Source organism: Streptomyces sp. NPDC001717, assembly GCF_042892775.1.
Taxonomy (GTDB): Bacteria; Actinomycetota; Actinomycetes; order Streptomycetales; family Streptomycetaceae; genus Streptomyces.
On sequence record NZ_JBIAUK010000017.1, the window covers coordinates 1 to 57,671 of the forward strand.

Below are 57,671 nucleotides of genomic sequence, written 5' to 3' on the forward strand. Positions count from 1 at the left end.
CGCCCCCCCCCCCCGCCCCGCCCGCCTCGCCCGCCCCCCACGCCCCCCCCCCCCCCCCCCCCCCCCGGGCCCCCCCCCCCCCGCGGCCCCGCCCCCCGGGGCCCCCCGCCCCCCCGGCTCCTTCGTGTGGTGCTCGCCCGGTTCGCGGGCGTCTAGAACTTCGCTTCCTGGCCGGCCTTGCCGAGGCGGCTGTGGCTGCGTCCGTACGCGAAGTAGACGACGATGCCGATGACCATCCAGATGCCGAATCGGATCCAGGTCTCGGCCGGCAGGTTGAGCATCAGCCAGAACGAGGCCGCGATCGACAGGATCGGGATCACCGGCACCCACGGGCAGCGGAACGCCCGGTGCAGGTCGGGACGGGTCCGGCGCAGGATGATCACGCCGAGGGCGACGAGCACGAAGGCGAACAGCGTGCCGATGTTCACCAGTTCCGCGAGCTTCTCCAGGCTGGTGAAGCCCGCCACGACGGCGATGATCACGCCGAGCAGGATCGTCGCCCGGTACGGGGTGCGGTACTTGGGGTGCGTGACGGAGAAGGTGCGCGGCAGCAGCCCGTCACGGCTCATCGCGAAGAACACGCGGGTCTGGCCGAGCAGCAGGATCATGCTGACGGTGATCAGGCCGACGGCCGCACCGAGGCTGATGGCACCGGAGAAGAACGGCTGGTTCACCGATTTGAAGGCCTCGGCCAGCGGGGCGGTCGGTGACATCTCCGAGTACTTCTGCATGCCGGTGACCACGATCGTCACGGCGACGTAGAGCAGGGTGCAGATGAACAGCGAGCCGAGGATGCCGCGCGGCATGTCCCGCTGGGGGTTCCTCGTCTCCTCGGCGGCGGTCGCCACGACGTCGAAGCCGATGAAGGCGAAGAAGATGAGCGAGGCCGCGGTGAAGATGCCCATGACGCCGAAGTTGGTCGGCGCGTAGCCGAACAGCAGCTGGACCAGCGGCGTGTGCAGGCCGCTGCCCGCCTCTTGTGGCTGGGCCGGCGGGATGAACGGGGAGTAGTTGTCGGCCTTGATGAAGAACAGGCCCGCGATGATGACGAGCAGCACCACGGTGACCTTGATGGCGACCACGATCGCGGTGATCCGGGCCGAGAGCTTCGTCCCGACGACCAGGATCGCGGTCAGCGCCAGGATCAGCAGGAAGGCCAACAGGTCGAAATGGCCTCCCGCGTCCGGGCCGGACAGTGCGGTGGGCAGGTCCCAGCCCAGGTTGGTGTGCATGAGATGGCGCACGTACCCGGACCAGCCGACCGCCACCACCGCGGTGCCCAGGGCGAATTCGAGTACCAGGTCCCAGCCGATGATCCAGGCGGGCAGCTCGCCGATCGAGGCGTACGAGAAGGTGTACGCCGAACCGGCGACCGGCACGGTGGACGCGAACTCGGCATAGCAGAGCGCCGCGAGGGCGCAGACGATGCCGGCCGCCACGAACGAGAGGGACGTGGCCGGGCCGGCGTTGTTGCGGGCCGCGATGCCCGTGAGGACGAAGATGCCGGTGCCGATGATGACACCCACACCGAACACCGTCAGGTCCCAGGCGGAGAGCGACTTGCGGAGCGCGTGTTCCGGCTCCTCCGTGTCACGGATGGACTGCTCCACCGTCTTGGTGCGGAAGGGGCTGTTCATATCCCTGCTCACCGACACACCTCCGAACAGGTGTCGACGCACGCGAACGGGCCGGGAGGCCCACTCTTCAAGAGTGATCTCCCGGCCCGTGACGTGCAACCGCGCGGCGATCTAGTGGCCGCTGCCCGGCCGGCTCGGACTAGTCCACGGCGGCGGCCGGCTCGTTGTCGTAGCGGCCGTCCAGCTTGGCGACCAGGCCGGTGACCTGGCGCGCGATGTCCGGAGCGGTCAGCCCGATCTCGGCCATGACCTCCTTGCGGGTGGCGTGGTCGAGGAAGCGCTGCGGAATGCCGAAGTCGCGCAGCGGTACGTCGACGCCCGCGTCCCGCAGGGCCTGGGCGACGGCCGAGCCGACACCGCCGGCGCGGCCGTTGTCCTCGACGGTGACGACCACGCGGTGGCGGTCCGCCAGGGGCGCGAGCGCCTCGTCCACCGGCTTGACCCAACGGGGGTCGACCACGGTGGAGGAGATGCCCTGCTTGTCGAGCAGGTCGGCGATCTCCAGGCACATCGGGGCGAGCGCGCCGACCGAGACGACGAGTACGTCCGGACGGGTGACTTCGGCCGACGGGGCGCGCAGCACGTCCATGCCGCCGATCCGGCCGACGGCCGGGACGGCCGGGCCGACGACGCCCTTGGAGAAGCGCACCACGGTCGGCGCGTCCTTCACCAGGACGGCCTCGTTCAGCTGGGCGCGCAGCTGTTCGGCGTCACGCGGGGCGGCGAGGCGCAGGCCCGGGACGACCTGGAGGATGGACATGTCCCACATGCCGTTGTGGGAGGCGCCGTCGGTGCCGGTGACACCGGCGCGGTCCAGCACGAAGGTGACGCCGCACTTGTGCAGGGCCACGTCCATCAGGACCTGGTCGAAGGCGCGGTTGAGGAAGGTGGCGTACACCGCGAAGACCGGGTGGGCGCCGCCGGTCGCCAGGCCCGCCGCCGAAGTGGCGCCGTGCTGCTCGGCGATGCCGACGTCGAAGATGCGGTCGGGGTAGGCGTCCGCGAACTTCTTCAGGCCGACGGGCTGGAGCATGGCCGCGGTGATGGCGACGATGTCCTTGCGCTCCTTGCCGAGCCTGACCATCTCGTCGGCGAAGACGGAGGTCCAGCTGGCGGCGTCGGTGCTGACGGGCAGACCGGTGTCCGGGTGGATGACGCCGACCGCGTGGAAACGGTCCGCCTCGTCCTGGACGGCCGGTTCGTAGCCCCGGCCCTTCTGGGTGAGGCAGTGCACGATGACCGGGCCGCTGAAGCGCTTGGCGCGCTGCAGGGCGGACTCCAGGGCCTCGATGTCGTGGCCGTCGATGGGGCCGATGTACTTCAGGCCCAGGTCCTCGAACATGCCCTGCGGGGCGATGAAGTCCTTCAGGCCCTTCTTGGCGCCGTGCAGGGTCTCGTAGAGGGGCTTGCCGACGACCGGGGTGCGCTCCAGCAGGTCCTTGCCGCGGGCGAGGAAACGCTCGTAGCCGTCCGTGGTGCGCAGGGTCGCCAGGTGGTTCGCGAGGCCGCCGATGGTGGGGCCGTACGAGCGCTCGTTGTCGTTGACGACGATGACGAGGGGGCGGTCCTTGGCGGCGGCGATGTTGTTCAGCGCCTCCCAGGCCATGCCACCGGTGAGCGCGCCGTCGCCGATGACGGCGGCGACGTGGTGGTCCTCGCGGCCGAGCACCTCGTTGGCCTTGGCGATGCCGTCGGCCCAGCCCAGCACGGTGGAGGCGTGCGAGTTCTCGATCACGTCGTGGTCGGACTCGGCGCGCGAGGGGTAGCCGGAGAGGCCCCCCTTGGCGCGCAGGCCCGCGAAGTCCTGGCGGCCCGTGAGCAGCTTGTGGACGTAGGCCTGGTGGCCCGTGTCGAAGAGGACCTTGTCCTTGGGCGAGTCGAAGACCCGGTGCAGGGCGATCGTCAGTTCGACCACCCCGAGGTTGGGGCCGAGGTGCCCGCCGGTCTTGGAGACGGCGTCGACGAGGAAGGACCTGATCTCGGCGGCGAGCTGTTCGAGCTCCTCCTGGCTGAGCCGGTCCAGATCGCGCGGTCCCTTGATGCGGGTCAGCAGCACCCGTGCCTCCTTGCAGTTGCTTGCTGGTCTGTCGAGTCTAATGTTCCGCTCGCGGATGCGGTCATCGGGCCGTCCCGCCCGAGTCACGCCTTTGTCATACATGGACGCACCTGCGTGAAGTCATACCTCACATACGGGCGTATACCCGCACAGGCGTACGTACATATGTACGCACGGATGCCCGGCGCCACACGAGGTGGCACCGGGCATGTGCTGTCGGACGCGTCGGCGGGGTGGCCGTCAGGCGCGTCCGGCCGTCTTCTGCGTCTTGCGGGTGACCGAGTCGATGACCACGGTCGCCAGCAGCACCGCACCGGTGATCATGTACTGGATCGGAGTGGCGATGCCCTCCAGGGCCAGACCGTACTGGATCGAGACGATGACCATGACGCCGAGGAGGGCGTTCCAGGTCCGACCCCGGCCACCGAAGAGGCTGGTGCCGCCGATGACGGCCGCCGCGATCACGTTCATCAGCAGGTCGCCGGCGCCGGCGCTCTGGTTGGCCGCCGCGATCTTGGAGGCCCAGAACAGGCCGCCGATGGCGGCGAAGGTGCTGGAGATCGCGAAGACCGTGATCCGGATGCGGGTGACGTTGATGCCCGCACGGCGGGAGGCCTCGACGCTGCCGCCCAGTGCGAAAACGTTTCGCCCGAAGGTCGTGCGGCGCAGCAGGAAGTCCGTGACGACCAGGGCCAGCAGGAAGAGCACCACCGCGAGCGGCAGGCCCTTGTACTGGTTGAACAGCACGGCGGGAGCGAACGCGCACACGGCGAGCAGGCCGGTGCGCAGCAGGACCTCGGTGAGCGGCCGGGAGGGCATCCCGGCGGCCTCGCGGCGCCTCGCGTCGAGGAAGGCCGCAACGAAGTAGCCGGCCACCGCGAGCGCGGCCAACCCGTAGGCGACGGCCACGTCCGAGAAGAAGTACGTGGTCAGTTGGCCGACCACGCCGTCGGAGTCGATGTTGATCGTGCCGTTGCTGCCGAGGATCTGCAGCATCGCGCCGAGCCAGAAGAGCAGGCCCGACAGGGTGACGGCGAAGGCCGGGGCGCCGACCTTGGCGAAGAAGAAGCCGTGGATGCAGCCGATCAGGGCGCCTCCGACGATGGCGAGCAGGATGGCCAGCCATTCGTTCACGCCGTGGGTGACGGCGAGGACGGCGACGATCGCTCCCGAGACACCGCTGACCGAGCCGACCGAGAGGTCGATCTCACCGAGCAGCAGCACGAAGATGATGCCGATGGCGATCATGCCGGTGCCGGTCATCGTGATCGCGATGTTGGTCAGGTTCTCCGGGGAGAGGAAGTTCGAGTTCAACCCCTGGAAGATCGACCAGATGACGATCAGGCCGATGACGACCGGGAGGGAACCCAGGTCGCCGGCCTTCATCTTGCGCTTGAACTCGCCCACGTACCCGGCGAGGCCCTCTTCCCTGACGAGCAGGCGGGGGTCCACGGCCGGGATCGCGTCGTGCGCGGCCGCCGGGTTGACCGGGTCGATGTGCTCCTGCGCGACGGCGCCCTTGTCCAGTGGACCGGTGGCAGGGTTCTGGGTGCTCACTTGCCGGCCTCCGAGGTGCGGGCCGCCCGGCGGGTCACGGCGTTGTCCGTGGCACCGGTGATGGCGGAGATGATCTCTTCCTGCGAGGTGTCGGCGACGTTGAAGACACCGTTGTTGCGGCCCAGCCGCAGGACCGCCACCTTGTCGGCGACGGCCTTCACATCGGCCATGTTGTGGCTGATGAGGATGACGGCGTGGCCGCGCTCGCGCAGCCGCTCCACCAGGTCGAGCACCTGGGCGGTCTGCTCGACGCCGAGGGCGGCGGTGGGCTCGTCGAGGATGACGAGCTGGGGCTCGCCCAGCATGGAACGGGCGATCGCCACGGTCTGGCGCTGACCGCCCGACAGCGAGGCGATGGGGATCCGCACACTGGGGATCCGGATGGACAGCGTGGTCAGGAGCTCGCGGGCGCGGCGCTCCATCTCCACCTCGTCGAGGACGCCGAACTTCTTGAGTTCCCGGCCGAGGAACAGGTTGCCGACGACGTCGATGTTGTCGCACAGCGCCAGGTCCTGGTAGACCGTGGCGATGCCCAGGTTCTGGGCGTCGTGGGGCTTGCCGATGGAAACCGGTCGCCCCTCCCACTCGATGACTCCGTCATCGATGGGGTGCACGCCGGCGATCGTCTTGACCAGCGTGGACTTGCCGGCGCCGTTGTCGCCGACCAGGGCGACCACTTCACCGGAGTGGATCTCGAGTTCTACGTCGGTCAGGGCCTGAACGGCGCCGAACCGCTTCGAGACCCCTCGCAACGCCAGCACGGGCGCAGCGGACACATGAACCATCTCCTTCGCCGCCTGACCGGCGGGGATGTCGTGCAGAAGAGCAGGAGCGGGGCGAATGGGGGAACGTTTCTGCCCGGCGCCCCGCCGGGTGGCGGGGTGAGGAGGGGCGGGGCGCCGGTCAGGTACGTGGGGCCGCCTCGCGGGGAGGCGGCGGGGGCCGCTACTTCAGGCCGATGGCGGCGCAGGCGGCCGCGTACTTGTCGGTGCAGATCTCGTCGACCGTGTAGACGCCGTCCTTGACGACGGTGTCCTTGATGTTGGCCTTGGTCAGCGAGACGACCGGGATCAGGACGGCCGCGACGCCCTTGGTGGTGGGGCTGTCCACCGTGGAGGTGCTGCCTTCGGCCTTCCCGCCCTTGGCGAGGGCGACGGCCATCTTGGCGGCGGCCTCGGCCTCGGGGGCGTACGGCTTGTAGACGCTCATGAACTGCTCGCCCGCGACGATCCGCTGCACACCGGCGAGTTCGGCGTCCTGGCCGGTGACCGGCGGCAGGGGGGAGACGCCGGCGGCCTTGAGGGCGGTGATGATGCCGCCGGCCATGCCGTCGTTGGCGGAGTAGACGCCGATGACCTTGTCCTTGCCGAGCGCGGAGAGCGCGGCCGCCATGTTGGTGTTGGCGTTCTCCGGCTTCCACTCGACGGTGTCGTACTCCTTGCCGACGTTCACCTTGCCGTCGAGCTCGGAGTGCGCGCCCTTCTTGAACAGCGCGGCGTTCGGGTCGGTGACGGAACCGTTCATCATGACGATGTCGCCGGACTTGGCCTTGTCGCCCAGCGCTTCCAGGAGCGCCTTGCCCTGGACCTTGCCGACCTCTTCGTTGTCGAAGGAGGTGTAGGCGTCGATCGGGCCCTCGGCCAGGCGGTCGTAGGCGACGACCGGGATGCCGGCGTCCTTGGCCTTCTTGACCGAGCCGGCGATGGCCTTGGAGTCCACGGCGTCGATGATCAGGACGTTCACCTTGTTGGTGATCATCGTGTCGACCTGCGAGTTCTGCGTGGTCGCGTCCTGCTTGGCGTTGGCGTAGACGACCTCGCCCTTGCCGCCGGTCAGCGCCTTGACCTGCTTCTCGATGAGCGGCTTGTCGAACTTCTCGTAGCGCGCGGTCTGGTTCTCGGGCAGGAGCAGACCGACCTTGATCGCGTCGCCCGTCGCGGGGGCGGAGGAGGACTTGGTACCGCCCCCGGCCTCCTTGGCGCTGCCGCAGGCGGCGAGCGAGACGGCCATGGCACCGGCGGCGACGGCAACAGCGGTTCTGCGCATACGCGTGTTCATTACTTGAACCTCCCTGACGAGGCCGCAACGCTGCGGCCGAGGTGGATGTGAGTCAACCCCGGCCGCGTTTTGCCGTCAAGGAGTGAATCCTTAACGAGATGACAACGGTGCCATCCGTTATCTACCTGAAGACAAGACGGCGGGAGCTCGCACTCCACTTCCATGGTCCGACAAAAGCGTCGAATCGCCCATCTCGCTGAGCACGAGGGCCAGCGCGCCCAGTACCTCCGCGCGGCCGCCCAGGGAGCCGGTGAGGACGGACAACTGCCGTGCGGCGCTCGGGATCGCGTACCTCCCCACTGATTCACGGATGGGGGCCAGTACGAGTTCACCCGCGTCGGCGAGCGAGCCGCCCAGCACCACCCGGCTCGGGTTCAGGAGGTTGCACAGACTGGCCACGCCACTGCCGATGTGGCGGCCCACGTCCGTGATCACCCGGCGGCAGCCCGGGTCCCCTTCGCGGGCCAGCTCGACCACGCGCTCCATCGTCAACTCCGGTCCGTGCGTGCCCTGGAGGAGCGGCAGCACGTACCGCGCCGCGGCGAAGGTCTCCAGGCAGCCGCGGTTGCCGCAGCGGCAGACCGGGCCGGATTCGTCGAGCGTGATGTGCCCGATCTCGCCCGCGGTGCCCCCCGGTCCGCGGTAGATCTGGCCGTTGATCACCAGGCCGGAGCCCACGCCGCTGGCCACCTTGATGTAGGCCAGGTCCTTCACCCCGCGCCCACTACCCCAAACGAGTTCACCGAGGGCCCCGAGGTTCGCGTCGTTGTCCACGTAGACCGGCACCCCGAGGCGGCGCGCGAGTTCCTCGCGGGGGTTGATGCCCGCCCAGCCGGGCAGGATCGCGGTCGATCCCAGGGTTCCGGACTCCACGTCGATGGGGCCGGGGACGCCGAGCCCCACGCCGATGACCTTGTCCAGGCCGACGCCTATGTCCGCGACCAGTCGTCCGACCAGCGATTCCGCCAGGTCGAAGCCCTGCGTCCAGGAGGCGTCGACGTCGAGCGGCTCCGCCTTCTCGGCGAGCACCTGGTGGGCGAGGTTGCCGACCGCCACCCGCAGGTGGGTGTGGCCGAAGTCGACGCCGATGACGATCCCCGCGTCACCGCTGAGCGAGACGCTGCGCGCCCTGCGCCCGCCGGCCGAGGTGTCCGTGACCTCGACGGTCCCGCCGTCCTTGAGTTCCCGGACGATGTTGGAGACCGTGGCCGCCGACAGTCCGGTGGTGCGGGCGATCTCCGCCTGGGTCAGCGAACCCGAGAGCCGCACCGCCCGCACGACCCGTTCGAGATTCGCGCGATGCAGCGAGGACTGCGATCCGGGAGTCTGCACGACTCATCCACTCCTGCCCATAAGCGACGGCCAGCGTCGCCCCCCGGCCGGGAACCGTCGTGGCTTCACGCCCCGAGACCCCGGCGTCTCTCCAACTTGTGAACCTTAAGTCGAGCCTTTGCGCATCGGCACGTCAAGAGGGTGACGCACCACGAAACGGCCGTTCCTGGCCAAAAGGGGGAGAGAACCGGTCGCCGTGAGCGTGTTACGGTCGACCAGGCGCCGGTCCTCTGCGGCCTTTCCGGCCGGATCGGGCGCCATGTCTTGACGGCACTGGGCGAGGAGGTGTTCGGGATGAGTCCCGATCGAAGTCTTCGCCGTGCTCCCGTCCGCTGACCCCTTGTGATCGGCTGACCCTTCGTCGAGCTGCGCACGGCCGCGGTACGCCGCGCTTCCGTGCTCTTCAGTATTCCCTCCGCATGCCCTGACTGTCCTGTCAGGCATGTGTCGTCCATGCCCATCGGCGCCCGACGGCCTCCGTGCCGCCCCGCGCCGACCCATGATCACTCCACGTGACCGCTCGGCTCCGCGCTGCCCGGACACCGTGGAGGGAGGTATTCGTCATGACCATGCTCACCCCCCGTACCCCCACGAAGCTCGCACCGCCGGGCCGGACCCGCCGCGAGCGCAAGACCGCCGAGCTCGAGTCCCGTACCCGGCTCGTCGGCGAGCGCCTCGCCGCGACCAGTGCCCGCCCGCGCGCCCTGGTCCTCCAGGACGTGGACTCCTCCCTGGACGGCCTCACCCACGCCGAGGCCGCGCTGCGCCTGGAGCACCACGGCGCCAACACCGTCGCCCAGGAGCGCACCCCCGCCTGGTTCGTCCAGCTGGGGAAGGCGTACTGGAACCCCTTCATCGGCGTCCTGGTCTTCCTGGCCGTCGTCATGTACTGGCAGGACCCGGCGGATCCGGGCGTCGTCATCCTCTCCGTGATGGTGGGGATCAGCGGGCTGCTGCGCTTCTGGCAGGAGTACCGCTCGGGCCGGGCCGCCGACGCGCTGAAGAAGCTCGTCACCACCACCTGCGCGGTACAGCGCCGGGCCGGCAGCGGATCCGCGCCCACCACCTTCGAGATCCCGATGGACCAGGTCGTCCCGGGCGACGTGGTCAAGCTGGCCGCCGGGGACCTGATCCCGGCCGACCTGCGGCTGATCGGCTCCAAGGACCTGATGGTCGGCCAGGCCGCCCTGTCCGGGGAGTCCCTGCCCGTCCCCAAGGCCGACACCCGCGCGGACGACCTCGGCCAGCGGGAGACCACCGACCCGGTCGAGGCCGACAACCTCTGCCTGATGGGGACCTCGGTGACCTCCGGCACCGCCACCGGAGTCGTGGTCGCCACCGGCTCCGACACCTATTTCGGCTCGATGGCCGGCTCGCTCGTCGGGGAGCGCCCGCAGACCAACTTCGACCACGGCGTGCGCAGGGTCAGCTTCCTGCTGATCCGCTTCATGCTGGTCATGGTCCCGGTGGTCTTCATGGTCAACGGTCTGACCAAGGGCGACTGGGACGAGGCCTTCCTCTTCGGCATCGCCGTCGCCGTCGGGCTGACCCCCGAGATGCTGCCGATGGTCGTCTCCGCCAACCTGGCGCGCGGCGCGGTGGCCATGTCCCGGCGCAAGGTGGTCGTCAAGCGGCTGGGCGCCATCCAGAACCTGGGCGCGATGGACGTGCTCTGCACGGACAAGACCGGCACGCTCACCGAGGACCGGATCGTCCTCGACCGCTACCTGGACGTGCACGGCAACGAGGACGACGAGGTCCTGGAGTACGGCTACCTCAACGCCCACTTCCAGACGGGCCTGCGCAACCTGATGGACCAGGCGGTCATCGACCGCGTGGGCGAGGCCGAGGAGGTTGTCGTCGACGCACGGTTCTCGATGGTCGACGAGATCCCCTTCGACTTCGCCCGGCGCCGGATGTCGGTCGTCCTGGACCGCAGGTCCCTGGTGGGCGGCCCCGGCCGCCCCGAACACGTCATGATCACCAAGGGTGCGGTCGAAGAGGTCCTGGAGCTCTGCACCCACATGCGCGACCGCGGCGAGCGCGTCGAGCTGACCGATCAGCTGCGGTGGCACGTCACCCGGATCGCCGAGGACAACAACCGCCGCGGCCTGCGGGTCCTCGCCGTCGCCACCCGTACGGTCGACAGCCCGCGCGACACCTACACGGTCGCCGACGAGGACGGGCTGACGCTGGTCGGCTTCCTCGCTTTCCTCGACCCGCCGAAGGCCGACGCCGCCCGGGCCCTGCGGGCGCTCGCCGACAAGGGCATCGCGGTCAAGGTGGTCACCGGCGACAACGACCTCGTGGCCGCCCGGGTCTGCGCCGACGTCGGCATCGAGGTCGGGCACGTGGTGCTCGGCGCCGAGACCAACGGCCTCGACGAGACGCAGCTGCGCGAACTGGCCGCCCGTACGACGGTCTTCGCCAAGGTCAACCCGGTCCAGAAGGCCCGGATCGTACGGGCCCTGCAGGCCGGCGGACACACGGTCGGCTTCCTCGGGGACGGCATCAACGACGCGGCGGCGCTGCGCGACGCCGATGTCGGCATCTCGGTGGACACGGCCGTCGACATCGCCAAGGAGTCGGCGGACATCATCCTGCTGGAGAAGGACCTCACCGTCCTGGAACAGGGCGTCCTCCAGGGCCGCACCACCTTCGGCAACACGATCAAGTACATCAAGATGACGGCCTCTTCGAACTTCGGCAACGTCTTCTCGGTGCTGGTGGCGAGTGCCTTCATCCCGTTCCAGCCGATGCTCGCGATCATGCTCCTGGTCCAGAACCTGGTCTACGACATCGCGCAGCTGGCGACCCCGTGGGACCGGATGGACGAGGAGTACCTCCGCAAGCCCCGCAACTGGGACGCCAAGGGCATCCTCCGCTTCATGCTCACCATCGGACCCATCAGCTCGATCTTCGACATCGCGATGTTCGTGATCATGTGGAACGTCTTCGCCGCCGACAGCGAGGCGAGCCAGTCCCTGTTCCAGTCCGGCTGGTTCATCGAGGGCCTGCTCTCGCAGACCCTGGTCGTCCACATGATCCGCACCCGGAAGATCCCCTTCATCCAGTCGCGCGCCTCCTGGCCGGTGATGGTGATGACGGTCCTCGCGGTGCTGACCGGGCTCTGGCTGCCCTTCTCGCCGCTGGCCTCCTCCCTGGGCTTCGTCGCCCTGCCGGCGAGCTACTTCCCGTGGCTGATCGGCGTGCTCCTCGCCTACTGCACGCTGACCCAGCTGGTGAAGACCTGGTACGTCCGCCGGTTCGGCACCTGGCTCTGAGAGGGGGGCGAGCCCATGACGAGCGAGTGGACCATGGCCGGGCACCTGGCGGCGGCACTCGGGTTCGGGGCCGCGATCGGGCTGGAACGGCAGTGGCGGGCCCGGCTGGCGGGACTGCGGACCAACGCCTTGGTGGCGGGCGGCGCGGCACTGTTCGTGCTGCTCTCGCAGTACGGGTTCATCGGCGAGGTCGCCGAGGTGCGGTACGACGGCTCGCGCGTCGCCGCCCAGATCGTGTCCGGGATCGGTTTCCTCGGCGCCGGCGTGATCATGCGCGACGGCCTGAGCGTACGGGGCCTGAACACGGCCGCCACCCTGTGGTGTTCGGCGGCCGTGGGCTGCCTGGCCGGGGCCGGGATGTTCGTCCTGGCCGCCTTCGGCACGGTGGGCGTGGTGGGGGCCAATCTCCTGCTGCGCCCGCTGGGACGGCGCCTCGACCGCGAACCGCGCGGTGGTGACGAGGTGGTCACCGACTACCACTTCGAGGCGGTGTGCCGGGAGTCGGAGGAGGCCCACATCCGCCACCGGCTGGTCGACGCCCTCGGTCGCCCCGGCTACACGCTCCGGGAGATCCGCAGTCGGGACGCCCCGGAGGCCGGGAAGGTGACGGTCTCGGCCCTGCTCAGCGCCGAGGGCCGGCGCGACGACCGGATGCTGGAGGAGGCGGTGAGCAACCTCTCGCTCGACCCTTCGGTGTCGGCGGTCAGCTGGTCGGCGGTGCCCGCGTGAGACCGGCCCCGCGGGGCCGGCACGAAGAATGAATTGAACACGTTCAGCCCGGCCGGCAGTATGGATCCACGACGCTGCGGGCCGGGCGGACGTGTTCGTCCGCCGTGCCACGAGGGGGGAATGACCGTGCATCAGAGACGGTCGTACGGACGGATCCTGCTTGTCTCGGTGCTGGTGGGATACCTGGAGGTCGCGCTCGCTGTCGTGGCGCTCCTGCTCTACACGCGGACGCAGCCGGTATCGGGAATCCCCTTCGACTGGGGTGCCCTGGCCGCGGCCCTCTTCCCCTTCGGCACCCTCGTCGGCGTGATCGCGTTCCTGCTGTCGCTGCTGTTCGTGCTGCCGACGGTCCTGCTGGCCGGTCTGCTGGCACGCCGGGTCGGCGGACGCGAGTGGTGGTGGGTGCCGCCTGTGATGGCGGCCCTGCTGGCACTCCCCCTCGCCGTCTGGGCGGGGGAGAACGCACCGCGCGCGGGAGACGTGCCGGCCTTCTGGGCGGGGGCCACCGCCTCGCTGTCCCTGGGAGCCCTGATCGCCCGGTCCCGCCGGAGCGCTTTGTTCCGGCGGGTGGCCCTGGGGGGCGTGGCGGTGGTGGCGGGGACCGGGCTCCTCGGCGCACTCGGGTTGGCGACGGGCCTGCTCCCCACGTACCGGCCGCCCGCGATCGGGCCGCAGACCATGACCGGCACGTGGGTCGACCACCGGGGCGGAAAGCTGGTCTTCACGTCGGACGGCCGGGTCACGGCCTCCGACATCGGCGAGCACGAACCCTTCGACCACCCGAGCGGCCCGTCCCACCAGTGCACGGGCTCCGGCACCTGGTCGTACGAACCGGGGCGGGACGTGTGGACCCAGAAGGTCCGCGTGGAGATCGCGGGCTGCTCCTGGCCGGCGCCGTGGAGCGTCGGCGGCACCGGCCGGAAACCCTGGATCCAACAGACCGTCGGCGACCCGGCTTCCGGCAAGGTGTACGAGCTCCGGAAGGCCACCGGCGGCTCCTGACGCCGAAACGCTACTTCAGCGTCGCCGAGGTGAGGCCCGCCTGGATCTGGCGCTGGAAGGAGAGGTAGACCGCCAGCATCGGGATGACGGCGATGGTGGCTCCGGCGAACAGCACCGGCAGGTCCGTCTCGTAGCCCATCTGGTACTGGAGCTGGATCAGTCCCTGGGTGAGCATGTAGCGCTCGGGGTCCGCACTGCTCTGCGGCTGCATCAGCACGGCGGGCAGGATGTACTGGTTCCACTGGCCCAGGACGTTGAATATCCCGACGCTGATCAGGCCGGGCTTGGCCATCGGCAGCATCACCTGGAAGAAGATCCGGGTGTCGGAGGCCCCGTCGATGACGGCCGCCTCGTGGATCGCCGTCGGCAGCGTCCGGAAGAACGTGTGCATGAAGAAGACGGTGAAGGGCATCGAGTAGGCGACGTACACCAGGACCAGGCCCTGGTAGGTGTTCAGCATGTCGAAGCGCTTGACCATGAAGAAGAGCGGTACGAGCGCCAGGAACACGGGGAACATCGCCCCGCTGACGAAGAAGTAGTAGACGACCCGGTTGCCCGGGAACGGGTAGCGGGCCAGTACGTACGCGGCCATCGAGCCGAACAGCATGGTCAGCGGGACCGAGAACACCAGCACGATGAGGGTGTGCGCGAAGTAGCCGCCGATGCCCTTGGTCCAGGCCCGGCCGAAGGCGTCGAAGTGCCAGTTCGAGGGCCAGCTGAGGGCCGAGCCGCCGATCTGCGCGTCGGTCTTGAAGGCGCCGAGGGCGAGCCAGACCAGCGGAAGCACGATCATTATCGCCCAGAGGACGAGGAAGCCGTGCGAGAAGACGTTGAGGACCACGCCCTCGGAGCGGCGTCCGTCCCGCTCCTTCGCCCGTCCGGCCCCGCCGGACCGCTCCGCGGCCGATTCCCCCGGAGCCTTGATCACTGTGGTCATGATGGTCTCCCGCTCAGAACTCGATGCGCTCGCGGCGGGTGGCGCGCAGCGTGGTGATGGACAGGACCATGGTCAGGAGCAGCATGACCACGCCCATGGCGCAGGCGTAGCCGCTCTTGCCGAAGAACAGGAAGTTGCGCATCAGCACCGTCGACATGACCTCGCTGTGGTGGTCGGGTCCGCCGCCGAACTGGCCCGAGGTCATGGTCGACACCAGGACGAACATGTCCATCGCGGCGATGCCCAGATAGACCGCGGAGGTCTGCACGGAGTCCCACAGCAGGGGCAGGGTGACCTTGAAGAAGGTCTGGGCGCGCCCGGCGCCGTCGAGCAGCGCGGCCTCGTAGATGTCCTTGGGCACGGTCTGCATGGCCGCGGAGAACAGGACGAGGTAGAAGCCGACGCCGTGCCAGACGACGACGAGCAGCAGGCACCAGAGGACGAAGTCGGGCTCGTTGAGCCATTCGACGGGGTGCTGGGGGGAGATCAGGCCGAGCTTGATGAGGAAGCCGTTGAGCAGGCCTCCCTCGTCACTGCGGTAGATCGCCCCGAACAGGACGGCGAGGATGGCGAGGGAGAGGACCTGCGGGAAGAAGTAGACGACCTTGTAGAGGCGCGATCCGGCGACGCCCTGGACCCCGCCGGCCCCGCCGCGCCCTCCCGCGTTCACCATGAAGGCGAAGAAGAGGGCGAGCAGGATGGTGACCACGGGGACGAACACCACGAGCAGCAGGTTGTGCCAGAGGGCGCCGCGGAAGACCTCGTCGTCCAGCAGGGCCGAGTAGTTGTCCAGGCCGACGAAGTCGAACGTCGGCGACTGCCCGGTCCAGTTGGTGAAGGAGTAGCCGAACGTCTGTACGTACGGCCAGATCACGAAGGTCAGGTACAGCGCGAGGGGTGCGAAGAGGAAGGCGGCGATGAAACCGCCCTTCCTTCTCCCCTGGGCTACGTGGCTCATGGTGTCCGTCCCCTGGGTGGTCAGCTGCGCTTGTTGTTCTTGGCGTTCGGGTCCTTGGCCGCCTTGTCTACCGCAGCCTGGGCCCGCTTGATCCATTCCTTGGGCTGGATCCGCTGGGCCATCAGCTCATTGGACGCGTTCTGGAGATCGGTGTCCATCTCGCTGTACCAGTCGGGGTATCGGTAGGCGAAGGTGTTGCCGCCGGCGGCCTTGAGCGCCTCCACCGCGGACTGGGTGCCCGGGCGGAGCTTGACGCTCGGGTCCACGCCGTCCTTGACGACGGTGAGGGAGTTGGCCTGCTGGGCGAAGATCGTAGACCACTCGCGGGACAGCATCGAGCGGAGGAACTCCAGGCCGGCGGCCTTGTTGGCGGCCTTCTCCGGGACGATGAAGGGCTCGTCCACGCCGGCCCGGATGGCGGCCAGCGGCAGCTTGCTGTCGGCGAGCAGCGGGACCGGCAGGAACTTCATGTCGAAGTCCTCCGGGGTCTGCTTGAGCTGCTCGTTCTCCAGCCAGGAACCGGAGGGGATGAAGGCGGCCTTGTACTGGTTCCAGGCGGTCTGGGACTCCGTGTGGGTGAGGCCGTTGGTGCCCGGCATCAGCAGGCCCTTCTCGACCACCTCGTAGACGGCCTCGACGGCGGCGAGGGCGGCCGGGTTGCCCTCGAAGGCGTTGGGCTCGAGGTTGTCGATCGCCTTGACGGCGTCCATGCCGCCCTTCTTGGCGATGAGGTCCATGATGACGACGTTGATGTAGTACGGGTACTTGCCCTGGTGGGCGAGGCCGCCGATGCCCGCCTCCTTGGCCTTGGTGCAGACGGCGAGGAACTCGTCCCAGGTCGCGGGCGGGGCCCAGCCCTTCTCCTTGAAGAGCTTGCCGGAGTACCAGAAACCGAACACGGCGTACACGTACTTCAGGGCCACGAACTTGCCGCCGAGCAGACCCTGTTCGTACGCGCCTTCGACCAGAGTGTCGCGGACCTTCTTGGTGGGGTCGTCGAGCGAGGGCGCGTCGAGGACCGCGGTGAGGTCGGCGAGCTGGTTGCTCTTGGCGAGCACGTCGAGCTTGATCTGCTGGGCGCCGGAGTCGTCGACGACGTCCGGCGGGGTGCCGCCGTTGAAGCGGGGCTGGAGCTTGGAGGTGATCTCCTGGGTGCCGAGGTGGGAGCTGGTGGTGCCCCACTTCTTGTCGAAGGCGGCCTCCCAGGCCTTCGCGTAGTCGTCGCCGAACCCGCCCTTGAAGACGACCACGTCCACCTTGCTGCCCTTGGCCAGGCCGAAGGGGTTCTCCTTGGAGACGACGCCCTTGTCCGGGCCCTTGGTGGACGCGTCTCCTCCGGAGGCGCAGGCGGACAGGAAGCTCATCGTCGGCACCGTGATAAGTCCGAGTGCTGCGGAGCGCTTGATCAGATCGCGGCGTCCGAGGCCTTCACCCGTGGATCCCATGCTCATGTCCTCGCCTTCGTCAGAAGTGTGAAGGAGGCCGGAAGTCACAGCGGTTGCCGTGAATGCGGACATCGCCGCAGGTCCCCGCCCATCCCCCGGGTCCGGGCCGCTTGTGCCGCGGTGATCCGGACGGGCACAGGTATAGTCCACTTCTGCTCGTGTGAGCAAGATCATGCACACGTATGGCGGCCGGCTTTTCCGAGTTGAGACCTGTCCGTCATCTGGACCCGGCCGCGCACAAGCGGAAGGGCCGTACCCCCTTGACGGGGATACGGCCCTCGGGTGCCGCTGTGCTCCGTGGTGACTAGCCGCGGATCAGGTTGCGGAGCACGTACTGCATGATGCCGCCGTTGCGGTAGTAGTCCGCCTCACCGGGGGTGTCGATGCGGACGACCGCGTCGAAGGAGACACCGGTGTCGGTGGTCACCTTGACCGTGCGCGGGGTGGTGCCGTTGTTCAGCTCCTCCACACCGGTGAAGGAGAAGGTCTCCTCGCCGGTGAGGCCCAGGGAGGCCGCGGTGACGCCCTCGGGGAACTGCAGGGGCAGGACGCCCATGCCGATCAGGTTGGAGCGGTGGATGCGCTCGTAGGACTCGGCGATGACGGCCTTGACGCCGAGCAGCGCGGTGCCCTTGGCCGCCCAGTCGCGGGAGGAGCCGGAGCCGTACTCCTTGCCCGCCAGGATGACCAGCGGGATGCCGGCGGCCTGGTAGTTCTGGGAGGCGTCGTAGATGAAGGAGACCGGCGCGTCCGGGGCGGTGAAGTCGCGGGTGAAGCCGCCCTCGGTGCCCGGAGCGATCTGGTTGCGCAGGCGGATGTTGGCGAACGTACCGCGGATCATGACCTCGTGGTTGCCGCGGCGCGAGCCGTAGCTGTTGAAGTCGCGGCGCTCGACGCCGTGCTCCGTGAGGTACTTGCCGGCCGGGGTGTCGGCCTTGATCGCACCGGCCGGGGAGATGTGGTCGGTGGTGACCGAGTCGCCCAGCTTCGCCAGCACGCGCGCGCCGGCGATGTCGGAGACCGGGGTGGTCTCCATCGTCATGCCCTCGAAGTAAGGGGGCTTGCGGACGTAGGTGGACTGCGGGTCCCACTCGAAGGTGTTGCCGGTCGGGATCGACAGCGCCTGCCACTGGGCGTCGCCCGCGAAGACGTCCTGGTAGGACTTCGAGAACATGTCCTCGCCGATGGCGTTGGCGACGACGTCGTTGACCTCGGCCTCGGAGGGCCAGATGTCCTTGAGGAAGACCGGGTTGCCCTCGGTGTCGACGCCGATGGCGTCGGCGGTGATGTCCACCTTCATGGAGCCCGCGATGGCGTACGCGACGACCAGCGGCGGGGAGGCCAGGTAGTTCATCTTGACGTCGGGGTTGATGCGGCCCTCGAAGTTGCGGTTGCCGGAGAGCACCGAGGTGACCGCGAGGTCGTGCTCGTTGATCGCCTTCGAGATCTCCTCGTCCAGCGGACCGGAGTTGCCGATGCAGGTGGTGCAGCCGTACCCGACGAGGTTGAAGCCCATCTTGTCGAGGTACGGGGTCAGGCCGGCCTTGTCGAAGTAGTCGGTGACGACCTTCGAGCCCGGGGCCAGGGTGGTCTTGACCCACGGCTTGCGGGTCAGGCCCTTCTCGACCGCCTTCTTGGCCACGAGCGCCGCGGCGACCATGACGTAGGGGTTCGAGGTGTTGGTGCAGGAGGTGATCGCGGCGACGGTGACGGCGCCGTGGTCGATCTCGAAGGAGGTGCCGTCGGCCAGGGTGACCTGGGTCGGCTTCGAGGGGGCGCCGTTCGGGTGGTTCGCCGGGGCGTCGGAGGCCGGGAAGGACTCCTTGCCCGCCTCGTCCACGTCGTCGACGTAGTTGCGCACGTCCTGGGCGAACTGCTGGGCGGCGTTCGCGAGGACGATGCGGTCCTGCGGGCGCTTCGGGCCGGCGATGGAGGGGACGACCGTGGAGAGGTCGAGCTCCAGCTTCTCGGAGAAGTCCGGCTCGGCGGCCGGGTCCAGCCACAGGCCCTGCTCCTTGGCGTACGCCTCGACGAGCGCGACCTGCTGCTCGGAGCGGCCGGTGAGCTTGAGGTACTTCAGCGTCTCGCCGTCGATCGGGAAGATCGCGGCGGTGGAGCCGAACTCCGGCGACATGTTGCCGATGGTGGCGCGGTTCGCGAGGGAGGTGGCGGCGACGCCCTCACCGTAGAACTCGACGAACTTGCCGACGACGCCGTGCTTGCGCAGCATCTCGGTGATCGTGAGCACCAGGTCGGTGGCGGTGGTGCCGGTCGGCAGCTCGCCGGTCAGCTTGAAGCCGACGACGCGCGGGATCAGCATGGAGACCGGCTGGCCGAGCATCGCGGCCTCGGCCTCGATGCCGCCGACGCCCCAGCCCAGCACGCCGAGGCCGTTGACCATGGTGGTGTGCGAGTCGGTGCCGACGAGGGTGTCGGGGTACGCCTGGCCACCCCGGACCATGACGGTGCGGGCCAGGTGCTCGATGTTGACCTGGTGGACGATGCCGGTGCCCGGGGGGACGACCTTGAAGTCGTCGAAGGCGGTCTGGCCCCAGCGCAGGAACTGGTAGCGCTCCTTGTTGCGGCCGTACTCCAGCTCCACGTTCTGGGCGAACGCGTCGGCCGTGCCGAACTTGTCGGCGATGACCGAGTGGTCGATGACCATCTCGGCGGGCGAGAGCGGGTTGATCTTCGCCGGGTCGCCGCCGAGGGCCTTCACGGCCTCACGCATGGTGGCGAGGTCCACGACGCAGGGAACGCCGGTGAAGTCCTGCATAATCACGCGGGCCGGCGTGAACTGGATCTCCTGGCTGGGCTGGGCCTGGGAGTCCCAGCCGCCGAGCGCCCGGATGTGGTCGGCGGTGATGTTCGCGCCGTCCTCGGTGCGGAGCAGGTTCTCCAGAAGGACCTTCAGGCTGTAGGGAAGGCGCGCGGCGCCCTCGACCTTGTCCAGCCGGAAGATCTCGTACGACTCGTCGCCCACCTGCAGCGTGCTGCGGGCGTCGAAGCTGTTCGCCGACACGACAGTCTCCTTCATGCATGAATTCGCGCGTAATTACCGCATCCTGCCGCCACGCCCCTTGGCCAATCCGCTAAGGTAAGGCTAAGTTAGGTAACCCTTACCAGCGGGGGCGGCTGCGGTTCGCCTTCGGCAGATATCTCGATGTCGAGATAACTCTAGTACATGTCCGGGGGCGGGGACGAGGCGCGCGCCCTCGGGCCCGCCGGGACGGTCGGTCGACCGGCCGCTTCCGCTTGCCCGGACTCCACCGGCGCGACCTGCGCCGACATCGTGAGTGCGCCGGTCCGGTCCGGGTCGAGGGTGACGGTGATCACGGGCGGATCGCCCTCCCCGTACGCCGGATCCTCGCTCGCGCGGACCGGCAGGAGGTCCGCGGGTATGCGGATCCCGTGGCGCGCAGCGGCGGCGCGCGCGATGTCGGCGATGGCGGGTCCTGGCACGCGGGTCATCGTACGGATTTCGTCGTCCGGGGTGGGCGTCGGTCGAGGTGTCGATCAAAGAGTGTCCCGGCCGCACCGAACGAAGGGAGGGGCCAGGACGTCTCGTCCGCCCCGGCCCGGCCCCTCACCCGAGGAGGTCGTGCCGCTTCGCCCAGGAGTTGACCGCGGCGGCGATCTCCTCGGGCCGGTCCTCCGGGCAGAGGTGGGCGGCCTGCCCGCAGTACTCGGTCTCCAGCGCCGAGATGTTCTCCTCGCACCAGGCGACGTGCTCGGGTCCGACCATCAGCACGGGCCCGCCGTCGAAGGTGAGCAGCAGCTTGGGCACCTCCGGGCTGGCGGCCAACCAGGCGTCGTACCGCTCGACCACGGCGACCACGTCCGCCGGGTTGCCGTCGATCGGCAGGGAGCGGGCCCAGCGGAGCATGGGGAGCCGGCTCTCGGGGGTCGGGTAGGGGGCGGCGTAGACGGCGTGGTCGGCCTCGCTCAGGGCGTGCATCATCGTCCTGCCGATGCTGTCCTCGATGAAGAGGTTGCGCTCCAGCACCATCTCCTCCCCCACGCCCGGGGTGCGGATCGCCTCGAACCGGGCGCGCCCCTCGGGCGAGTACTCGTCCCAGCTCATCGGCCGCAGGATCGTCTCCATGAAGGCGATCCCGAGAACCCGCTCCGGATGCCGGGTGGCCCGGTCGAAGGCGAGGGCCCCGCCCCAGTCCTGGCCGACCAGGACGACCCGGTCCAGTCCGAGGGCCTCGAACCAGGCGTCCAGGTAACGGGCGTGGTCCTCGAAGCGGTACTCCCCGCCGGGCTTGCCGGAGCGGCCCATCCCGATGAGGTCCGGGGCCAGGACGCGGACCGGTCCCTCGATCCGGGGCAGCACGCCGCGCCACAGGTGGGAGGAGGTGGGGTTGCCGTGCAGGAAGACGAACGGAACGCCTTCGCGGTGGCCCGCTTCCTCGTAGTACATCGTCGAGTCGAGCACGTCGATCGTGGGCATGGGAGGCCCCTTCCACTATTCGTTCGGGCGACTAACGTTGGCGACACGAACGAATGTAAACCGTTAGTGCCACCAACGCAAGGGCTACCATCGCCCCATGACCACGCACGAGAACGAAGCCGTCCCGGCCCGCCTGCGGGAGCTCCCCAGCCGACTGCTCGCCCAGGCCTCGACCCACGCCCAGCGCCTGGTGACGGAAAGCCTCGGCAAGGCGGATGCGCACAAATGGCATTACGCGGCACTGGTCGCACTGGAGGCTTCCGGGCCGGTGAGCCAGGCGGCACTGAGCACCCGCACCGGCATCCACACCAGCGACCTCGTCGGCGTCCTCAACGAGCTGGCCGGGCGCGAACTCGTGGAACGGACCCCCGACCCCGCGGACCGCAGGCGCAACGTCATCACCCTCACACCGCTCGGCCGGCGCCGGCTCCGCAAGCTGGAGCACGTGCTCGACGCCACCCAGGAGGAGCTCCTCTCCCCCTTGTCCGCGCACGAGCGGGAACAGCTCGTGCGACTCCTCGGCCGACTCGTCGAGCATCACGCCACGAGCGGCCCCACTATGGGACCTGACAGTCAATAACACCCAAATGCCCCACCCGTCGCGATCAACATCTCATATCTGAGATACGGTGCACCCATGGCAGACGATTACCTCGTACGCATCGGCAAGCTCATTCGTGACGCCCGGCAACACCGGGGCTGGACACAGAGTCAACTCGCAGACGCCCTGGGCACCAGCCAGAGCGCCGTGAACCGGATCGAGCGCGGCAACCAGAACATCAGCCTTGAGATGATCGCCCGGATCGGCGAGGCCCTCGACAGCGAGATCGTGTCCCTCGGTTACGCCGGCCCGATGCACCTGAGGGTCGTCGGCGGGCGCCGCCTGTCCGGCGCCATCGACGTCAAGACGAGCAAGAACGCGTGCGTCGCCCTGCTGTGCGCCTCGCTGCTCAACAAGGGCCGTACGGTGCTGCGTCGCGTGGCCCGCATCGAGGAGGTCTACCGCCTCCTGGAGGTCCTGAACTCCATCGGAGTCCGCACCCGCTGGATCAACGACGGCGTGGACCTCGAGCTCATCCCGCCGGCCGGCCTCGACATGGACGCCATCGACGCCGACGCGGCCGTCCGCACCCGCAGCATCATCATGTTCCTCGGCCCCCTGCTCCACCGGATGGACAGCTTCCGCCTGCCCTACGCCGGCGGCTGCGACCTCGGCACGCGCACCATCGAGCCCCACATGATCGCCCTGCGCCGCTTCGGCCTGGACATCACCGCGACCGAGGGCATCTACCACGCCAAGGTCGAGCCCGGCGTCAGCCCCGACCGCCCGATCGTCCTGACCGAGCGCGGGGACACGGTCACCGAGAACGCGCTGCTGGCCGCGGCCCGCCACGACGGCGTCACCGTCATCCGCAACGCCTCGTCCAACTACATGGTCCAGGACCTGTGCTTCTTCCTGGAGGCGCTGGGCGTCAAGGTCGAGGGCATCGGCACGACCACCCTCACGGTCCACGGCGTCCCGAACATCGACGTGGACGTCGACTACTCCCCCTCCGAGGACCCGGTCGAGGCGATGAGCCTCCTGGCCGCGGCCGTCGTCACCGAGTCCGAACTCACCATCCGCCGGGTCCCGATCGAGTTCATGGAGATCGAGCTCGCGGTCCTGGAGGAGATGGGCCTGGACCACGACCGCTCGGCGGAGTACACGGCGGACAACGGCCGCACCCGCCTGGTCGACCTCACGGTCCGCCCGTCGAAGCTCGAAGCCCCGATCGACAAGATCCACCCGATGCCGTTCCCCGGGCTGAACATCGACAACGTCCCGTTCTTCGCGGCGATCGCCGCCGTGGCGCAGGGCCAGACCCTCATCCACGACTGGGTGTACGACAACCGCGCCATCTACCTCACGGACCTGAACCGCCTGGGCGGCCGCCTCCAACTCCTGGACCCCCACCGCGTCCTGGTCGAGGGCCCCACCCGCTGGCGCGCGGCCGAGATGATGTGCCCCCCGGCCCTGCGCCCGGCGGTGGTCGTCCTCCTGGCGATGATGGCGGCCGAGGGCACCTCGGTGCTCCGCAACGTCTACGTGATCAACCGCGGCTACGAGGAACTGGCGGAACGCCTCAACTCGGTGGGCGCGCAGATCGAGATCTTCAGGGACATCTAGTGCCGTGGCCGTTCGACCGGCGGTTCGCCCGGTGCGCGACGGCACGACCCGGGCCCCATCCCCCTTCACGGAGGGCGATGGGGCCTTCGTCGTGACGTGTGACGTGGGTCAGGAGACGGTGCGCGAGCGGAGCTTGAGCAGGTCCGAGGGGCTCAGGCCGAGGCCGTCGGTCAGGAAGGCGCCGAAGCTGCCGTAGTCGGCCACGGCCTGGTCCCGGAAGGCGGCGAGGTAGTCGCCGCGCACCTCCTGGAGCGGGATCAGGAGGTCCGGGTTCTGCATGTACCCGGCCGCCTTCACCTGGTCGCGCAGGGCCTTGTCCGACGCGGCCCGCAGGCTGTTGGAGAGGAGGTAGTCCTGCTCCGAGGTGGACGCGGGGACGCCGACGGCGCGCAGGATCGTGTCCGCGAGGACGCCGGTGCGGTCCTTGCCCGCCGAGCAGTGGAAGGCGATCGGCTTCGTCGAGTTGGCGACGTCCTTGATCGCGGCGCCGAGCGCGGCCCGGTTGGCGGGGTTGGTGACGAAGCCCTTGTAGAGGGTGCGCATCCGCTCCTCCGCGGCTCCGTTGCCGAGCTGCGCCTGCTGGTAGACGGGGTCCTTGGAGCGGACCACACCGCCGATGAAGGCGAAGAGCGAGGTGTCGTCGACGGGACGGGCCACCCCGGTCACGCCGGCCGGGAGCTTGTCGGTGCCGTCGGCCTGGATCTCCGGGCCGGTGCGGAGGTCGATGACCTTGCCGAGACCGAGCGCGCCGACGGCGTTGACACCGTCGGGGGTGAGCTTGGAGAGGGTCTCGGTGCGGTAGACGGTGCCCCACTTGGTGGTCTTGCCGTCGTAGGTGGTGTAGCCGCCGAGGTCGCGGGCGTTGACGAGTCCGGGGACGGACAGGACGCGGCCGGGGGCGCCGGCGCCGGACACGGCCTGTGCGGGTGCGGTGATCGCGGCGTGGGCTGCCACGGGAGCGACCGTGACGGCGAGGGCCAGGGCGACGGCGGACGCGCCGACGGCACGGGAAATGGATCTCACTCGGATGTTCCTTCCTGGAGCTGAGGGCGGGGACGGTAGCCCGTGGATCCTCAGATCTGAAGATGTTGCTCCGGTGATCAACTGACGAACAGTCAGCATATCGGGATGTGGCAATCCATGCCACACAGGCTTGCGACGCCAGATACTGAAGCGCGTCCGAGTCGCCCCACGCGTCACGGGACCCTCAAAGGGTTGACGGAGTTTCAGCATTCTTATGACTAAATGCCGTTGCCGTCTCAGAATGTGCACGAAGGGCGCCATTTCCCGGCGCCTCGCACGGCCTCCCCCCACCAGGTTCAGCTCCGTAGCACCGTCACACCCAGGGACCTTCATTGACCAGTACCCGTCAGACGACGACCGTGAAGAAGCGCTGCCTCGGCGCCCTCACCGTCCTCGCCGCCGTCCTGTCGCTCACCGCCTGCGACCCGGCCACCCCCGCCGACACCCCGAGCACCAGCGCCACCGCGAGCGCGAGCGCGACCGGCAGCCCCACCCCGACGTCGAGTCCGAGTCCGAGCGCCACCCCGAGCGCCGCTCCCACCACGACGCCGCCGCCCCCGCCGCCCACCACCGAGGCCCCCACCACGGCCGCCCCTGCCCCGGCGCCTCCGGCTCCCACCCGGACCCGCACCCAGGCACCTCCGCCCGAGCCCACCCAGGCGTCCTCCGACTGCTACCCCCGTTCCAACGCCGGGAACTGCTACAAGGCGGGCCAGATATGCCGGAAGGCCGATGTCGGCACGTCCGGCCGCGATGCCAACGGCCGCACGATCTACTGCCGTCACGACAGCAGCGTGGGCCAGCGCTGGGGCTACTGAGCCTCACCACCACGACCGGGGGTCCGGCGGCGGTCCGCCGCCGGGCCGAGGAGTGCGAGGGGCCGAGGAGTGCGAGGGGCCGAGGGGCCGAGGGGCCGAGGGGCCGAGGGGTGATGACGTATCAATCATGACAGCTCAGCGGGGTTTTTCGTAGGACGAACGGCATAGTCGTTTGCCCTGGTGCGACCCCCCTTGCGGCTTTCAGAATCGGCGTCATGAATCACACGGGGAACATCAACCACCACGAGGTCCTACGAGCCCGCGTCGCCCTCCTCGGCTCCGGGACGATGCCGGGCCGGCATCAGGTCGCCGCCTACCGCACCCTCGCCGAGGTCAGTCCCCTCGCGTACCTGCCCCTGCTGGCGAAGGCCCTGTACGAGTACAGCCTCGCGGAGTTCGCCCATCGGCCGGAGATCGCGCTGGCCCTGCGGGCCGAAGGCGTTGCCGCCGCGCGGCGGATGTGCGGGCTGGAGGCGGGCTGGGAGGACGTGCTCGTCACCGCGCTGGGGCACTACGGGGAGCAACTGGCGCTCATGGGGCGGGAGGACGAACTCCGCGCCGTGGACGAGGAGATCGCACGCGGTGGAAAGTGAGGGCCGTGGCCGGTATTCGGCCTCGTGGGAGGCGGCACTCGCCATGTGCGGCGGGAGGACGGCAGAATCGGGGCGTCATCACGGACGAGGGGGCGGCCATGGCAGTGAGTACGACGGAGGCGGCGGCGGGGCGGGAGATCCCGGTGCTCGCGGGGGTGCCCGTGGTCGGGTCGCTCTTCGATCTGAAGGCGGACGCACTGGGCACGTACCTGCGGGCGCAGCGCGAGCACGGTGACGTCGTACGGGTCAGCGTCGGCCCGCCCGGGCTGCGCGCCGAGTTGTACTGCGTGTTCTCGGCGGAGGGCGCCCAGCAGGTGCTCGCCGCGCAGTCGGCCAACTTCCGCAAGGACAACCCCTTCTACCAGGAGATCCGCGAGTCCTTCGGCAACGGGCTGCTGACCAGCCAGGACGAGGACTACCTGCGCCAGCGCCGACTGGTCCAGCCGCTGTTCACCAAGCGGCGGGTCGACGGTTACGCCGGGGCCGTCGCCGCCGAGACCGCGTCGGTGATCAAGGCGTGGGAGGAGGCCGCCGACGGGGTCGTCGACGTCTCGGAGGAGATGATGCACCTCGCCCTGCGCGCGGTCGCGCGGATCCTCTTCGGCACCGACGTCGAGGCCACCGTCGACGTCGTCGACCGGTGTTTTCCGGTCATCACCGACTACGTGCTGCGCCGGGGCTACTCCCCCGTCAACATCCCGCGCGCCTGGCCCAGCCCGGGCAACCGGCGGGCGGCCGCGGCGATGGACGAGTTGTACGGGGTCTGCGACGAGATCATCTCCGGACGGCGGGGCGGCGCGGACGCGGAGGAGGGCGGGGCGAAGGACCTGCTGAGTCTGCTCGCCGCCGCCAAGAGCTCGGACGACGGGGAGTTCGACGCCGCCGAGCTGCGCGACCAGGTGCTGATCTTCCTGCTGGCCGGGCACGAGACCACCGCGACCTCCCTCGCCTTCACCCTCCACCTGCTGGCCCGCCATCCCGAGCAGCAGCGGCGGGCCCGCGAGGAGATCACCCGGGTCCTCGGCGACCGCACGCCGGAGGCGGCCGACCTGGACCGGCTCCCGTACCTCACCCAGGTGCTCAAGGAGGCCATGCGGCTCTACCCGGCCGCTCCGGTCATCGGCCGCAACGCCGTCGCCGCCACCGAGATCGGGGGGCACACCATCCCCGCCGGCGCGAACGTGATCCTCGCGCCGTGGGTGACGCACCGCCACCCCGACTACTGGCCGGATCCGGACCGCTTCGACCCCGAGCGCTTCACCCCGGAGGCGGAGGCGGAGCGTCCGCGCTACGCCTGGTTCCCCTTCGGGGGTGGTCCGCGCGCCTGCATCGGGCAGCACTTCTCGATGCTGGAGTCGGTGATCGCGCTGGCCATGATCCTGCGGGCGTACGAGTTCGAGGCCGTGGACACCGACATCCCGGTCAGCGCGGGCATCACCCTGGTCACGCAGGGCCCGACGCGCTGCCGGGTCAGGAGCTTGGAAGGCTGAGGGGCGCCCGGCCATCATGGCCGGATGGACGAGGAGATTCCAGGGCGTTTGTCCACCTATGTACGGCGGCCCGCGCGTGCACTGCTGCCCGGGTCGCCGGCCCGGGCACCGCTGCCGCGCCGGATCGGCGACTTCTTCCTCATCCGGTTCCTGAAGGCGCTGCCCGACGACCTCGCCGACGCGGTGGCCGCGCTCCTCGACCCCGTCGAACGGGCCGCCCGGCTGATCGGGCGGCTCTTCCACGGTCCGGCCCTGCACGGCGGCTGGGGCAGCGAGGCCGGCCGTCTCGCGCTGGCCCTGCACTGCTTCCACTGGACGCGCTGGCACGCCGAGACGCGGGGCCCGCGCGGCACCTTCACCGCGACCCCGGGCAAGATCACCGTCCGGCCGCCGTGGGGGCGCGGGGACCCGGCCAGGGAGAGCCGGTCCGCCGCGTGCGCCCTGCGTCCGCTCCCCCCGCTGCTGCGCCGGCCGGCCCGGGTGGACCTGCTCTTCGCGGACGGGTCCTGGCTGTCGCTGCGGATGAACACCCGTGCGGACGCGGCCCGGCTCCGTGCGCTCCTGCGACCCTAGGGGGCCTATGCGCTCGTCGGCGTGTGGTTGCCCTGGAGCCGTGCCAGGTCCGAGGGGCGGACCTGGATGACGATCAGCGCGATCAGCGCGCCGACCAGGGTGAACACGGCCGCCACCACGAATGCCGTACCGATGCCCGAGGTGAGCACCTGGTCGCTCCACGGCTTCGGGTACTGCCCCGTGCGCCTGAAGTAGAGCAGCTGTTCGGGGGTGGCGCCGCGCAGGAAGGCCGGGGCCTGCGCCTTCGCCTCGTTGCGGCTGGCCGTGCCGAAGACGGTCACCAGGATCGACAGGCCGAGCGAACCGCCGATCTGCTGCATCGAGTTCAGCAGTCCGGAGGCCGCGCCCGACTCCCTGTCGGGGACGTTGGACAGGGCCATCAGGGTCAGCGAGACGAACTGCAGGCCCATGCCGAGGCCGAAGATCAGCAGCGGGCCGAGGATGCTGCCCAGGTACGTCGAGTGGATGTCGATCCGCGTCAGCCAGGCGAGTCCCGCCGCCGTGCACAGCGCGCCGGTGACCATGAAGGGCTTGGGCCCGAACTTCGGGAGCAGTTGTGAGGTCGTGCCGGCGCCCACCGCGATGATCGCGCTCACCGGCAGGAAGGCGAGGCCGGCCTGGAGCGGGCTGAAGCCGAGCACGATCTGCACGAAGAGCGTGAGGAAGAAGAACATGCCGAAGATCGCACAGGCGAGCATCAGCATGATCCCGTAGGTCCCGGCCCGGTTGCGGTCGGCGAACATGTGCAGCGGGGTGATCGGCTGCGGCGAACGGCGCTCGTTGAGGATGAAGAGGGTCAGCAGGACCACGGCGGCGCCGAAGGAGCCGAGCGTGATCGGGTCGCGCCAACCGTCCTGCGAGGCCCGGATGAAGCCGTACACGAGGGCGACCATGCCCGTGGTGGACAGCAGCGCTCCGGCGAGGTCGAAGTGTCCGGGGTGGCGTTCGGACTCGTGGATCACCCTCCTGGCCAGCACCGCGATCAGCACGGCGATCGGGACGTTGACGAAGAACACCCATCGCCAGTTGAGCCATTCGACGAGGATGCCGCCCGCGAGGAGACCGATGGCGCCGCCCGCGGCGGAGACGCCCGCGAACACGCCGAACGCCCGGTTGCGGGCCGGGCCTTCGCGGAAGGTGGTGGTGATCAGGGCGAGGGCGGTCGGGGAGGCGATGGCGCCGCCGACGCCCTGGAGGGCCCGGGCCGCCATCAACTGGCCCTCGTTCTGGGAGAGTCCGCCGAGCAGGGAGGCGAGCCCGAAGAGCAGGACGCCGGAGATGAAGACGCGTTTGCGGCCGAGGATGTCGCCCGTCCGGCCGCCGAGGAGCAACAGGCCGCCGAAGGCGAGGGTGTAGGCGTTGACGACCCAGGACAGGCTCTCGGTGTTGAAGTGGAGCGCGGTCTGGATGTGCGGCAGCGCGATGTTCACGATGGTGATGTCGAGGACCACCATGAGCTGGCAGGAGGCGATGACGAACAGTGCGAGTCCGTTGCCGCTGCCTCGGACCTTGCCGTCGGTCCCCTTGGTGTTCGGCGATGCGTTCGCGTCCACCCTTTCGACGCTAAGCCCGCTCCCACGCGGTCACCACTCGAACGGCCTAGTCACGGACGCCCTGCCCGCCAGCGCTAGTGCCATTTCACATGTCACACTACATTCATGGACGACTTCCTCAGGCTCTCCGCCGATACGGCCCGGTTCACCCACGGAGCCCCGCGCACCTTCTCCTTCGGGGACGACGGCCGACTGCTCTGGTTCCTCCGCTCCGGCGGCCCCACCGACGCCTTCGAGAGTCTCTGGGTGCTCGACACCACCACCGGGACCGAAACCCGGCTTGCCGACCCCCTCGACCTGTGCCCCCGGCCGGGCCCCCTGCCCACCGCCGAGCGCCGGCTGCGCGAGCGGATCCGGCTCGTCGCGGCCGGCATCGGCTCGTACGCGCTCTCCGGTGACGGCCTGCGCGCCGCCTTCGCGCTGTACGGCCGGCTGTACGGCGTCGACGCGACCGGATCCGCGGCGCCCGAGGAGATCCCTGCCTCGGGCCCCGCCTGGGACCCCCGGCCCAACTCCGACGGCACCCGCACCGCCTACGTCAGTGACGACGCCCTGTACGTCGCCCCCGGCGGCCGGGTCAGTCCCGACGACGGGGCCCGCTGGGGCGTGGCCGAGTTCGCCGCGGCCGAGGAACTGGGCCGCGCCCGCGGCCACTGGTGGTCCCCGGACGGGATCACCCTGCTGGCCGCCCGCGTCGACGAATCCGCCCTCCAGCGGCGCTGGTTCACCGATCCGGCCCACCCCGAGCTGCCGCCCGAGGACTTCGCCTACCCCGAGGCGGGCGGGCCCAACGCCGACGTCCAGTTGTGGGTGCTGGGCCCGGCCGGGCAGCGGATACGGCTCGACTGGGACGCGGTGAGCTACCCGTACGTCTCCGACGCGGACTGGGACTCGGAGTCGGAGATCCTGCTCACCGTCCAGGACCGCCTCCAGCAGCGCGTCCTGCTGCTCTCCGCCGACCCGACCACCGGCCGCACCCGCGAACTCTCCCGCACCGTGCACCCCCAATGGGTGGACCCGCTGCTCCCCGGCACCCCGGCCCGGCTCCCCGACGGGCGGATGCTGACCTGCGCCGACACCCCGGGCGGAGCGGCCCGCGCGCTCGCCGTCGACGGCTCCCCGCTCACCGGCGACGGGATCCAGATCCGCCGGGTGGCCGGGATCCACGGGGGCTCCCTGCTCGTCGAGGCCGCCCAGGGCGACCCCGCCGACCAGCAGGTGCTGCTGATCGACCCGGTCACCGGCACGCGGACCCCGCTCGCCGACGGGCCCGGGGTGCACTCCGTCCTCGCCTCGGCCGGGACCCTGCTGCTGACCTCGGCCGACGCGGACGGGATCCGGCGCACCGTTCGCACCGCGGACGGGCGGGAGCTCTCCCCCACCGACCTGTCCCAGCCGCTGCCCCACCGGGTGGTCCCGCTCCTGGAACGGGTCACCGAGCACCGCCTGCCCACCGCCCTGGTCCTCCCCCGGGGCCATGTCCCCGGCCGGCGGCTGCCCGTACTGATGGACAGCTACGGCGGTCCCGGCGCGCAGGACGTCAGCTCCGAACCGCGCCGTTGGCAGGCCCGCCAGTGGTGGGCGGACCAGGGCTTCGCCGTGGTGACCGTCGACAACCGCGGGACCGCGTACGTCTCCCCCGCCCACACGCACGCCATGTACCGCGGCTTCTCCGAGGTGACCCTGGAGGACCAGGTCGCCGCCCTCCGGGCGCTCGGCGCCCGGCACCCCGACCTCGACCTCGGCCGGGTCGGCATCCGCGGCTGGTCCTACGGCGGCTACCTCGCGGCCATGGCGGTGCTGCGCCGCCCGGACGTCTTCCACGCGGCGGCGGCCGGGGCCGCGCCCACCGACTTCCGCCACTACGACACCGCGTACACCGAGCGCTACCTCGGCCTCCCCCAGGAGCACCCGGAGGTGTACGAACGGGACTCCCTGATCCCGGACGCGCCGAAGCTGACCCGCCCGCTGCTCCTCACCACGGGCCTGGCCGACGACAACGTCCACCCCTCCCACACCCTGCGCCTGTCCCGGGCCCTGACGGACGCGGGCCGCCCCCACCGGCTGCTGGCCCTGCCGGGCGTCACCCACATGACCCCGGGCGGCACCCGCGAGAAGCTGATGGCCCTGGAACTGGACTTCTTCCGCCGCGAACTGGCCTGAGCGGCTCCGGACGCGCGGAAGGGCCCCGGAGACGTCGTCGTCCCCGGGGCCCTTCCCCTTCCCCGAGATCCCCGTCAGTCACCGGGGAAGTGACACGCCACCTCCCTGGAGGCGGTGAGCTGCAACAGCGGCCGCTCGGTGCGGCAGACCTCCTGCGCCTTGGGGCAGCGCGGGTGGAAGGTGCAGCCCGGGGGTGGGGCGGCCGGGCTCGGCGGGTCGCCGAGCAGCACGATCCGCTCCCGTCGCCGTTCCGCCGCCGGGTCGGGCAGCGGCACGGCGGACAACAGCGCCCTGGTGTAAGGGTGCTGGGGGTTCTCGTACAGGGACTGCTTGTCCCCGATCTCGACGATCCTGCCGAGGTACATGACGGCGACCCGGTCGCTGACCCGCTTGACGACCGAGAGGTCGTGCGCGATGAACACGTACGCCAGGCCCAGTTCGGTGCGCAGCCGCTCCATCAGGTTGACGATCTGGGCCTGGACGGAGACGTCGAGGGCGGAGACCGGCTCGTCGGCGATGACCAGGCGCGGGCTGGTGGCCAGCGAGCGGGCGATGCCGATGCGCTGGGCCTGGCCGCCGGAGAACTCGTGCGGGTAGCGGTCGATGTGTTCGGGGATCAGGCCGACCAGGTCCATCAGTTCGGCGGCGCGCCGCCGGGCGTCGCCCGCGCTCCAGCCCTGGACCAGCAGCGGGTCGGAGATGATCCGGGCCACGGACTGGCGGGGGTTGAGGGAGGAGTGGGGGTCCTGGAAGACCATCTGGATGTGCCGCCGCATCGGCCGCAGGGCGCTCTGCGAGAGCCGGCTGATGTCGCGGCCTTCGAACTCGACGCTGCCGGAGGTGGGTTCCAGCAACCGTACGAGCATCCGCCCGGTGGTGGACTTCCCGCAGCCCGACTCGCCGACCAGGCCGAGGGTCCCGCCGGCCTCCAGGTCGAAGGAGACCCCGTCGACGGCGTGCACGGGCGCCCCCCGACGCCCGGTCACGGACCGCTTCCCGGGGAAGGTCATGGTGAGGTCGCGGACGCTCAACAGCGGTCCGGACGGCTGCCCTTCCCGCTCCGCGGCGGGCTGGGGGCGGGTGGCCTGGGCCGTCATCGGGACACCTCCGGGGCAGGGCCGGCGGCAGCGGGCACCGCGCCGGCGAAGTGGCAGGCCGCCAGCCGGTCCGGCGAGGCGCCCGGGCGCAGTTCGGGCCGCTCGCCCGTGCAGCGGGCCGCGTCCCCGGCCGGAGCCGCGGCGGCCACCGCGCAGCGGGGGGCGAAGGCGCAGCCCGGCGCCGGGGCGAGCAGGGACGGCGGGGAGCCGGGGATGGACGGCAGCGGGAGGTCGTCGGCGGTGTCGAGGCGGGGCAGCGAGTCGAGCAGGCCGCGCGTGTAGGGGTGGGCGGGCTCCGCGAAGAGGGCGTCGACCGGGGCCTGTTCGGCGGCCCGGCCGCCGTACATGACCAGCACCTCGTGGGCGACGCGGGCGACGACCCCCAGGTCGTGGGTGATCATCACGACGCCGAGGCCGCGCTCCTGCTGGAGCCTGGCGATCAGCTCCAGGATCTGCGCCTGCACGGTGACGTCCAGGGCGGTGGTCGGCTCGTCGGCGATCAGCAGGTCGGGCTCGCAGGCCAGGGCCATGGCGATCATGGCCCGCTGGCGCATGCCCCCGGAGAACTGGTGCGGGTACTCCCCCGCCCGGCGGGCCGGTTCCGGGATGCCGACCTCGCCGAGCATGTCCACGGCCCGCTTGCGGGCGGCGGCCCGGCCGGCCTTGAAGTGGACCCGGAAGTGCTCGGCGATCTGCTCGCCGACCGTGTAGTAGGGGTGCAGGCTGGAGAGCGGGTCCTGGAAGATCATGGCCATCCGGCGGCCGCGGATCCGGGACAGCTCCCGCTCGGACAGGCCGGTCAGCTCCCGTCCGTCGAGCGCGACGGAGCCGCCGACCCGGGCGGCTCCCCGGTGCAGGCCCATGACGGCCAGGGAGGTGACGGACTTGCCGGATCCGGACTCGCCGACGATCCCGAGGGTGCGGCCCGCCTCGACGGTGAACCCGAGGGAGTCGACGGCGCGCACGGTCCCGCGCGGGGTGGTGAACGTGACGTTCAGATCGCGGACTTCGAGGAGGGCGGCCATCAGTACCTCACTCTCGGGTCGATGACGGCGTACAGGAGGTCGACGACGAGGTTGGCGACGACGATGAAGAAGGCGGCGAGCAGTGTGACGCCGAGGACCACGGGCTGGTCGGAGTTGACGAGCGCTCCGTAGAACAGTCGTCCGATGCCGGGGAGTCCGAAGATGGACTCGGTGATGACGGCTCCGGCGAGCAGTCCGCCGAGGTCCATCCCGAAGATGGTCAGGATCGGGGTCATCCCGGAGCGCAGCCCGTGTTTGACGACGACCGTGCGCTCGGGCATGCCCTTGGCGCGGGCGGTGCGGATGTACGGCTCGGCCATCGCCTCGATCATCGAACCGCGGCTCTGGCGCGCGTACATGGCCGCGTACAGCAGGGCGAGCGCGGTCCACGGCAGCAGCAGGTTGGTCGCCCAGGCGAGCGGGTCGTCGGTGAAGGCCTGGTAGGAGGGGTAGGGCAGGAGGCCCGCGATGCGGATCACCCCGTAGATCAGCATCACGGAGGTGAAGTAGACGGGCAGGGAGGCGGCGGCGACGGCGCCCACCATCAGGGCCTTGTCGGTGGCGGTGTCCTTGCGCAGGGCGGCGGTGACCCCGGCGCCCAGTCCGAGGACCAGCCACAGGGCGGCGGCGCCGACGGCGAGGGACGCGGAGACCGGGAGCCGGTCCATGAGCAGGTCCCAGACGGGCAGGGAGTTCTCGTACGAGTACCCCAGGCAGGGGAAGTCGCACTGGACGGCGTACTGGCCGGAGCCGAGGGTGCGGCCGGTGAAGATCCCGGTGAGGAAGTCGCCGAACTGCCGCCACAGGGGCTGGTCGAGGCCCAGGTAGGCGCGTACGTCGGCCAGCCGCTCGGCACTGCAGGTCTTGCCGCAGGCGGCCGCGGCCGGGTCGGAGGGCAGGACGTAGAAGATGAGGAAGGTGACGGCGGCGATCGCGAGCAGCACTCCGACGAGGGCGAGCAGCCGGCGGGCGAGGTAGAGGATCAACTGCGGCCGCCCCTCGGGTCGAGGATGTCGCGCAGGGCGTCGCCGAGCAGGGTGAAGGCGAGCACGGCGAGGAAGAGGAACACGCTCGGGATGACGAAGTACATGGGGTCGGTCTCGTAGAAGGCCACGGACTCGGCGATCATCTGGCCCCAGGAGGGGGTGGGCGGGCGCACGCCCACGCCGAGGTAGCTGAGCGCGGCCTCGGTGCTGATCATGCCGGGGATGAGCAGGGTGGTGTAGGCGATGACGGGGCCCGAGACGCCCGGGAGGATCTCGCGGGTCAGGATCCGCCAGGAGCCGGCGCCGCCGACGCGTGCGGCGTCGACGTACTCGCGGTGGCGGAGGGAGAGGGTCTGGCCGCGGACGATCCGGGCGACGCCGGGCCAACCGAAGAGACCGATGACGGAGGTCATCAGCACGAGCCGGTTGACGTCCTTGGCCACCGACAGCATCGCGATCATGAAGATGAGGGACGGGAAGGACATGGTCAGGTCCATGAGCCGGGACAGGACCGTGTCGGTGCGGCCGCCGAAGTAGCCGGCGGCGATCCCGGCGGCGGTGCCGGTGACGACGACGATGGCGGTGGCCGCGAAGGCGATGAGGAGGGAGACCTGCGCGCCGTGGACGACGCGTGCGAACAGGTCCCGCCCGGTGACGGGTTCGACCCCGAGCCAGTGCTCGGGGCCGATCCCGCCGAGGGAGCCGAGGGGCTGGCCGCCGAGGTAGGGGTCGATGGCGGTCTTGTCGAACTCCTCGGGGGACCAGCCGCCGAGCGCGCCCAGCCAGGGGGCGGCCAGGGCCATCAGGACGAAGAGGAGGACGACGCAGAGGCTGACCCGGACGGCGGTCCGCCGGCCGAGCTCCCGCCGGGCGAGTTGCCAGGGGCTGCTGCCGTGCGCTGCCGCGGGCCGGGCGGTGGCGGCATCGGAGGCCGGGGCCGTACCGGGGGCCGGAGCCGTACCAGGGGCCGGGGCCGTACCGGCGGCCGGGGCCGTGTCGGGAAGCGGGGTGCCGGACGGGGCGGGCGCCGCCCGGTCTTCCGGGACCGGTGCTGTGGTGGTCATGGGCGGGGGCTCCGGGTTCCTCAGCCCTGGCTCTTCGACGGGTCCTTGAGGCCGACCGTCCCGTAGTCGATGGTGCCGGTCCACACGGGGTGGCCGTACGCGCCCGCGATGTTCGGGCCGACGAGGAGCGGCTTGCGCTCCATGAGGATCGGGATGGACGGGGACTTCTTCATGATCTCGGCGTCGAGGTCGATCCACGCCTGGTTCGCCTGCTTCGCGTCGGCCATCGCGTTGATCTCGTCGATCCGCTTCATGACGGCGTCGTCGCGGAACTGGGCGTAGTTGCCCTGGTTCCCCTTGTCCTTGATGGTGCGTCCGTCGAAGACGAACGGGATCCAGGTGGAGCCGGAGGGGTAGTCGGGGCACCACCCGGTGTACGTCATGTCCGGGGTCGTGGAGAGGTCGCCGATGGCGTCGTAGTACGCGCCGGGGTCGACGGTGTCGATGACGACCTCGACGCCGGCCCGGGACAGCCCCTGCTGGATGGCCTCCGCCCGGCCCTTGTCCCCGGTGGAGACCGCGAGGGTGACCTTGAGGTTCTCCTTGCCGGCGGCCTTGAGGAGTTCCTTGGCCTTGGCCGGGTCGCCGGCCGGGGCGATCTTCAGGGTGTCGGCCTGCTTGCCGCCGGAGAGGGCCGGGGGCAGGTAGGCGGTGGCGACCTCGTTGAGGGCGGGCCCGCCGGCCGCGGTGATGATGGCCTCCTTGTCGACCGCGTACTGCATGGCCTCGCGGACCTTGGGGTCGTTGAAGGGGGCGCGGGAGTTGTTCAGGTGGAGCATGACCGTACAGCCCTGGGACTCGGCGAGCAGCCGCCCCTTGATCTCGGGCTTGGGCAGCACCTTGGGGGCGCTCTCGGGGCGCATGTTGGCGTACTCGACGGCGGAGGCGTCGGCGCCCTCGCCGGCGATGATGCGGTCGTCGATCTGGCCGCCCTTGAGGCCCATGACGACGACGAACTTGTCCGGGTAGGCCTTGCGGACGGTGTCGGTCTTCGGGTCCCAGTGCTCGTTGCGGACGAGGACGAGCTTCTTGTCGCGGTCGTACGTCTCGATCTTGTACGGGCCGGAGGAGAACGGGCGGGCGTCGTACTGGGTGCCCTTCTCCTGGGCCTGCGGTACGGGCGCGAAGGTGGGGAGGGTGGCGGTCTGGGAGAACTCGGCGACGGGGCGCTTGAGCTCGAAGACGATCGTGCGGTCGTCGGGGGTCTTGACGGAGTCGAGGTGCTGTCCCTGGAGCGGGCCCTTGTAGCCCTCGGCGCCGGCCAGGTACTGGGCGGCGTAGTCGGGGCCGCCGGTCAGGTCGGGGGCGAAGGAGCGCTCGACGTTGTACTTGACGTCCTGGGCCTTGATCGGCGAGCCGTCCTCGTACTTCAGGCCCTCCTTCAGGGTGAAGGTCCAGGTCTTGCCCCCGTTGGACGGGGTCCCGAGGTCGGTGGCGAGGTCGGGGACCAGTTCGCTGCCGGCCTTGCCCGGTTCCGCCTTGAAGGTGACGAGCGTGCGGTAGAGCAGGCGGGTGCCGAAGTCCATCGTCGGCATCGTCCAGTTGCGGGCCGGGTCGAGGTGGGCGAAGTCCTGGTTGGACAGGACGGTGAGGGTGCCGCCCTTGACCGGGGTGCCGCCGATGGTCTTGCCGTCGTTGGCGGCGGCGGGGTTGGAGGCACCCGAACCCGCCGAGCCCTTCTTGGTGCCGGAGCAGCCCGAGGCGCCGAGTGCGAGTGCCGCCACCAGGGCGGTGGCGAGGGCGAGTTGGGTGCGCTTGGTCATGGTCACTCCAGTGAAGGGCCGCGCTCTACGATGTGACCGGTAACATAGTAATGTGAAATTGCACTGACAAGGGGTTGGCGCCGCCGTTATCCAGCCGTGTCCAAATCCCTTGTGCAGCAAGCACGTTGGGCCCGGACCGAGGAGGTCCGGGCCCAACGCGAGGCGTCCGGGGGACGCCGGGGTCAGCTCTTGGCGGTGCCGCCGAGGACGCCCGGGGTGCGACCCACCGGCTCGTCGCGGCCCTGGGCCCAGAGGGAGCGGACGTGGCCGAGGTGGCGGGCCATGCACTCCTCCGCCGCCTTCGCGTCACCGCTGATCATCAGGTCGAGCAGCTCGATGTGCTCCTCGGCCGAGGAGACCAGCTTGCCGGCCTCGTCCAGGCCGGTCAGGCCGTACAGCCGGGACCGCTTGCGCAGGTCGCCGACCGTCTCCACGAGGCGGTCGTTGCCCGCGAGGCCGAGCAGGGTCAGGTGGAAGCGGCGGTCCGCCTCCAGATAGCCGATGAGGTTGTGTTCGCGCGCGCTGGTGACGATCTCCTCGGCGATGGGACGCAGCTCCTCCAGCTGCTCGACCGTGGCCGTCTTCGTGATCCGACCGATGGTGGGGACCTCGATCATCGTGCGCAGCTCGGTGTACTGGTCCAGGTCGCGCTCGCTGACCTCGGTGATCCGGAACCCCTTGTTGCGTACGGGTTCCACCAGGCCCTCGCGGGCGAGGTCGAGCATCGCCTCGCGCACGGGGGTGGCCGAGACCCCGAGCTCGGCCGCGAGGCCGGGGGCCGAGTAGACGCTGCCCGGGCGCAGTTCGCCCGCTATCAGGGCCGCCCGGAGGGCGTGGCCGACCTGGTCGCGCAGCCGCTCCTGGGCCTTGATGAGACTGTGCTGCTTGAGGTCACCCATTGCTCTTCCTCCGATGGCCCGTGCACCCTCGATGGGCAGAGGAACAGCGTACAATGTCACGTTGCGCCACTGACCCCCGCGGCCTCGAACAACGCGACCGCCACGGCAAGATCCTCCCAGGCCATGCCCACGCTCTTGAAGAGCTGTGGAGAACCCTGCGGCCCGCCGGGCGGCATCCGTCCGGCGACCAGGTCCGCGAGGGTGCCGGTGATGTGACCCGGCCCGATCGCCCCTTCCGCCTCCGGGACCAGGAGGTCCCCCGCCTCGCGCAGGGCGGCCGCGCGCGACTCCACGTACACCGCCGCCCGTCGCACGAGCGCGGTGTCCGTCTCCCGGGCCGTCGGCTCGTGGGAGCCGACGGCGACGACGGTGGCTCCCGGGCGGACCAGGCTCCCGTCGAAGAGGGGTTCGCGGGCGGTGGTGCAGCAGACGACCAGATCGGCGTCGGCCACGTCCTTCGCGGTACCCGTGCGGGCCTGCGGCAGCCCGAGCCGGCGGGCGTGCCCGGCCAGCCGCTCCGCACCCTCGGTGTTGCGGGCGACGACCACCACCTGGGCCAACTCCCTTACGGCGAGCACCGCTTCCAGGTGCCCGTACGCCTGCGGTCCGGAGCCGAAGAGCACCAGCCGCAGCGGCCGCCCGGACGGCGCCAGGTACCGCAGCGCCAGGGCCGAGACCGCCGGCGTGCGCAGGGCGGTGAGGGCCGCGCCGTCGAGCAGGGCGAGCGGGTTCAGCGTCGACCCGTCCAGCAGCAGGTAGGACCCGGTGATCCGGGGCAGCCCCCGGGCGGGGTTCCCGGGCGCCACCCCGGCGATCTTCACCCCGGCGTACGCGGCGGACACGGCGGGCATCAGCAGGAGTTCGCCCCCGCCGGGCACGGGGAGCGCCGTGCGCTGCGGGCACCCCTCCGGGTCCAGGCCGCCGAGCAGCGCGGCGGCCAGGGCGTCGGCGGCCGCGGCGGGGGTGAGGAGTCCCGCCACGTCCGCCGCGCCCAGCTGCGGAACGGCGCCCGCGCTCACAGGAGGAACCCCGTGCCCAGGGGGTCGTGCGGATCGACCGTGAAGACGTGCTCGCCCGTGCGGTAGGCGGTACCGGTGACCTCGGTGACCCCGCCCGGCAGCACGCGCCCGGTGAACACCGTGCCCGTGACCGATTCGTGCAGCAGGTCCTCCCCCGCCGCGAGCCGTCCGTCCTCCGCGAGCAGCGCGAGCCGCGTCGAGGTGCCGGAGCCGCAGGGCGAGCGGTCGATCTGCCCGTCGGCGAAGACGGTGACGTTGCGCTGGTGCGGCCCGAACGGGGTCTCGGGCAGCTCCTCGTGGAGGATCACCCCGTACACGCCGGACAGCAGGGGGCCGTCGGGGTGCCAGGTCGCGGGATGGGTGGCCAGCGCGGCCCGGATCTCGCGGCCCGCCCGTACCAGGTCGGGCAGTGCGGCCCGGGTGACCTCCAGGCCGAGGTCCCGGGCGCGGACGGAGGCGTAGCAGGCCCCGGCGTGCGCGATGTCCGCCTCGGTGAGCCCGAGGGTCGTGGCGACGGGCACCTTGCGGGCGCTCACCCGGGCCGGGACGTTGCGGAAGGTGACCCCGGTGGTGCGGCCGCCGGCCCGGTGCACGGTGGCGGTGACCCGACCGGACGGCACGTCGATGCGCACCGGGGCGTCCCCGTCGTCGGGGGCGGTGACCAGACCGGTGTCCACGGCCCACGCCCCGAGGGCCATCGTGCCGTGACCGCAGGCCGTGGACCAGCCGTCCTTGTGCCAGAACAGCACCCCGAAGTGGGCGCCGTCGTCGTCGGCCGGCACGACGAACCCGCCGTACATCCCGGCGTGCCCGCGCGGCTCCTGCACGAGCAGCCGACGTACGTCGTCCAGCGCGCCCCGGCGCGGAGCGGTCCCGGAGCCTCCCGGGCCGATGGCGGTGGCGCAGCGTTCGGCGACGGTGTCCCCGGGGACGGGGGGCATCCCCGCCGCGGAGGTGTCGACGATGCGGAAGGGCTCGCCTGCGGTGTGGTAGTCCACCGTGCGGACGGTGATCACAGGAGGAAGCCTCCGGGGAAGGGGTCGGTCGGGTCCAGGAAGTACTGCGCGGTTCCGGTGATCCAGGCCCGGCCGGTGACGGTGGGGACCACGGCGGGCAGGCCGCCGACGGTGGTCTCGCCGACGAGCCGACCGGTGAACTCCGTTCCGATGAAGGACTCGTTGACGAAGTCGGTGTCCAGGCCGAGCAGGCCCCGGGCGTGCAGCTGGGCCATGCGCGCGCTGGTGCCGGTCCCGCAGGGCGAGCGGTCGAACCAGCCGGGGTGGATGGCCATGGCGTGCCGGGAGCGGCGGGCGTCGGAGCCGGGGGCGGCGAGGTAGACGTGCTTGACCCCGGCGATGGAGGGGTTCTCGGGGTGGACGGGCCGGTCGTCGCCCGCGTTGATCGCGTCCATGACGGCGAGGCCGGCGGCGATCAGGTCGTCCTTGCGGGACCGGTCGAAGGGCAGCCCCAGGGCGTCGAGTTCGACGAAGGCGTAGAAGTTGCCGCCGTAGGCCAGGTCGTAGGTGATCGTGCCGAAGCCGGGCACCTCGGTCTTGAGGTCGAGCCCGACGCTGAAGGAGGGCACGTTGGTGAGGGTGACGGCGGTGGCCGCCCCGTCCTCGACGCGGACGTCGACGCTCACCAGTCCGGCCGGGGTGTCGAGCCGGACGGTGGTGACCGGCTCGACGACCGGCACCATGCCGGTCTCGACGAGGACGGTGGCGACCCCGATGGTGCCGTGCCCGCACATGGGGAGCAGGCCCGACACCTCGATGTACACGACGCCGTAGTCGGCGTCGGGGCGGGTGGGGGGCTGCAGGATCGCGCCGCTCATCGCGGAGTGCCCGCGCGGTTCGTACATGAGCAGGGTGCGGACGTGGTCCATGTGCTCGATGAAGTGGAGCCGCTTCTCGGCCATGGTGGCGCCGGGGATCACCCCGACGCCCCCGGTGATGACCCGGGTCGGCATGCCCTCGGTGTGCGAGTCGACCGCGTGGTAGATGTGACGCGTACGCATGGGTCCCCCCGGGTTGCTAGTTGAGGCCCTCGGCGAGGGCCTTCTCGGTGGCGGCGCGGACCGCGGCCTCGGTTTCCCCGGTCAGCGGGAAGCGCGGCGGGCGGGTGGTGCCGCCGGGGCGGCCGGCCAGGTCCATGGAGAGCTTGATGGCCTGGACGAACTCGGTCTTGGAGTCCCAGCGCAGCAGGGAGTGCAGGGACTTGTAGAGCGGCAGGGCGGTGTCGAGGTCGCCGGTGACGGCGGCCCGGTAGAGGGCGGCGCAGGAGTTCGGGAGGGCGTTGGGGTAGCCGGCGATCCAGCCGACCGCGCCGGCGAGGGCGAGTTCGAGCAGGACGTCGTCGGCGCCGATGAGCAGGTCGAGGCCCGGGGCGAGTTCGGCGATCTCGTAGGCGCGGCGCACGTCGCCGCTGAACTCCTTGACGGCGACGATGGAGCCGTCGGCGTACAGCCGGGCGAGCACGTCCGGGGTCAGGTCGACCTTGGTGTCGTGCGGGTTGTTGTACGCGACGACGGGCAGTCCGGCGCCTGCGACCTCGGCGTAGTGGGCGCGCACGGTCGCCTCGTCGGCGCGGAAGGCGTTGGGCGGCAGGAGCAGTACGGATCCGGCCCCGGCCTCCGCGGCCTGGTCGGCCCAGCGGCGGGCTTCGGCGCTGCCGTAGGCGGCGACGCCGGGCATGACGCGGGCGCCGTCGCCGGCGGCCTCGACCGCGGTGCGGACGACGCGGGCGCGCTCCTCGTCGTCAAGGGTCTGGTACTCGCCGAGGGAGCCGTTGGGGACCACGCCGTCGCAGCCGTTGGCGATCAGCCAGGCCACGTGTTCGGCGTAGGCGTCGTAGTCGACGCTGAGGTCCTCGCGCAGGGGCAGCGCGGTGGCGACCATGATTCCGTGCCAGGGACGGGTGCGGGGCGGGATGGACGCATTGGTGTGCGCGTGGGTCATGGGTGAGCTCCCTAGAGTGGTGTGTGACATTTTACTAGCGGGCGTGAGGCGGCCACAAGGCCCCGGAGCGGCCGGATCAGCCGTCGGTGGCGGGAAGTTCGGCGAGGTGGCGCAGCGGGACCGGGCAGGAGAAGGGGCGCCGGTCGGGGGCGGGTTCCTCCCCGGCCAGGGCGGCGACGGCGGGCCCGCACATGCGGCCCTGGCACCAGCCCATGCCGGCCCGGGTGAGGAGTTTGACCGTACGGGCGTCCCGCGCGCCGAGCTCGTCCGCGGCCTCCCGGATCCGGCCGGCCGGAACCTCCTCGCAGCGGCACACGACGGCGTCGTCGGGGAGCCAGCCGGTCCAGGCACTGCCCGGGCGGTGGGCGGCGGCCATCGCGTCGGCGAAGGCGCGCAGCCGGGCGCGGGCGCGGACGAGGCGGCGGGGGGCGGGTCGGCCGGAGGCCGCGATGGAGTGGGCGGCCAGTTCGCCTTCCAGCAGGGCGAGCCCGGCTCCGCCGATGCCGCCGGTCTCGCCGGCGGACCAGATCCCGGTGACGGAGGTCCGCTGTTCGGCGTCCAGGTCGAGGGCGACCGTGCCGTCGGGGCCGCGGCGGGTGGCGCAGCCGAGTCCGGTGGCGAGTTCCAACTGGGGGACGAGCCCGTGGCCCACGGCGAGGGCGTCGCACGGGATGCGGCGGGCCGTGCCGGGCAGCGGACGCCAGTCCCGGTCGAGCCGGGCCACGGTGACGGCCTCGACCCGGTCGGTGCCGTGCGCCTCGGTCACCGCGTGCCGGGTGAGGAGGCGCACGTGGTGCCGGGCGAGGGCCCCGCCGAAGGTCGCGGCCTCGGCGAGCTTGCCGGGGTTGCGCAGCAGGGCGGGGAGCCGGCCCGCGTACGCGGTGTACGCGCCGGCCTCCACCACGGCGGGGACGGTGGCTCCGGCGGCGCAGAGCGACCCGGCCACGGCGAGCAGCAGCGGGCCGCTGCCGGCGACGACCACCCGCTTGCCGGGGAGCACGAGTCCGGCCTTGAGCATGGCCTGGGCGCCGCCGGCCCCGACGACCCCGGGGAGGGTCCAGCCGGGGAAGGGCAGTTGGCGCTCGTAGGCGCCGGTGGCGAGGAGCACGGCGGCGGCCCGTACGCCCGCGGCGCGCTCCTCGGGACCGGCCACCGCGTGCAGGGTCCACTCCCCCGCACCCTTGTCCGCACCCGGGACGACGGTCCACACGTGATGCTGCGGGAGGTACGTGATCCGCCCGGCCGCGACGTGGGCGCGCAGGGCGGCGTCAAGGCGGGCGAAGGCGGTCCAGCCGTGGTGCAGGGCCTCGGGGCGGGCGGCGCCGAGCCCGGGCGCGGGGTGGCGGTAGTACTGACCCCCGGGCAGCTCCCCCGCGTCGAGCAGCGCGACCCGCAGGCCGAGGTCCGCGGCGGTGACGGCAGCCGCGAGCCCGGCGGGCCCGGCCCCGACGACGGCGAGGTCGGCGCTGGTCCAGGAGCCGGGTGCGTCCGCACGGTCAGCGCCCGCGGTGCCGGCCGGGTCCGCGGCGTCAGCCCGGGGTGCGGAGGGCTCGGGGTCAGACGGCGTGGTCGGCATGGCCGGTTCCCTCCTGGGTGGTGACGGTGTCGCCCGCTCGGGCGGGGATCAGGCAGGCGCGTTGGTTCGGGCGGCCGTTGACGGTGACGAGGCAGTCGTAGCAGCTGCCGATCCCGCAGAACGCGCCGCGCGGGGCGCCGGTCTCACGCGTGGTCCGCCAGGCGAGGATCCCGGCGGCCCACAACACGGCGGCGATGGACTGCCCCTCCTGCGCGGGGAGTTCCCTGCCGTCGAAGCCGATGGTGTAGGCGGCCGAAGGGGTGCCGCCGACCAGTGAGCGGGGGCTGCGCATCAGGGGGTCCTCCTCGGGGCGGTGTCCCGTGCCGGGGGCTCGGCAGGGTGGGGCGTTCCCCCTGACCGGGGGAAATGCAGCCCCTCCGGCGCTCGAGGAGCGGGGTCCGGGGCGGCGCCCCGGGTCTGTTCGGCCCGTCCAGGGGGCACCTCCCAGCGGTGACCGGGGGAGTTCGAGGACCGGGTCCGGGCACATCCCGGTTTCGGGAAGGGGCGGGGTGGGGGAACGGCCCCGCGCAGCGGCACCCATCCGGCCCGGGTCACGTGAACCGCTCCGGGCGGAAGGGGGTGAGCGGGAGCGCGGGATCGGCCCCGGTGAGGGCGGCCGCGAGCAGGAGCCCGGTCGCCGGCGCCAGCCCGATGCCCGCACCCTCGTGCCCGCACGCGTGCAACAATCCCGGCCGGCGCGGATCCGGCCCGATCGCCGGGAGGTGGTCGGGGAGGTAGGGCCGGAAGCCGTGGTAGGTGCGCAGGACGCGTACGTCCGCCAGGACCGGGAAGAGGGCCGCCGCCTGGGAGGCGAGGCGGCGCAGGGCCTCCGGGGAGAGCGAGCGGTCGAAGCCGACGCGTTCGCGGGTGGCGCCGATCAGGACCGGGCCGGAGGGGGTGCCCTCCACCACGGCGGAGGACTGGAGCGCGGCGGAGCCGCTGGCCACGTCCGCGATGTAGTCGGCGGCGTAGACCTTGTGCCGGACCACCCTCGGCAGCGGTTCGGTCACCAGGACGAAGCCGCGGCGCGGGAGGACCGGCAGCTCCACCCCGGCGAGTTCGGCGATGCGGCCGCCCCAGGTCCCGGCCGCGTTGACGACGGCGGGGGCGATCAGGTCGCGGCGCGGGGTGCGGACGCCCCGTACCGCGCCCGCGGCGTCCAGCAGGACCTCCGTCACCTCCTCCCCGAGGTGGAGCTCGGCTCCGGAGGCGGCGAGCAGGCGGGCCGCCGCCTGGGCCGGCTGGACCTGCGCGTCCTGGGGGTAGTGGAAGCCGCCCGCGAGGCCGGGGGCGAGGTGGGGTTCCAGGTCGTGGAGGGCGTCCGCCGGCACCTCGGTCGCCAGGGCGCCCGCCTTGCGCTGCCCTTCGGCGAAGGCGCGCAGGGCGTCCACCGCGGCCGGGGTCGAGGCGACGACGAGGCCGCCCTTGGGCTCGTACTCGGTCTCCCGGGGGAGTTCGGCCGCGAGTTCGCGCCACAGGCGGGTGGACAGCAGGGCCAGGTCGAGCTCCGGGCCGGCCTCCTTGTCGGAGACGAGCAGGTTGCCCTCGCCGGCGCCGGTCGTACCGCCCGCGACGGGGCCGCGGTCGACGACCGCCACGGAGAGTCCGGCGCGGGCCGCGTAGTAGGCACAGGCCGCTCCGACGACGCCGGCGCCGATGATGACGGCGTCCAGGGAGTGTCTCTTGAGCACGACAGTAATATGTCACATTCTTCAGTGGCTGCCCAGGCCGGTCCCGCACCCACTTCGGGTGCGGGACCGGACCGGACGGGCCGGTGCGGATCAGCTGCGGAGCGGGCCCTCGCAGCTGTAACTCGACGTGCCCGCGACCTTGTTGCTCCAGATCTCCAGCGGACCGAAGGAGCAGTTCATGTCGGCGAGGTTGTTGGAGGCCGCGCCCGCGCGGTCGAGGATGAAGTAGTCGACCGTCTCGGACATGTCCTTGAAGTTCTGGTCGTCGCTGCGCCAGTTCTTCAGGTTCGCGGTGATGCGCCCGGTACAGGTGAAGCGGCGCTTGCCGGGGTCCCCGTTCTCCACGCAGTCCGGGGTGTTGTAGGTGGCCGTGGCGAAGGACGACTTCACGTCGGCGAGCGCCGAGTCGCGCAGCTGCCCGTTGGGGGTGAAGACGGTGTTCGGCACGTAGAGCTGGTCGACCTTGGCGATCTGCGCGTCCAGGAAGCGGTCGTAGTCGCGCTGGAGGTAGGTGTCCGCGCCCATCCGGTGGCGCCAGGCGTCGTACGCCGCCACGTCGTTGTTCCGCATGTACGTGTACATCTCGCGCAGCAGCGAGGGCTTCTCGGTCCAGAGGAACTCGAAGAACGTGCCCGCGTAGTTGTAGAAGCGGAAGCCGTCGCCGTCGTAGGTGGCGTGCAGGAGCTGGTCGACGCTCATGCGCGGGCCGCCGCCGGCGGTGTCGTTGATGATGCCCCGGACCAGGGACTTGCGGACGGCGATGCCGTTGTCGCGGGTGGAGCCGTCGAAGAACTCGGCCGTGCCCTCGTCCATCGCGGTCGTGCGGTCGCCCTGGTACCAGTCGCCCTGGCCGAAGGTGCCGGGGACGGCGAAGCGGCCGTTGAGGTAGTGCGTGTACTCGTGGCGGAAGAGCTCTTCCAGGGTGAGGGAGGAGTCCTGCGGGACGCGGCGCTGGTACGTGTAGAAGGTGGCGCCGTTCTCGATGTAGATGCCGCCGTTGTTGGTGCCGTAGCCCGTCAGGATCGGGTGGTAGTTCTCGTAGTCCGCGCGGGAGGCGTAGAGGACGATGTTCAGCGTGCTGTTGGCGTCTCCGGCGAGCGGCTGGTCGGTGCCCAGGACCCGGTGGAACTGCGTCTTGACCTGCTTGCTCGCGTAGTAGAGCTGGTCGACGGTGGCCCGGTCGAGGGCGGTGCGGACCTTGATGGCGCCGTTGTCGTAGGTGTAGGTGTTCGGGAAGAGCTGCTTCTCGATGTCCTCCTTGCAGACCCCGTACGGCTTGCACGCGTTGTAGAAGTTGAGCCACGAGACGACCTTGGCCCAGGGCTCGGTGCCCAGGCCGCTCTTCACCGGCTCCAGCATCGCGCCGAGGTCGGCGACGACCTGCTCCTGCAGACCCGCGACCTGACCGAACCGGCCGTACTCGCCCAGGGCGTCGCGCGCCACCCAGGCGTTGCCCGTGCCCTTGAGGTGGGTGTAGGTCGAGAAGGCCTTGAAGACGGCCCGGTAGGCGGGGTCGGCGGCGACGGCGGCGTGGAAGGCGGCGTCCTGGTTGCCCGGGTAGACGCCGAGGTAGTTGACGGAGAGGGCCGCGAGGGCGGCGCCCGCCCAGCCGGCGTCGAGGTTGGTGGCCGGGTGGGCCGGGTCCATGGTGGCCAGGACCTTCTTGATGAGGCCGAGCTGGTGCTGACGCAGGCCCGGCGCACTGCCCGCGTAGAGGGCCTCGCGCAGGGTGCGGGCGTTGGAGGCGGTGACGTCGAAGGTGCGGGCGGCGCCCGCGAAGTCGGCGATGGCCCGGCGCATCGCGTCCACGGTCGGGGCGTCGGTGACGTCGATCTCGGAGCGCGAGTAGTCGTGGTAGGCGACCGCGTGCAGGTAGGTGAACATCTCCTCCAGGTGGGAGGAATTGCGGCCGTCGTGCGCGGCGGCCAGGGCGGATATTCGCCGGGATACGGCCTGGACGTGGGCGTCCGACATCACCGGGGCCAGGCGGGCGTCCCAGGTCCAGATGAGCCCGCGCAGGCATCCGTCGGCGAGCACGGCCTGGTCGGCGAGGAAGTCGGCGAACTGCTCCGGGCCGAGGCCCTTGATCCCGTCGAGGGTGCAGGGGACGCCCGCGGCGACGCTCTTGGCGGTGGGGGCCGCCTGCGCGGCACCCTTGCCGCTCTTCTCGACGCGTTCGGAGGACGCGGTGGCGGCCGGGGCGGCGGTGGCGGCCCCGGGGACCTTCCCCGCGAGGTCCTTCCCCGCGAGGTCCTTCCCGCCGGGGGCCGGGGCGTCGGCCGGGGTCTCGGCCTTCGCGTCGGCGACCCGGTCGACCTCGTCGAACGGGTTCGCGGCCGGGGCCCCGCCGGAGAAGGTGCCGGCCGCCGGGCTGCCCGCGGCGGCCGGGGCCCCGCGGTCCGCGGCCTGGGTCACGGCCTGGCCGGCGGAGGCGAGGAGGGTGACCGTCACGGCGGAGGCGAGCAGGGTCGAACGCACGGTTTTGTGCTTGAACACCGAGGACTCCTGTGGAGAGAAGTGGGGGGTGGTGCGTGGGGGGTGGTGCGTGGAATGCCCGGGCCAACTGCCCCGGGTCACACGGCGTTTGACGGGGATTAACGTGCCGCGGTGTGAGCTGTAACATAGTAATGTGAAATTGCACTGACAAGACCTGTGCGCCGATCAGTTCGAGTCTTCTTGCGGGAGCCCTTGTGGCCGACGCCCCCTCGCACCTCGACACGACCGGCCACGACCCGTCCGTTTACCCCGAGTTGTCCCGGTTCACGGCGGGCGAGCGGCTGATCGTCCCCGCCGGGCAGCCGAGGGTCCGCTCGAACGACTGCGACCACGACTTCCGCGGGCCTCGCCTGAGGCGGGTCACACGCGGTCCCTCCCGTTCACTCCTTCGAGCGGAACTCCCGTTCGGCATCCGAAAAGTCGTGGCGCACGACTGGCACGATGCGTGAGCAAATGAGCCCTTTGCTCTGCACCCGTGCCTGTTCCGGTGCATCGAGCGGGGTTTCGCGTGCACGTGGGAGGCAGAATGCCGAATTCCACCCGCCGGTCCGCCCGACGGTCCGCCCGATCACCCGTCCGACAACGCCTGGCCGCGGTCGCCGCGACGCTCGGCCTGCTGCTACCCGGCCTGTGGTTGGCACCCGGGCTGCCGGGGCCCGCGCATGCCGCCGATCCTCCGCAGGTGTCCTTCGACGTCACCGTCAGCCTGGACTGGTTCGAGCGCTTCGAGGTCCCCGACGACGGCATCGACGAGGAGGGCGAGTTCTTTCCCGAGGTGAGGATCGCGGACCACGGGCTGCTGCACGGCCGGATCGTCTCCGACGACGCCTTCCACGCCGGCACCATTCCCAATCCGTGGGTCTTCACCGAGCGGGTCACCCTGGCCGAGGGTCAGACCACGTTCCCCGTCGGGATCCAGATCAAGGACGACGACGGCGGCACCAACTTCGCGGGTGACCGGATGGACATCAGCCCGCAGAACCAGGACATCGACCTCAACCTCACCTACAACGCGCTCAACGACACCTGGAGCGGCGACTCGCTCGCGTACGGGTTCGTCCCTCCGGACCCGCCGTGCTACGACCGCCAGGGGAACCCGCAGGGCCAGGTCTGCTTCGTCGGGGACGGCGACCCCAACTTCCCCAACGCCGGAGACGGCAAGCGTGCCGCGGTGGGCGTGACCATCACCACCAGCCGTCACAGCGACGCCGACGAGGACGGCATCGCCGACCGGTACGAGCGCTTCGGCGTGCGCAACCCGGACAACTCGATGGCCGTCAACCTGCCGGCCCTCCAGGCGGACCCGCTGCACAAGGACATCTTCGTCGAACTGGACTACTCGGCGGGATCGCAGCCGTCCCACGAGGCGATCCAGGCGGTCGAGCACGCCTTCGCGGTGTCCCCGCTGCCCAACCCGGACGGCGCGAACGGCGTCACGCTGCACGTCGACTCCGGCGGCCTGCACGACAAGACCGCCATGGAAGGCGCACCGGAAGGCACCTGCACCGACGGACTGGACAACGACGGCGTGAACGGCCTGGACGGCTCCGATCCGGACTGCAACGACCGCGAACTGGGCGTCGAGGACTTCAAGGCCACCTGCGACAACGGCATCGACGACGACGGCGACGGCAGGCCGGACGCCCAGGACCCGGACTGCGTCGTCGGCGACGACCTGGGGGGCGGCAACCCGATCGCGTTCCCGCTGGCGAACTGCAATTTCGACGCGCAGTACTTCGACACGAAGGCGCGCAATCATCAGCTGCTGCGCCGGAAGGTGTTCAACTACGTCCTCTACACCACCCAGGCCGCCGGCTGTAACAGCGGTGGCTACGGCGGCGGGACCGACATCATCCTCTACCGGACCGACCCCGGTTCGCTCATGCACGAACTGGGCCACAACCTCGGGCTGGACCACGCGGGCGGGGCGGCGAAGCCCAACTGCAAGCCCAACTACGTGAGCAACATGAACTACAACCTCCAGGACGGCATCCCCCGAACCGGCGGAGGGACGATCGTCGACTTCTCACCCGCCCGCATCACGGTGGACGCCAAGCCGAGGGACGACATCCAGGGCCGGTCCGCGGCGGTGCTCGCCCCACTGGTGGAGAACGATCTCCGCGAGGGCCGGGTGCTCGAACCGAACGACAGCTTCAACAACTTCGTCTTCTCCGACGGCGCCGGGGTCATGCGCACCGTCCCGCTGAACGAGAACCCTGACTGGAACGGCGACAACCCAATGGGCTTCGGCGACGACGGAGACGCGAAGCAGATCGTCAACATCGACGACGCGGGTCCGGCCGACTGCGAGAACGCCTCGACGGACGAGACCCTCACCGGCCACGACGACTGGGCCGCTGTCCAGGCCTACATGCCGAACCGCTTCCCGAGGGCGGGCGGCGCACCTCCCGTGAGCGAGGACCCGCCCCTGCCCACCGCGGAGGAGTCCGCGCGCATCCGGGCGCTCCGCAACACCACCGACCTCACCGTCACCATGGCCGACGCGCCGGATCCGGTCGCCGCCGGTGAGCGCCTGACCTGGACGGTCGGCGTGTCCAACCGCGGCCCCAACTCGTCCACGTCCACCCAGATCACCACCAAGCTGCCCGCGGACGTCACCAACCCGTCCGCGACGGGCCCCTGCGTGATCTCCGGCAGCACCGTCACCTGCAACCTGAGCGAGGTACGGCAGGGGGCGAGCAGGCAGTACAGCATCAGCGCCCAAGTCCCGGCGGACCTGGTCTACCGCAACGGCGGGCCGAAGACGATCACCGCAACCTCGACGGTGGCCAACCTCGCGGGTCCGGACTCCGCCGCGGCCGACAACACCGCCTCCGCGGACACGAGGGTCATCGCCAAGGCCGACGTGAGCATCACCGGGACCCGAGCCACCAGCCCGCTGGAGGTGCTCATCGGCGAGCCCGGCTCGGCCTCGCTGGAGGTGACCGCCGCCAACGCCGGGCCGTCCACCCCGATCGACACCCGGCTGACCACCACGGCCACCGCGGACGCGGGCGTGACCGTCACCCCGGCGACCGCGACCGTCCAGCAGACGGCACTGAGCGCGGGCACGCCGCAGAAGGCCACCTACACCGCGCGAGTGGCGTGCACGTCACCCGGTCTCAAGCGGGTACGGCTCGACTCCACGCTGGCATTGAAGAACGCCGAGGACGTCGATCCGAACCCGGCGAACAACACCGCTTCCACCTCGTTCCAGATCGACTGCGTGGTGCCGATCGCGATCAACGTAAGGCCCGGCGGCTTCCCGAACTCCATCAACCTCAACACCGACGCCACACTTGCCGCGCTGACCACCAAGGCCGGCGAGTACGACCTTCCGCTGCCCTTCAGCGCGACGGCCATCGACGTGGCGCAGACCTACTGGGGCCTGCGGGAGCGGCTGTTCAACACCGCCACCCCCGCCGGAGCCAGGGAGACGCACGGCATCGGTCACCCCACTGACTCCTACGAGTTGGACGAGCGCACCCGCGACCGCGACACCGACCTCGTGATGCACTTCAAGCCGAGCGCGTCGGGGCTCACCCTCGGCTCGACCCGCGCCTGCCTGAAGGGCAAGTACCGGGCCGCCCCCGGCGGGCCGGTGTACACCTTCCTGGGCTGCGATTCCGTCAGGGTCGTCAACTGACGGAGGGCCGAACGCAAGGCCCCGCCGGTCAGGCCGGCGGGGCCTTCGTGCGGGGCCGGCGGGCTACGGGAGGACCGCGAAGCCGTCGAGTTCGACCAGGGCCTGTTCGTCCCACAGGCGGACCGCGCCGATCACCGCCATCGCGGGATAGTCCCGGCCCGCCAACCGACGCCAGATCCGACCGAGTTCGGCCGCGTGCTCGCGGTACGCCGCCACGTCCACGGCGTACACCGTCACCCTGGCCAGGTCCGCCGGGGAGCCGCCCGCCGCGGCCAGGGCCGTCAGGAGGTTGGCCAGTGCCACCTCGAACTGCTCGACCAGGCCCTCCCCCACCACCTTGCCGGCCCCGTCCAGCGCGGTCTGGCCGGCCAGGAACACCAGCCGTGAGCCGGTCGCCACCACCGCGTGGGAGAAGCCCGTCGCCGGCGAGAGCTCCGCCGGGTTGATCCGCTCCGGGTTGATCCGCTCCGGGCTCATCCGGCCGCCACCGTCCGGTAGAGCTCCTTCGCGATGATCGAACGCTGCACTTCGCTCGCCCCCTCGTAGATCCTCGGCGCCCGCACCTCCCGGTAGAGGTGTTCGAGCAGGTGCCCCCGCTGGAGCGCGACCGCGCCGTGCAGTTGGACCGCGTGGTCCACGACGTACTGGGCCGTCTCCGTGGCCAGCAGCTTCGCCATCGCCGCCCGGCGCGGCACGTCGCCCGCTCCCCCGTCGTGCGCCCCGGCGGCCGCGTACACCAGCAGCCGGGCCGCCTCCGTGCGGGTGGCCATCTCCGCCACCCGGTGCGCGACCGCCTGGAGGTCGCTCAGGGTGCCGCCGAAGGCGGTGCGGCCCGCCGTGTGGGCGAGGGTGGCGTCCAGCGCCGCCCGGGCCATGCCCACCGCGAAGGCGCCGACGCTGGGCCGGAAGAGGTTCAGAGTGTCCATCGCCACGCGGAAGCCCCGGCCCGGTTCGCCGAGGAGGTCCTCCGGGCCGACCGGGACCCCGTCGAAGGCGAGGGCGCCGATGGGGTGCGGGGAGAGCATGTCCAGGGCCTCGCCGGAGAGTCCGGGCCGGTCGGCGGGGACCAGGAAGGCGGAGACCCCCTTGGCCCCCGGCCCCTCACCCGTTCGGGCGAAGACGGTGTAGAAATCGGCCTCCGGGGCGTTGGAGATCCAGCGTTTCTCGCCGCTCAACACCCAGCCGCCCCCGGAGACCGGCGCCGCCGCCAGTTCCAGCGCCGCGGCGTCCGAGCCCGCACCGGGCTCGCTCAGCGCGAAGGCGGCCACCGTCCGGCCTGCGCGCACCCGCGGCAGCCACCGCTCCCGCTGTTCGTCGCCGCCCGCCCGCAGGACGGGGTAGGCACCCAGCCCCTGGAGGGCGAGCGCCGTCTCGGCCTCCGTGCAACCGTAGGCGAGCGACTCCCGGAGCAGGCACAGCTCCAGCGCCCCGGCCGTGAACACCCGTTCCAGCAGGCCCAGCTCCCCCAGCGCGGCCAGCAGCGGCCGGTTGACCCGCCCCGGCTCCCCCTTCTCGGCCAGCGGCCGCAGCCGGTCGGTCGACAGTGCGCGCAACCGCCCGCACCACTCCTCCTGGTCCGCCCCGAGCGCGAATCCGTTCATCCGAACATCCCCGCTTCTATCGCGTCCTGTTGACTGCCGTCACCATCACGATACGCTCGTGGAGGTGACCGCACGGCCCGCTCCACCCCACCCGGGACCGTCACAGGGGGGCGAACCCGCCTTGGACCTGAAGCCTTCCGCTCACACCGACACTTTTGCCCGCGACCATCTGCCACCCGCGGACGCGTGGCCGGAACTCCTCTTCGAGCTGCCCGAACTGGCCTACCCGGACCGCCTCAACTGCGGGGCCGAGCTGCTCGACGGCACCATCGCCCGGTTCGGACCCGAGGGTCCCCGCCGGCCGGCCTTCCGCAGCGGTTCGGGTGAGGTGTGGACGTACGGGGAGCTGCGGGGGCGGGTCGACCGGATCGCGCACGTGCTCACCGCCGACCTCGGCGTCGTCCCCGGCAACCGGGTGCTGCTGCGGGGGCCCACCGGCCCCTGGCTCGCCGCCTGCTGGCTGGCGGTGATGAAGGCGGGCGCGGTGGCCGTGACCGTACTGCCCCAGCAGCGCGCGCAGGAGCTGGCCACGGTCTGCTCGATGGCCCGGGTGCAGTACGCGCTGTGCCACGCGGGCGTACTGGACGACCTGGTCAAGGCGGAGGTGCCGGGGCTGCGGATCACCCCGTACGGGGGCGGGACCGAGGACGACCTGCTCCGGCTGGCCGAGAGACACGCGGAGCCCTTCGAGGCCGCTCCCACCTCGGCCGACGACGTGGCCCTGATCGCCTTCACCTCCGGCACCACGGGCCGGCCCAAGGGCTGCATGCACTTCCACCGCGACCTGCTCGCCGTGGCCGACACCTTCTCGCGGAGCGTGCTGCGCCCGCGCCCCGACGACGTCTTCGCGGGCAGCCCGCCCCTCGGTTTCACCTTCGGCCTCGGCGGGCTGGTCGTCTTTCCGCTGCGGGCCGGCGCCTCGGCGCTGCTGCTGGAGGACGCGGTGCCGCGCCGGCTGCTGCCCGCCCTCGCCGAGCACCGGGTGACGGTGCTGTTCACGGCGCCCACGGCCTACCGGGCGATGCTGGACGCGCTGGGCCCGTACCACGTGGGCATGTACGACCTCTCCGCGCTGCGGCGCTGCGTCTCAGCCGGGGAGAACCTGCCCGCCGCCACCTGGCGGGCCTGGTACGAGCGCACGGGCCTGCGGATCATCAACGGCATCGGGGCGACGGAGCTGCTGCACATCTTCATCTCGGCCGCCGACGGCGACATCCGGCCCGGCACCACGGGCCGGGTGGTGCCGGGCTGGCAGGCGCGCGTGGTGGACGAGGCCGGGATGCCCGTCGCCGACGAGGAGCCGGGGCTGCTGGCCGTACGCGGCCCGGTGGGCTGCCGCTACCTGGCCGACCCCCGCCAGGCGGAGTACGTGCGGAACGGCTGGAACCTGACCGGGGACACCTACGTGCGCGACGCGGACGGCTACTTCCGCTACGTCGCCCGCGCCGACGACATGATCATCTCGTCGGGTTACAACATCGCCGGCCCCGAGGTGGAGGAGGCCCTGCTGCGCCACCCGGACGTGGCCGAGGCCGCCGTGGTGGGCCGCCCGGACGAGCGACGCGGCCAGATCGTGGTGGCGTACACCGTGGCCCGGCAGGGCGCGACGCTGACCGAGGAGGCGCTGCGCGCCTTCATGCGGGCCGAGCTGGCCCCGCACAAATGCCCGCGCGCCTTCGTCTTCCTCTCCGAGCTCCCCCGCACCGGGACCGGCAAGCTGCAACGCTTCCGGCTGCGCGATCTAGCATGAACCCGTGGTCGAGCAGCACACCCCGCGATCTCTGATCGTCACGTTCTACGGCGCCTACGGGCGGGCCTTCGAGGGGCCGGTCCCGGTGTCCGCGCTGATCCGCCTGCTGGGCGCGGCCGGCGTGGACGCCCCGTCGGTCCGCTCGTCGGTGTCCCGGCTGAAGCGGCGCGGCTTCCTGCTGCCCGAGCGCGCGGCGGACGGCTCGGCCGCGTACGTGCTCTCCGACGAGGCGCAGCAGCTGCTGGACGACGGTGACCGGCGCATCTACGGCGACCCGGAGCCCTCCGACGAGTGGCTGGTGGCCGTGTTCTCCGTGCCGGAGCAGGAGCGGAGCAAGCGGCACCTGCTGCGCTCACGGCTGGCCCGGCTGGGTTTCGGATCGGTGGCGCCGGGCGTGTGGATCGCCCCGGCCCGGCTCGCGGAGGAGACCGCGCACACGCTGGAGCGGCTGCGGCTGACGCCGTACGTGGAGCTGTTCCGCGGCGCCCACCTCGGTTTCGCGCCGACCGCGGAGGCGGTGGCCCGCTGGTGGGACCTGGCGGCCCTGGCCAAGCAGCACGAGGAGTTCCTGGACCGGCACGGACCCGCCCTGCGCGCCCTCCGGTCGGGCCCGGAGCCGACCCCGGAGGAGGCCTACCGCGGCTACCTGTTGGCCCTGGACAGCTGGCGCCGGCTCCCGTACGCCGACCCGGGCCTGCCCCGCGACCTGCTTCCGGCGGACTGGCCGGGCGACCGCGCCGCGGCCGTCTTCGCCGAACTGCACGCACGGCTGTGGGACCGGGGCACGCTGTTCGCACAACGGTGAGGCGGTCCGCGCAACCATGAGGGGCCGGGGACCGTCGAGCGGGCTGGGCGCGGTCCTGGTCGTGCCGACGGGTCCGACGGGTCCGACGGGTCCGACGGGTCCGACGGTGCTGTACTTCGTCGTGCGCGGCGCCCTCGACGGGTATCGGGAACCCGGAGAGGTGCGGCCCGGGCAACGTGCCGCCGTGGTGGCCGGGGTGGCTGCCGGCGTGAGGTGGGCCGGGGCGCGGGGATCCGCGCGCTGAGGTCCGGGCGCGGGGATCCGGGCGCGGGGCGGAAATCCGGGTGCGGAAATCCGGGTGCGGGCGGTTCGCTCGGCGCGCCAGGATGGGCCATGACTTGGACCTTCAGCTCCGACCTCGACGCCTATCTCGCCGCGACGGGCCCGGCGGTGGCCGCGCATCCCGTCTCCAACACCCTCCTGCTCACCGTCGCCGCCGCACTGGAACGGCGCGGGCCGCACGCGTACGGCTCCGCCGATCCGGTCTTCGGCTGGTGGACCGGGGCCGACGGCACCGTCTCAGGGGCCCTGCTGTGCACGCCTCCCCACCCCCTGCAGCTCGGCGCGCTTCCCGAGGAGGCGGTCCTCGCCCTCGCGGCCGCCCTGACCACCGAGCCGCTGCTCGCCGGGGTCGACGGCATCAGCGCCCGGCGCCGGGACACGGACACGCTGGCCGCGGCGTGGGGGCGACCCACCCGCCTCGCGGAGGAGAACCGCCTCTACCGGCTGGCCGGGCTCGTCGACCCGGATCCCGCCCCGTCCGGGCGGGCGCGGCTCGCCACCGAGGAGGACCTTCCGCTCCTGCTGGAGTGGATCGAGGCCTACGACGCGGAGCTGGGCCTGCCGGGCACGGGCTCCGAGGCCGGCCTGCGCGACCGGCTCTCGTACGGCGGGGTCCTGCTCTGGGAGGATGCCGGGGTGCCCGTCTCCCTCGCCTCCTTCACCCGCCCGATCGGCTCGGCCGCCCGCGTCGGGTCGGTCTACACCCCGCCCGCGGTCCGCGGCCGCGGCTACGCCGCCGGTGTCACGCACGCGGCGAGCCGAGCGGCGTACGCGGCCGGCGCCTCCGAGGTGCTGCTCTTCACGGACCTGGCGAACCCGACGAGCAACGGCGTCTACCTGCGCCTGGGCTACATCCCGGTCGAGGACCGGGCCGAGGTGGTCGCGGCATGAGCACGCCCGCCGAGCCGGACGAGACGCCGGAACCGTGCTGGATGCTGGTGGCGAACGTGGTGGAGTGGCGCCGCTGCGGTGAGGGCGGCCAGGGTCAGCGTCCGGGCACGAAGACCTTCAAGGGCGGCTCCAAGCTGTACGTCTACTGTTTCGCGGAAGGCCGGGACGTGTGCATGGTCGTCGGCCGGCCCCGGAACTCCCCCCGCTACGTCGAGGCGTACGTCCACGCCCGCCATCTGCACACCTTCCGGCCGAAGTTCGTCCGCAGCCCGGCCGTGCTCCGGGCCGCCGA

General features: G+C 71.2%; 45 protein-coding genes (1 of these 45 running past the window's edge). 15 read left to right on the forward strand and 30 right to left on the reverse strand.

Going from position 1 to position 57,671, the window contains the following annotated elements:
- Positions 1–152: 152 nt before the first annotated feature.
- The 6 genes from ACFYZL_RS24795 to ACFYZL_RS24820 all read right to left on the reverse strand — a co-directional run bounded on the left by ACFYZL_RS24795 (position 153) and on the right by ACFYZL_RS24820 (position 8,640).
- Positions 153–1,637 carry an amino acid permease gene (locus ACFYZL_RS24795; RefSeq protein ID WP_384758448.1) on the reverse strand — a complete coding sequence of 495 codons (1,485 nt, stop codon included), beginning with the start codon at positions 1,635–1,637 and terminating at the stop codon, positions 153–155.
- Between the two features lie 139 nt (positions 1,638–1,776).
- Entirely contained in the window at positions 1,777–3,693 is a 1,917-nt protein-coding gene (dxs, locus tag ACFYZL_RS24800) for a 1-deoxy-D-xylulose-5-phosphate synthase (RefSeq protein WP_384758445.1), read from the reverse strand.
- Positions 3,694–3,933: 240 nt separating this feature from the next.
- Positions 3,934–5,220 carry a sugar ABC transporter permease gene (locus tag ACFYZL_RS24805; protein ID WP_384578384.1) on the reverse strand — a complete coding sequence of 429 codons (1,287 nt, stop codon included), beginning with the start codon at positions 5,218–5,220 and terminating at the stop codon, positions 3,934–3,936.
- Positions 5,221–5,246: 26 nt separating this feature from the next.
- Positions 5,247–6,035 carry an ATP-binding cassette domain-containing protein gene (locus ACFYZL_RS24810; RefSeq protein WP_030036503.1) on the reverse strand — a complete coding sequence of 263 codons (789 nt, stop codon included), beginning with the start codon at positions 6,033–6,035 and terminating at the stop codon, positions 5,247–5,249.
- Between the two features lie 160 nt (positions 6,036–6,195).
- Positions 6,196–7,296 carry a sugar ABC transporter substrate-binding protein gene (locus ACFYZL_RS24815; protein WP_384744067.1) on the reverse strand — a complete coding sequence of 367 codons (1,101 nt, stop codon included), beginning with the start codon at positions 7,294–7,296 and terminating at the stop codon, positions 6,196–6,198.
- Positions 7,297–7,425: 129 nt separating this feature from the next.
- Positions 7,426–8,640, reverse strand: a complete 1,215-nt coding sequence (locus tag ACFYZL_RS24820; RefSeq protein ID WP_384744068.1) for an ROK family protein — start codon at positions 8,638–8,640, stop codon at positions 7,426–7,428.
- 563 nt (positions 8,641–9,203) lie between these two features.
- Here ACFYZL_RS24820 and mgtA point away from each other — a divergent pair.
- From mgtA to ACFYZL_RS24835, 3 genes are all read left to right on the forward strand, one after another.
- Positions 9,204–11,924: a magnesium-translocating P-type ATPase gene (mgtA, locus tag ACFYZL_RS24825; RefSeq protein WP_388681724.1), complete on the forward strand. Its 2,721-nt coding sequence runs from the start codon at positions 9,204–9,206 to the stop codon at positions 11,922–11,924.
- A gap of 15 nt (positions 11,925–11,939) precedes the next feature.
- Entirely contained in the window at positions 11,940–12,653 is a 714-nt protein-coding gene (locus ACFYZL_RS24830) for an MgtC/SapB family protein (RefSeq protein WP_388681727.1), read from the forward strand.
- A gap of 126 nt (positions 12,654–12,779) precedes the next feature.
- Positions 12,780–13,655 carry a hypothetical protein gene (locus ACFYZL_RS24835; RefSeq protein ID WP_388681730.1) on the forward strand — a complete coding sequence of 292 codons (876 nt, stop codon included), beginning with the start codon at positions 12,780–12,782 and terminating at the stop codon, positions 13,653–13,655.
- A 10-nt stretch (positions 13,656–13,665) separates the two neighbouring features.
- Here the strand turns inward: ACFYZL_RS24835 and ACFYZL_RS24840 are convergent, their stop codons facing one another.
- The 6 genes from ACFYZL_RS24840 to ACFYZL_RS24865 all read right to left on the reverse strand — a co-directional run bounded on the left by ACFYZL_RS24840 (position 13,666) and on the right by ACFYZL_RS24865 (position 21,451).
- Entirely contained in the window at positions 13,666–14,592 is a 927-nt protein-coding gene (locus ACFYZL_RS24840; RefSeq protein WP_384744074.1) for a carbohydrate ABC transporter permease, read from the reverse strand.
- Positions 14,593–14,605: 13 nt separating this feature from the next.
- Positions 14,606–15,550 carry a carbohydrate ABC transporter permease gene (locus ACFYZL_RS24845; protein ID WP_384744076.1) on the reverse strand — a complete coding sequence of 315 codons (945 nt, stop codon included), beginning with the start codon at positions 15,548–15,550 and terminating at the stop codon, positions 14,606–14,608.
- Between the two features lie 20 nt (positions 15,551–15,570).
- Positions 15,571–16,995, reverse strand: coding sequence for an N-acetylglucosamine/diacetylchitobiose ABC transporter substrate-binding protein (gene ngcE / locus ACFYZL_RS24850; RefSeq protein WP_384744163.1), 1,425 nt, complete (start codon positions 16,993–16,995; stop codon positions 15,571–15,573).
- Positions 16,996–17,299: 304 nt separating this feature from the next.
- Positions 17,300–20,017, reverse strand: coding sequence for an aconitate hydratase AcnA (gene acnA / locus ACFYZL_RS24855; RefSeq protein ID WP_384744077.1), 2,718 nt, complete (start codon positions 20,015–20,017; stop codon positions 17,300–17,302).
- A gap of 155 nt (positions 20,018–20,172) precedes the next feature.
- Complete coding sequence (locus tag ACFYZL_RS24860; protein ID WP_388681735.1) at positions 20,173–20,457, reverse strand: hypothetical protein; 285 nt, start codon at positions 20,455–20,457, stop codon at positions 20,173–20,175.
- Positions 20,458–20,581: 124 nt separating this feature from the next.
- The gene (locus ACFYZL_RS24865) at positions 20,582–21,451 is read right to left on the reverse strand and encodes a haloalkane dehalogenase (protein ID WP_384744080.1); all 870 of its coding nucleotides are present in this window, start codon (positions 21,449–21,451) and stop codon (positions 20,582–20,584) included.
- Between the two features lie 97 nt (positions 21,452–21,548).
- Between ACFYZL_RS24865 and ACFYZL_RS24870 the strand changes: the two genes are divergently transcribed.
- Positions 21,549–22,031, forward strand: a complete 483-nt coding sequence (locus ACFYZL_RS24870) for a MarR family winged helix-turn-helix transcriptional regulator (protein ID WP_384744082.1) — start codon at positions 21,549–21,551, stop codon at positions 22,029–22,031.
- A 57-nt stretch (positions 22,032–22,088) separates the two neighbouring features.
- Positions 22,089–23,618, forward strand: a complete 1,530-nt coding sequence (locus ACFYZL_RS24875; RefSeq protein ID WP_384744083.1) for a helix-turn-helix domain-containing protein — start codon at positions 22,089–22,091, stop codon at positions 23,616–23,618.
- Between the two features lie 108 nt (positions 23,619–23,726).
- Here the strand turns inward: ACFYZL_RS24875 and ACFYZL_RS24880 are convergent, their stop codons facing one another.
- A complete protein-coding gene (locus ACFYZL_RS24880) occupies positions 23,727–24,641 on the reverse strand; it encodes a tyrosine-protein phosphatase (protein ID WP_384744085.1) in 915 nt (304 codons plus the stop codon).
- A 332-nt stretch (positions 24,642–24,973) separates the two neighbouring features.
- Here ACFYZL_RS24880 and ACFYZL_RS24885 point away from each other — a divergent pair, with 332 nt between their 5' ends.
- The 4 genes from ACFYZL_RS24885 to ACFYZL_RS24900 all read left to right on the forward strand — a co-directional run bounded on the left by ACFYZL_RS24885 (position 24,974) and on the right by ACFYZL_RS24900 (position 28,115).
- Positions 24,974–25,459, forward strand: coding sequence for a hypothetical protein (locus ACFYZL_RS24885; protein WP_384744086.1), 486 nt, complete (start codon positions 24,974–24,976; stop codon positions 25,457–25,459).
- 215 nt (positions 25,460–25,674) lie between these two features.
- Positions 25,675–26,052, forward strand: a complete 378-nt coding sequence (locus tag ACFYZL_RS24890; RefSeq protein ID WP_388681739.1) for a hypothetical protein — start codon at positions 25,675–25,677, stop codon at positions 26,050–26,052.
- Positions 26,053–26,150: 98 nt separating this feature from the next.
- Complete coding sequence (locus tag ACFYZL_RS24895; protein WP_388681742.1) at positions 26,151–27,542, forward strand: cytochrome P450; 1,392 nt, start codon at positions 26,151–26,153, stop codon at positions 27,540–27,542.
- Positions 27,543–27,590: 48 nt separating this feature from the next.
- Positions 27,591–28,115: a hypothetical protein gene (locus ACFYZL_RS24900; RefSeq protein WP_384744091.1), complete on the forward strand. Its 525-nt coding sequence runs from the start codon at positions 27,591–27,593 to the stop codon at positions 28,113–28,115.
- A gap of 5 nt (positions 28,116–28,120) precedes the next feature.
- Here ACFYZL_RS24900 and ACFYZL_RS24905 read toward each other — a convergent pair whose 3' ends face one another.
- Complete coding sequence (locus ACFYZL_RS24905) at positions 28,121–29,569, reverse strand: MFS transporter (RefSeq protein WP_384744165.1); 1,449 nt, start codon at positions 29,567–29,569, stop codon at positions 28,121–28,123.
- Between the two features lie 204 nt (positions 29,570–29,773).
- Between ACFYZL_RS24905 and ACFYZL_RS24910 the strand changes: the two genes are divergently transcribed.
- The gene (locus ACFYZL_RS24910) at positions 29,774–31,831 is read left to right on the forward strand and encodes a prolyl oligopeptidase family serine peptidase (RefSeq protein WP_384744093.1); all 2,058 of its coding nucleotides are present in this window, start codon (positions 29,774–29,776) and stop codon (positions 31,829–31,831) included.
- Between the two features lie 74 nt (positions 31,832–31,905).
- Here the strand turns inward: ACFYZL_RS24910 and ACFYZL_RS24915 are convergent, their stop codons facing one another.
- The 14 genes from ACFYZL_RS24915 to ACFYZL_RS24980 form a co-directional block, all read right to left on the reverse strand.
- Complete coding sequence (locus ACFYZL_RS24915; protein WP_384744095.1) at positions 31,906–32,928, reverse strand: ABC transporter ATP-binding protein; 1,023 nt, start codon at positions 32,926–32,928, stop codon at positions 31,906–31,908.
- Positions 32,925–33,953, reverse strand: coding sequence for an ABC transporter ATP-binding protein (locus ACFYZL_RS24920; protein WP_384744097.1), 1,029 nt, complete (start codon positions 33,951–33,953; stop codon positions 32,925–32,927). The genes ACFYZL_RS24915 and ACFYZL_RS24920 overlap by 4 nt, the downstream gene beginning before the upstream one ends.
- Entirely contained in the window at positions 33,953–34,939 is a 987-nt protein-coding gene (locus ACFYZL_RS24925) for an ABC transporter permease (RefSeq protein WP_384744098.1), read from the reverse strand. Before ACFYZL_RS24925 ends, ACFYZL_RS24920 begins: the two co-directional genes overlap by 1 nt.
- Positions 34,936–36,003, reverse strand: a complete 1,068-nt coding sequence (locus ACFYZL_RS24930) for an ABC transporter permease (RefSeq protein ID WP_388681747.1) — start codon at positions 36,001–36,003, stop codon at positions 34,936–34,938. The genes ACFYZL_RS24925 and ACFYZL_RS24930 overlap by 4 nt, the downstream gene beginning before the upstream one ends.
- Before the next feature lie 20 nt (positions 36,004–36,023).
- Positions 36,024–37,766: an ABC transporter substrate-binding protein gene (locus tag ACFYZL_RS24935; protein WP_384744101.1), complete on the reverse strand. Its 1,743-nt coding sequence runs from the start codon at positions 37,764–37,766 to the stop codon at positions 36,024–36,026.
- A gap of 182 nt (positions 37,767–37,948) precedes the next feature.
- Positions 37,949–38,665, reverse strand: coding sequence for a GntR family transcriptional regulator (locus ACFYZL_RS24940; protein ID WP_384744102.1), 717 nt, complete (start codon positions 38,663–38,665; stop codon positions 37,949–37,951).
- Positions 38,666–38,721: 56 nt separating this feature from the next.
- Positions 38,722–39,684 (reverse strand): ornithine cyclodeaminase family protein, encoded by a 963-nt coding sequence (locus ACFYZL_RS24945; RefSeq protein WP_384744104.1) that lies wholly within the window; start codon positions 39,682–39,684, stop codon positions 38,722–38,724.
- A complete protein-coding gene (locus tag ACFYZL_RS24950; RefSeq protein WP_388681751.1) occupies positions 39,681–40,700 on the reverse strand; it encodes a proline racemase family protein in 1,020 nt (339 codons plus the stop codon). The genes ACFYZL_RS24945 and ACFYZL_RS24950 overlap by 4 nt, the downstream gene beginning before the upstream one ends.
- Complete coding sequence (locus ACFYZL_RS24955; RefSeq protein ID WP_384744106.1) at positions 40,697–41,701, reverse strand: proline racemase family protein; 1,005 nt, start codon at positions 41,699–41,701, stop codon at positions 40,697–40,699. The genes ACFYZL_RS24950 and ACFYZL_RS24955 overlap by 4 nt, the downstream gene beginning before the upstream one ends.
- Positions 41,702–41,717: 16 nt before the next feature.
- A complete protein-coding gene (locus tag ACFYZL_RS24960) occupies positions 41,718–42,641 on the reverse strand; it encodes a dihydrodipicolinate synthase family protein (protein WP_384744107.1) in 924 nt (307 codons plus the stop codon).
- Positions 42,642–42,717: 76 nt separating this feature from the next.
- The gene (locus ACFYZL_RS24965; RefSeq protein WP_388681754.1) at positions 42,718–44,217 is read right to left on the reverse strand and encodes an NAD(P)/FAD-dependent oxidoreductase; all 1,500 of its coding nucleotides are present in this window, start codon (positions 44,215–44,217) and stop codon (positions 42,718–42,720) included.
- Positions 44,198–44,509 carry a (2Fe-2S)-binding protein gene (locus ACFYZL_RS24970; protein ID WP_388681757.1) on the reverse strand — a complete coding sequence of 104 codons (312 nt, stop codon included), beginning with the start codon at positions 44,507–44,509 and terminating at the stop codon, positions 44,198–44,200. Before ACFYZL_RS24970 ends, ACFYZL_RS24965 begins: the two co-directional genes overlap by 20 nt.
- Positions 44,510–44,768: 259 nt before the next feature.
- The gene (locus ACFYZL_RS24975) at positions 44,769–45,908 is read right to left on the reverse strand and encodes an NAD(P)/FAD-dependent oxidoreductase (protein WP_388681760.1); all 1,140 of its coding nucleotides are present in this window, start codon (positions 45,906–45,908) and stop codon (positions 44,769–44,771) included.
- A 90-nt stretch (positions 45,909–45,998) separates the two neighbouring features.
- Positions 45,999–48,404: a collagenase gene (locus tag ACFYZL_RS24980; protein ID WP_388681763.1), complete on the reverse strand. Its 2,406-nt coding sequence runs from the start codon at positions 48,402–48,404 to the stop codon at positions 45,999–46,001.
- 526 nt (positions 48,405–48,930) lie between these two features.
- Between ACFYZL_RS24980 and ACFYZL_RS24985 the strand changes: the two genes are divergently transcribed.
- Positions 48,931–52,050 carry a hypothetical protein gene (locus ACFYZL_RS24985; RefSeq protein ID WP_388681766.1) on the forward strand — a complete coding sequence of 1,040 codons (3,120 nt, stop codon included), beginning with the start codon at positions 48,931–48,933 and terminating at the stop codon, positions 52,048–52,050.
- 63 nt (positions 52,051–52,113) lie between these two features.
- Here ACFYZL_RS24985 and ACFYZL_RS24990 read toward each other — a convergent pair whose 3' ends face one another.
- A complete protein-coding gene (locus ACFYZL_RS24990; RefSeq protein WP_384744166.1) occupies positions 52,114–52,512 on the reverse strand; it encodes a RidA family protein in 399 nt (132 codons plus the stop codon).
- Positions 52,513–52,523: 11 nt separating this feature from the next.
- Positions 52,524–53,651, reverse strand: a complete 1,128-nt coding sequence (locus tag ACFYZL_RS24995) for an acyl-CoA dehydrogenase family protein (protein WP_388681769.1) — start codon at positions 53,649–53,651, stop codon at positions 52,524–52,526.
- A gap of 121 nt (positions 53,652–53,772) precedes the next feature.
- Between ACFYZL_RS24995 and ACFYZL_RS25000 the strand changes: the two genes are divergently transcribed.
- The 4 genes from ACFYZL_RS25000 to ACFYZL_RS25015 form a co-directional block, all read left to right on the forward strand.
- Entirely contained in the window at positions 53,773–55,401 is a 1,629-nt protein-coding gene (locus ACFYZL_RS25000; RefSeq protein ID WP_384744118.1) for an AMP-binding protein, read from the forward strand.
- Positions 55,402–55,405: 4 nt separating this feature from the next.
- Positions 55,406–56,206 carry a PaaX family transcriptional regulator C-terminal domain-containing protein gene (locus tag ACFYZL_RS25005; RefSeq protein WP_388681772.1) on the forward strand — a complete coding sequence of 267 codons (801 nt, stop codon included), beginning with the start codon at positions 55,406–55,408 and terminating at the stop codon, positions 56,204–56,206.
- A gap of 333 nt (positions 56,207–56,539) precedes the next feature.
- Entirely contained in the window at positions 56,540–57,379 is an 840-nt protein-coding gene (locus ACFYZL_RS25010) for a GNAT family N-acetyltransferase (protein WP_388681775.1), read from the forward strand.
- Positions 57,376–57,671: the 5' portion of a hypothetical protein gene (locus tag ACFYZL_RS25015; protein WP_384744123.1), read on the forward strand. The gene runs 157 nt beyond the window's last position; the window shows 296 of its 453 coding nt (coding positions 1–296); its start codon is at positions 57,376–57,378; its stop codon lies beyond the right edge, outside the window. Before ACFYZL_RS25010 ends, ACFYZL_RS25015 begins: the two co-directional genes overlap by 4 nt.

Excerpts from the sequence above, each read along its gene's own strand:
- ACFYZL_RS24830 (WP_388681727.1), top strand. The coding sequence starts at position 11,940 with ATGACGAGCGAGTGGACCATGGCCGGGCACCTGGCGGCGGCACTCGGG.
- ngcE (WP_384744163.1), bottom strand. The coding sequence starts at position 16,995 with ATGGGATCCACGGGTGAAGGCCTCGGACGCCGCGATCTGATCAAGCGC.
- ACFYZL_RS24920 (WP_384744097.1), bottom strand. The coding sequence starts at position 33,953 with ATGGCCGCCCTCCTCGAAGTCCGCGATCTGAACGTCACGTTCACCACC.
- ACFYZL_RS24930 (WP_388681747.1), bottom strand. The coding sequence starts at position 36,003 with ATGACCACCACAGCACCGGTCCCGGAAGACCGGGCGGCGCCCGCCCCG.
- ACFYZL_RS24940 (WP_384744102.1), bottom strand. The coding sequence starts at position 38,665 with ATGGGTGACCTCAAGCAGCACAGTCTCATCAAGGCCCAGGAGCGGCTG.
- ACFYZL_RS24890 (WP_388681739.1), top strand. The coding sequence starts at position 25,675 with ATGAATCACACGGGGAACATCAACCACCACGAGGTCCTACGAGCCCGC.
- ACFYZL_RS24870 (WP_384744082.1), top strand. The coding sequence starts at position 21,549 with ATGACCACGCACGAGAACGAAGCCGTCCCGGCCCGCCTGCGGGAGCTC.
- ACFYZL_RS24905 (WP_384744165.1), bottom strand. The coding sequence starts at position 29,569 with ATGGTGGTCCTCGACATCACCATCGTGAACATCGCGCTGCCGCACATC.
- mgtA (WP_388681724.1), top strand. The coding sequence starts at position 9,204 with ATGACCATGCTCACCCCCCGTACCCCCACGAAGCTCGCACCGCCGGGC.
- ACFYZL_RS24795 (WP_384758448.1), bottom strand. The coding sequence starts at position 1,637 with ATGAACAGCCCCTTCCGCACCAAGACGGTGGAGCAGTCCATCCGTGAC.
- ACFYZL_RS24845 (WP_384744076.1), bottom strand. The coding sequence starts at position 15,550 with ATGAGCCACGTAGCCCAGGGGAGAAGGAAGGGCGGTTTCATCGCCGCC.
- ACFYZL_RS24840 (WP_384744074.1), bottom strand. The coding sequence starts at position 14,592 with ATGACCACAGTGATCAAGGCTCCGGGGGAATCGGCCGCGGAGCGGTCC.
- ACFYZL_RS24895 (WP_388681742.1), top strand. The coding sequence starts at position 26,151 with ATGGCAGTGAGTACGACGGAGGCGGCGGCGGGGCGGGAGATCCCGGTG.
- ACFYZL_RS25010 (WP_388681775.1), top strand. The coding sequence starts at position 56,540 with ATGACTTGGACCTTCAGCTCCGACCTCGACGCCTATCTCGCCGCGACG.
- ACFYZL_RS24875 (WP_384744083.1), top strand. The coding sequence starts at position 22,089 with ATGGCAGACGATTACCTCGTACGCATCGGCAAGCTCATTCGTGACGCC.
- ACFYZL_RS24960 (WP_384744107.1), bottom strand. The coding sequence starts at position 42,641 with ATGACCCACGCGCACACCAATGCGTCCATCCCGCCCCGCACCCGTCCC.
- ACFYZL_RS24810 (WP_030036503.1), bottom strand. The coding sequence starts at position 6,035 with ATGGTTCATGTGTCCGCTGCGCCCGTGCTGGCGTTGCGAGGGGTCTCG.
- ACFYZL_RS24815 (WP_384744067.1), bottom strand. The coding sequence starts at position 7,296 with ATGCGCAGAACCGCTGTTGCCGTCGCCGCCGGTGCCATGGCCGTCTCG.
- ACFYZL_RS24915 (WP_384744095.1), bottom strand. The coding sequence starts at position 32,928 with ATGACGGCCCAGGCCACCCGCCCCCAGCCCGCCGCGGAGCGGGAAGGG.
- ACFYZL_RS24935 (WP_384744101.1), bottom strand. The coding sequence starts at position 37,766 with ATGACCAAGCGCACCCAACTCGCCCTCGCCACCGCCCTGGTGGCGGCA.
- ACFYZL_RS24955 (WP_384744106.1), bottom strand. The coding sequence starts at position 41,701 with ATGCGTACGCGTCACATCTACCACGCGGTCGACTCGCACACCGAGGGC.
- ACFYZL_RS24965 (WP_388681754.1), bottom strand. The coding sequence starts at position 44,217 with ATGCCGACCACGCCGTCTGACCCCGAGCCCTCCGCACCCCGGGCTGAC.
- ACFYZL_RS24970 (WP_388681757.1), bottom strand. The coding sequence starts at position 44,509 with ATGCGCAGCCCCCGCTCACTGGTCGGCGGCACCCCTTCGGCCGCCTAC.
- ACFYZL_RS24910 (WP_384744093.1), top strand. The coding sequence starts at position 29,774 with ATGGACGACTTCCTCAGGCTCTCCGCCGATACGGCCCGGTTCACCCAC.
- ACFYZL_RS24985 (WP_388681766.1), top strand. The coding sequence starts at position 48,931 with ATGCCGAATTCCACCCGCCGGTCCGCCCGACGGTCCGCCCGATCACCC.
- ACFYZL_RS24865 (WP_384744080.1), bottom strand. The coding sequence starts at position 21,451 with ATGCCCACGATCGACGTGCTCGACTCGACGATGTACTACGAGGAAGCG.
- ACFYZL_RS24995 (WP_388681769.1), bottom strand. The coding sequence starts at position 53,651 with ATGAACGGATTCGCGCTCGGGGCGGACCAGGAGGAGTGGTGCGGGCGG.